The organism is Sulfitobacter noctilucae, from assembly GCF_000622365.1.
Taxonomy (GTDB): Bacteria; Pseudomonadota; Alphaproteobacteria; order Rhodobacterales; family Rhodobacteraceae; genus Sulfitobacter; species Sulfitobacter noctilucae.
In genome coordinates, this window is record NZ_JASC01000014.1 from 1,655,019 (window position 1) to 1,710,239 (window position 55,221).

The following is a 55,221-nucleotide window of genomic DNA, read 5'->3' on the forward strand; positions in this document are numbered from 1 at the left end:
GGATGAAGCACGAAACCTCAGCCAAAAATATCAGACCCTGTAGGAGAATACCCCCATGCCAAAAGGATACTGGATCGCGCGGATGGACGTGCATGACGCCGAAATCTATGATACCTACCGCGCGGCCAACGCCAAACCCTTTGCAGAGTTCGGGGCGAAGTTTCTGGTGCGCGGTGGCAAGCAGGATGTCCGCGAAGGCAGTTGGCGGGCCCGCACCGTGGTGATCGAATTCGCATCGCTCGCCGATGCCATCGCCTGTTATGACAGCGATGCCTACCAGAAAGCCAAAGACATCCGCTTGCCGGTGTCTAAAGGGGACATGGTGATCATTGAAGGATACGACGGCTGAAAAATATGCTAGAAAGGCGTCATGAAACTTATGGCGGCACTTTTTCTGGCATATCTACCCGCTGCGGCGCTGGCCTGTGACGCGCCGGTTTGCCTGGTTGATCCAGAAAGCCTGAACCTGCCGCAGGTTATCACCTTTGACGGCATCCGCAGCAGCGGCGGGCCCGGCCACCAAGTGAACGATGTGCTGCCACTGCCCGGCGCCACCTTTGGCGAGCGGTTCGCGGGGCAGACCCTCGAAACGCAAGGCCCGCATGATACGATCACCGGCACGGCCTTTGGTCCGTTGACAATGATGGCAGGTGCCGAGGGTCAGAACCTGTCGGTGGTGCATTTCTCCGGTCAGACGGTGCTGAACGGCTACGGGGCGGCGGGTTTTCCGAAGCGCGAGGCACAGGGCGAAGGGGCCATTGCCGTGCTCTTTGACGCGGATCAATCTGCTCTGGCCTTTGATCTACGCGGCGGAGAGGCCGGCGCGGCATTGGTTGCCTTTTACCGCCGGGATGGCGTGTTGATCGGACAGGTGCCGGTGCAGCCAACGGGCGAATTCGCGGTGGGTTTCTTGCGACAGCGTGGCATTTCGGACATCGCCGGCTTTGTTTTGACAAATACCGACCCTGAAGGCATCGCCATCGACACTTTACGCTTTGGAAAGGCACCGGATCTGAGTTAACAGGTTCTCATGTTTGAACGCCTCTTTCCCCGCCGTGCCCCGGAACCGAAACCGCTGCCACAGCCCGATGCGCAACTTGCCCTTGGGGCTTTGCTGGTCCGCGTGGCTTTTGCCGACCGCAACTACCGCGCCTCGGAAATCGGTCAGATCGACCGTATTCTGGCACGCACTTTTGACCTTGGCCCGATTGAGGCGGCGAAACTGCGGGCAACCTGCGAACTGCTGGAGCGAGACGCCCGCCATACCGAAGAATTCACTGCGATCCTGCGCGAAGAGGTCGACTATGCCCACCGCCGTGCCTTGGGCGAAGCCATGTGGTCGGTGGCACTGGCCGATGGCTACCGCCATGAAAAGGAAGAAATTCAATTGCTTGCGATTGAAACCGCGCTTGGCCTGACCGACACCGACATCGAAGAACTGCGTAAAAAGGCCACCAGCACAGACTGACTTGGCCTTTTGCACACACGCACCTATATCAACTCTCATGTTCGCTGATTTTCTCAAACGCCTCACCGCACCCGAGCCCGCTCCGCTGGCCGACACTGATGCCCGCCTTGCGCTGACAGCGCTTTTGGTGCGGGTCGCCCGGTCTGACAATGATTATGCTGTGGAAGAGGTGCGCCGAATCGAAGCCATTGCCGCCGCCCGCTACGGCCTTGACGCCGAAGGTGCCAACGCCTTGCGCGTAGAGGCCGAAGCGTTGGAGCGCGAAGCCCCCGACACTGTCCGTTTTACCCGCGCCATCAAAGACGCTGTGCCCTACCCCGAACGTCTTGGCGTGATCGAAGCACTTTGGCAGGTTGTATTGGCCGATGGCACCAGATCGGATGAGGAAAATGCCGTGCTCCGTCTGGTCGCCAGCCTGATCGGTGTCTCTGATCCGGACAGCGCGATGGCGCGCCAACGGGTCGAAGACGCAGGCTGACCGCCTGATCTTTGTACTGACGCGTGGTCAGCCAGGGCCGTAGTGTGGTGAATGGATTGCAATCCACGCGGCTTTGGCGCCTTATGCTGCATTGAAACAGCAAAAACGGTTTTTCCGACGTGAACGCCCCCTCTCCGGTCATTCAGATCAACGAGCTCCACAAAGCCTATGGTGCCCTTGAAGTGATCAAGGGTGTGAGCCTGAGTGCGCCCCGCGGCTCTGTGATATCGCTGATTGGCTCTTCCGGCTCCGGCAAATCGACGCTGCTGCGATGTTGCAATCTGCTGGAAGACAGCCAGCAAGGCGAGATTCTGTTCAAGGGCGAGCCTGTCACGTGGAAAGGCAGCGGCGATGCCCGCCGGCCGGCAGATCCCAAGCAGGTGCTGCGCATCCGCACGAACCTCAGCATGGTGTTCCAGCAATTCAACCTTTGGGCGCATATGACGATCCTGCAAAACGTCATGGAAGCCCCCCTGACTGTGTTACGCCGCGACCGGGCCGAGGTCGAGAGTGCCGCCCGCGCCTATCTGGACAAGGTTGGCATCGGCGACAAATGCGACGTCTACCCGGCCCAACTGTCGGGGGGCCAACAACAACGGGCCGCCATCGCGCGCGCCCTTTGCATGGAACCCGAAGCACTGCTGTTTGACGAGCCGACATCCGCGCTCGACCCCGAGCTTGAGCAGGAAGTGATCAAGGTGATCAAGGATCTGGCGGCTGAAGGCCGCACCATGATTATTGTCACCCATGATATGAAACTGGCCGCTGATGTCTCTGACCACGTTATCTTCCTGCATCAGGGTCTGATCGAAGAAGAAGGGCCACCCGATAGCTTGTTCGGTGCGCCTAAATCCGAACGCCTGCAAGGGTTCCTTTCGGCCACCTTTGCATCGTAAAATATGCTACCAAAACCAATAAACGGGAGTTTTCCACTATGAAAAAGATCATCCTTTCCAGTGTCGCACTGGCGCTTAGCGCAGGTGTTGCACTGGCCGACGGCCACGCCAAGACCATCCGCATGGGGACCGAGGGCGCATACCCTCCCTACAACTTCCTCAACGATGCGGGTGAAGTCGACGGTTATGAGCGCGAGATGGGCGATGAGATGTGCAAACGCGCCGAGCTGACTTGCGAGTGGGTCACAAACGAATGGGACAGCATCATCCCCAACCTGACCTCGGGCAACTATGACACCATCATCGCGGGCATGTCGATCACCGACGAGCGCGACGAAGTCATTGATTTCACGCAAAACTACATCCCACCGGCCTCTTCCGCCTATATGGCGAAATCTGCTGATGCAGACCTGACTGGCGGCGTGATTGCCGCGCAGACCAGCACCATCCAGGCAGGCTATGTCGCGGAATCCGGCGCGACTTTGCTTGAATTTGCGACCTATGACGACACGGTTGCGGCTGTGATGTCCGGTGAAGCGGATGCAGTTTTCGCCGATAAGGACGCGCTGGTGCCAACGGTCGAAGCTTCCGGCGGCGAGTTGGTCTTCGCAGGGGACGACGTGCCACTGGGTGGCGGCGTTGGCATGGGTCTTCGCGAAAGCGATACCGAGCTCAAAGAGAAGTTCAACGCGGCCATCACCTCGATGAAAGAGGACGGCACCATCAACGCAGCCATTGTTAAATGGTTCGGCGAAGACGCCAAAGTCTTCGAATAAGATCAATTGGGGCGGGCCGGATCGGCCTGCCCCCTTTTGCCATGCACCTGATCCATCCCCACACCCTGCGGCTCCGCGATGTTTGAATATTGCGTTGATCCACCCTCGCTAGAGGGGCTGGTGTGGCTAAGCTGTTATCTGACAACCGGCAAACACATGGCCTTTTACGGGGCCTTCGGCACTGTGCTGTTGTTGCTGGCCATAACCGCGCCCACGGCGCTTGCCTTTGGCTTCGGCGGCGCGATGGCTGCCCGTGCAAGGCTGGCCCCCCTGCGCTGGTTTGGCAAAGGCTATATCGCCATCGTGCGCGGCGTACCGGATATCGCGTTTTTCCTGTTCTTTGTTATCGCGCTGGATCAGGGCATCGAATACCTGCGCCACCGCTGGAAATGCCCCGAGTGGGATGAACCCATTCGGCAAGGCAGTGACTTCCTTGTCTGTCAGGCGGCCAAGATGCCTTTAGGTAATTCCGCACAATGGGTGCATGAAGCCTATGGCTTTTCCCTCGCCGTACTGACATTTGCCATTGTTTTCGGGGCCTTCGCCGCCAACGTGCTTTTTGGCGCGATGCAGGCCGTGCCGCGTGCGCAGATAGAGACTGCGGAAGCCTATGGCATGTCCCCGCGCCAGACCTTCTGGCGCATCACCGTACCTCAGATGTGGGTCTATGCCCTGCCCGGCCTGTCGAACTTGTGGATGGTGCTGATCAAGGCCACGCCGCTGTTGTTCCTTCTGGGCGTGGAAGACATCGTTTATTGGGCGCGTGACCTTGGTTCGGCCAAGACTCCGCGTTTCACCGACTACCCGCATGGCGACTGGCGGGTCTATTACTTCCTGGTGCTTTTGATATTCTATCTGGCCTTCACGCGGGTCTCTGAGGTGGTGCTGGATCGCGTGATGGCGCGGCTCACCCTTGGCCAGGCCACAACGGCAGGCGAAGCCCAAAGGAAAGGCGCATGACCAGTCCTATTCAGTTAACGCTGGCCGAACGCGCATGCGGTGCATACGCTGCCTCGGCCTCGTTGCTCCAGATGGAGCAACGGGCATGAGCTGTTTGCAGACCATCCAGGACTACGGCCTGCGGTCCCTGGGCATCGGCGAACGCCTGCTGCCGCGCGACAATTTCACCTTATGTGAACAAGTCATATTGATCGGTTCCGGCATGATCTGGAACGTTTACTTTGGTGTTTTTGCTCTGGCTTCCGGCTTTCTGCTGGCCACCCTTCTGGGCGTTGGCAAGGCCAGCACCAATCCGCTGTTCCGCAAACCAGCTTCATGGTTCATCTTTCTGTTTCGCGGCTCACCGCTCTTTATCCAGTTCTTCTTTGGCTACTTCCTGTTTCTGTCGCTCAAACAACACGCGCCCATTTTCGACGCTTTCTCTGCCGCATGGTTGGGTGCATTGGTTGTGCTGTTTTTCAACACCGCTGCCTACACCGGTGAGATTTTCTATGGTGCCTTGCAATCGGTGCCCAAGGGCGATGTGGAGGCTGCCGACGCCTACGGTCTGACCGGCTGGACCCGCTTTCGCCGAGTGATCTGGCCCACGATGCTGCGGCTGGCCTGGCCTGCCTATACCAACGAGGCAATTTTCCTGTTCCACGCCACCACGCTGGTGTTTTTCAGCGGCTTTCCCGCGCAGCAGCAAATGGGGGATGCGCTTTATTATGCCAGCTATTTTGCGGACAAGACTTTCAACCCGTTCATCCCCTACCCCATCCTAGCAGGTTATTTCATCGCTCTTACGCTTGTCATCATTGGCATCTTCGGCACCATCAACCGGCGTCTGAACCGTCACCTGCCCAGAAGCCAGAGGCGAAAAATACGCTTGCGTCCCAATCTGATACGGTAGTATCCAAGATTTGATCAAATTATCCGGCGCGTGGGCGGCGGGTGCCTTTGGTGGGCGCATCCGCGTCACACCGAACCGCATGGCCCACCGCCCAACTGGTGTGTTATGAACAACTGGCTTCGCAAAAATCCCGCCTTCCGCTCTGTGCGCGTGGCCGCCGCTGATCTGAATGGTCAGCCCCGTGGCAAACGCATCCCAACCCGGTTTGCCGATAAGGCACTAGAAGACGGCACCCGCTTTCCTTTCTCCGTTCTGAACCTTGATATCTGGGGCGAAGATATCGAAGACAGTCCGCTGGTGATGGAAAGCGGCGACAAGGACGGCGTGCTACGCCCGACCGAACGTGGCTTTATGCCCATGCCGTGGCTGGAAACGCCCACCGCTCTGCTACCCATCTGGATGTATCACGACGATGGCCGCCCCTTTGCGGGCGATCCGCGGCACGCGCTCAACACCGTTTTGAAACGGTTCAAGGCGCGGGGCCTGACCCCCGTTTGCGCGGTCGAGCTTGAGTTTTTCCTGATCGACGATTCAGGGCGCAAGCTGCAAGTGCCCCCCTCCCCGCGTTCGGGCAAACGCCGTCAGGCAGGTGACATCCTGTCGATGCGCGCGCTGGATCAGTTCGACAACTTTTTCACCGAGCTTTATGACGCCTGCGAGGAAATGGACATTCCCGCCGATACCGCCATATCGGAAGCCGGTCTGGGCCAGTTCGAGATCAACCTGATGCACTGTGATGATGCCCTGCGCGCTGCCGATGATGCATGGCTGTTCAAGATGCTGGTCAAAGGCTTGGCCCGCAAACACGGATTTGCCGCCAGCTTTATGGCCAAACCCTATCCCGACTATGCAGGATCGGGTTTGCACATGCATTTTTCTGTGCTGGATGCAGAGGGCAATAACGTCTTTGACAATGATGGCCCCGAAGGTACCGACATGCTGCGCCATGCGGTGGCGGGCTGTCTCGACGCGATGGCAGGCTCGGGCCTGATCTTTGCGCCTCATGCCAACAGCTATGACCGGATTGTACCCGAGGCCCATGCGCCGACTTCCGTTTGCTGGGCCTACGAGAACCGCACGTCCTCTATCCGCATCCCGTCGGGCAACCCCAAGGCACGGCGGATCGAACATCGCGTGGCGGGCGGCGATGTGAACCCCTATCTGATGCTGACAGCGGTGCTGGGCGCGGCCATCAACGGGATTGAGGACGCGGTAGAGCCGCCTGCCCCGATCAGTGGCAATGCCTATGCCGCCAAGCTGCCACAGATCCCAGGCGACTGGAAAACCGCCATTGATCTGTTTGAAACCGATGCAGCGGTCGCCCGTATCTTTGCCCCCGACCTTATCCGCAATCTTGTCCTGACCAAGCGGCAGGAATTGCGAGATATGGAAGAGCTTTCGACCGAGGAACAGGTCGAGATTTATCTCGAAACCGTGTAAGGACAGCGCATGAAGATCGGTATTCTGATCACGGGGCATCCCCCCGAAGAACTGGCCGCGAACGGCCGCTATGACGCCTATTTCCGCCGCCTGTTGGGAGAAACGACATTCACCTATGAAGCGTGGTCCGTCGTCGACGGTGAGATGCCGGCAAGCGTGGACGCAGCAGACGGATGGCTGATTACCGGCTCGAAACACGGTGCCTATGAGGATCATCCCTGGATCCCGCCGCTTGAGGATTTCATCCGTGTATGCTGGAGCGCAAAACGCCCGATGATCGGCGTGTGTTTCGGCCACCAGATCATTGCTCAGGCGATGGGGGGCACGGTAGAAAAGTTTTCCAAAGGTTGGTCCGTGGGGGCTGTGGATTACACCATTGACGGTGAGACCTACGCCATTAACGCTTGGCATCAGGATCAAGTTGTCCAGAAGCCGGAAACGGCACAGGTCATCGGCTCTAGCGATTTCTGCGCGAATGCAGTTTTAGCCTATGACGACACATTCTGGACCATCCAGCCCCATCCCGAATACGATCATGATTTCATTGATGGCCTGCTGACCTACCGTGGCAAGGGGGTAGTTCCCGACCCGCTGTTGGATGCAGCAAAGATCAAACTCAATACAGCACTCGACAGCGCAAAGGTCGCAGCGCAGATGACCCAATTTTTCAAGAAAGAGAGGGCCTGATGGCCGATATGATCAAGCGCCTGCCGGGCGCGGCGCAAGTTTACCTTGAAGGCAAACGCCTTGATGAGGTGGAGTGCATCATCTCGGACCTGCCCGGCATTGCACGCGGCAAGGCGGTGCCTGCGTCCAAGTTTGAAAAGCAGGAGTATTTCCACCTGCCCGACAGCATATTTTACCAGACCATCACCGGCGATTGGGGCGAAGCGGCGGGGGAAGACGGCTTTACCGAGAAGGACATGATCCTCAAGCCCGATATGGAGACCGCAACCGCCGCCCCCTGGACCGGCGACTGGACCCTGCAAGTGATCCATGATGCCTACGACCGCAACAACAAGCCGGTGGAATTCTCGCCGCGCAATGTGCTGAAACGGGTGGTCCAGCTTTACCGGGACAAAGGATGGGAGCCGGTGGTGGCCCCCGAGATGGAATTTTTTCTCGTCGCCCGCAACCTCGACCCGGCCCATGCGATCGAGCCCATGATCGGCCGCTCTGGCCGACCTGCCGCCGCACGGCAGGCCTATTCCATGACGGCTGTCGATGAATTTGGCCCCGTGATCGACGACATTTATGACTTTGCCGAAGCGCAGGGATTCGAGATTGATGGCATCACCCAGGAAGGCGGTGCGGGGCAGTTGGAGATCAACCTGCTGCACGGTGATCCGGTGAAACTGGCCGACGAGGTGTTCTATTTTAAACGCCTGATCCGCGAGGCCGCTTTGCGGCACAATTGTTATGCCACCTTCATGGCCAAGCCGATTGAAGACGAGCCGGGATCGGCCATGCATATCCACCATTCGGTGCTGGATGCAAAAACCGGCGAAAACATCTTTGCCAAGGCGGATGGGTCGGAAACCGATGCCTTCATGTATTACATTGCCGGGATGCAGAACCACATGCCATCGGCCCTTGCTGTGATCGCGCCCTATGTGAACAGCTACCGCCGCTATGTCAAAGACCATGCCGCGCCCATCAACCTCGAATGGGGCCGCGACAACCGCACCACGGGCATTCGGATACCGCTCTCCAGCACTCAAGCGCGGCGGGTCGAAAACCGGCTGGCCGGGATGGATTGCAACCCCTATCTTGCCATCGCTGCCTCTTTGGCCTGCGGGTATTTGGGTCTTATAGACGCTCAGATGCCGAAGGACGAATTCAAGGGCGATGCCTATGATGGCGAAGGCGATATCCCGCGGGTTCTGGGCCAGGCGCTGGACCTTTTCGAAGGCGCAAGCGCGCTGCATGAAGTGATGGGGGCGGAGTTCGCCCGTGTCTATGCCATCGTGAAACGCGCCGAATATGATGAGTTCTTGCAGGTGATTTCCCCTTGGGAGCGCGAGCACCTTCTGCTGAACGTTTAATACGTTGAGCGGTCGGTCTTTGGTATTTGCAAAAGGGTGAAACCATGAACCTGCTCTATGCCAATGACCTGCGCGGCCAGTATCCAGCCAGCTATTATGCGGCCACAGCCACACCCTTGGAGCGGTTTGCCCCGCTGAAAGGCGCTGTAAAGGCGGATGTGTGCATTGTCGGCGGCGGCTATACCGGTCTGTCTGCGGCGCTGCATCTGGCGCAGGCGGGACGCGATGTGGTGCTTTTGGAGGCGCAGCGGGTCGGCTTTGGCGCGTCCGGGCGCAATGGCGGACAGTTGGGCACCGGCCAGCGGGTCGAGCAGGACGCGCTGGAACGTATGGCCGGCGATGCACAGGCCCGGCTGTTGTGGGACATGGGGCTCGATGCTGTGGCGCTGGTAAAGGATCTGATTGCCACGCATGACATCGACTGTGACCTTAAACCCGGCGTGGCATGGACGGCCTCCAGCGACAAGGACGTAGGGCATTTGCATCGTTATGCAGATCATCTGCGACAGGCCTATGGATATGAGGAGATCGAGACACTGGATCATGCGGGGTTGCAGCAGGTATGCCCCTCGCCTGACTACCGCGGGGGTATTCTGGATGTAGGGTCGGCGCATTTGCATCCGCTGAACCTTGCTCTGGGTCTGGCGCGGGCCGCGAAGGACGCGGGCGTGCGCATATACGAGCGCAGCGCCGTGCATCGTATCGACGAGCGCATATCAGCCAAAGTCGCCACTGACGCAGGGCATGTGATTGCGGAACACGTCATTCTGGGCTGCAATGGTTATCTGGGCAGCCTGAACCGCAAAGTGGCCGCACGGGTGATGCCGATCAACAACTTCATCGCCGCAACGGAGCCTTTGGGCGAGCGGATGAATGACGTGCTGCCGCGTGATGTGGCGGTGGCCGACAGCCGCTTTGTCGTGAACTACTTTCGCCGGTCCCCGGATGGGCGGCTACTGTTTGGCGGTGGGGAAAGCTATGGCTACAGGTTTCCTGCGGACATCGCCGCCAAAGTGCGCAAACCGATGTCCGTGGTGTTTCCGCAATTGAAAGACGTGAAGATCGACTACGCCTGGGGTGGTACGCTGGCGATCACCATGAAGCGCCTGCCCTATCTGGCACGGGTTGCGCCGAACATTCTGTCAGCATCCGGCTATTCCGGGCATGGTGTTGGCACGGCCACACATGCGGGCAAACTGATGGCCTTGGCGGTGCAAGGCGACAGCGACGGGTTTGATGCCATGTCAGTGATCCCGACGCAGCCTTTTCCGGGCGGTGCCGCGCTGCGCAATCCGGTCCTGGCGCTTGCGATGTCCTGGTATGCTTTGCGTGACCGTCTGGGGGTCTAGGCCGCCCTATTTCAGCTTGGACAGTTTGTTCTGCAAATCGGCCAGCTGCTTTTTGATCGCGTCAAGATCTTCGCTCTCATCAGGCTTCGTATTTGTTTCGGGCTGCGGCGAGGTGGATGCGCCGTTGGGCATCCCGCTCCAGCCACCGGTTATGGCCTTCATAAAAGCCTCTTGCTGGGCTTGCACCGCTTCCATACCGGGCATCTTGGCGATGGGATTAATCGAAGTCATATTCTCGACCATCTTGGACTGGCCGTCGCGCAGCATATCAAAAGACGCCTGTAAGAACTGCGGCACCACTGACACATTGCCCGACATATAGCTGCGTACCAGATCGGTCAGCACATCAACGGGCAGTACGGATTCACCGCGGCTTTCATGCTCGGCAATGATTTGCAAGAGATACTGGCGGGTCAGATCGTCCCCTGATTTCAGATCGACAATCTGGACCTCGCGGCCATCGCGGATAAATCCGGCGATATCTTCAAGCGTGACATAGTCACTTGTTTCGGTGTTGTAGAGCCGTCGCGACGCATAGCGTTTGATCAACAGAGCATTGGGTTTATCCGCCACTTCGTGCCTCCCCGAGCATATATTCAAATCAGTCTAGTGGGTGGTTTAGCAAAAAGAAAGGCTTGCCGCACGCAGGCGCATCATTCGCAAGCGCGGCTGACGGCGCGATCAACGACCCTGCCCCCAAATGCCAAAAAACGGGCCCCGAAGGACCCGTTTTCCGTTTCTCGCACCATTCAGGGAGAAGGCGCGGGACGATATAACCGAGGGACGGTTATTACTTAGTTGTCGCTTTTTTCGCAGCGGCTGTTGCGTCGTTTGTCGCTTTCTTTACAGCAGCAGTTGCATCTTCCTGCATGTCTTTGCCTGCGGCCATCATCAGCTCAACTGTGTCCATCTGGACTTTTTTCGCAATCTCGGCGAAAGCGGCCATGTGCTCGGCTGCTGTCTCGGAGTATGCGGAAGCGAAGTCGGTCATCGCTTTTGCATAGTCAGCTGGCTCGGACTTGGCTTTTGCCATTTCGGCCATCTTTGCGACGGTGTCTTTTGTCCACTTGGAAGAAATCTCTGTGGATTTTTCAACGGCTGTCAGGGCAACGCCGGACAGTTTTTCGTTCAGCGTGGCGGATGTTTTGAACGCATCTTCCATCGCTGCTGTGTCGACTGGGAAAGAACCCATAACGTCTTTGAACATTGCGGTCATGTCAGGTGTCTTTGTCATTTGTCTATCCTTCGTTGGCTTTTTTCGGTGCTTGCAGAGGTTCATCCCCTGCTCGCTTGCCTAAAAGATATACATGCTGCAGTGCGGCATTTCAAGGATTATTCTGCACTGCAGCATAATTTTTTGACCTAAGGTAAACCACCAACAAAATCAGTGATTTGCCTTCTTTTTAACGTAGTTTCCGGGGGCATCGCCCAAGATCGGGTGGCCGTCATCGCCTGGATTGCGTGCGGGAATCATCTTCCCTGACCGCTTTTTCAGCCACTTTTCCCAGCGTGGCCACCAAGAGCCTTCAGTAAACTTAGCCCCTTCAAGCCAGTCCTCGTGAGTAAGACCCAGATCGTCGTTGGTATAGTGACCATATTTACCCTTCGACGGTGGATTAACGATGCCCGCGATATGGCCCGATTGGGTCATGATAAAGGTCTTGTCCTTCGATCCCATCTGCTGCACGCCCCGGTAGCTATCCTTCCACGGTGCAATGTGGTCCGTCTCGCAAGCGATGGCGCAAAGCGGTGCATCCAGATCGCCCAGTTCAAGGTGGTGTCCCATCAGATCGAACTTACCCTCGGCCAGCTCGTTGCGCTGGCACAGGCCGCGTAGATATTGCATCGCCATCTTGGCGGGCAGGTTCGCCCCGTCTCCGTTCCAATACAGCAGATCGAACGCGGGCGGCGTTTCGCCCATCATATAGCTTTTGACAGCCGGGCCATAGACCAGATCATTGGAGCGCAGGAAAGAGAAAGTCCGCGCCATGACGATCGAGGGCAAGATGCCCTTATCTGCGGTTTCGGCCTCGATCCCGTCAATGAAGTCATCTGTCAGGAAGGGGCGGAACTCCCCCTGGTCAGAGAAGTCGGTGAGTGCGGTAAAGAAGGTCGCGGATTTAACAGTGGTGTCATCGCGCTGCTTCAAAAGCGACATGGTCAGCGACAAAGCTGTCCCCGCGATACAATAGCCCACCGCATTGACCTGTTTCTCGCCGGTGATGGCTTTCACCTCGTTCATCGCGGCCAGATAGCCGTCTTCGATATAGTCTTCCAAACCGACATCGCGGTAGGTCGGATCGGGGTTGACCCAGGACACCATGAACAGGGTGTAACCCTGATCGGTGATCCATTTTACAAGGCTGTTCTGTTCTTTCAGGTCCAGAATGTAGAACTTGTTGATCCAGGGCGGAAAGATCAGCACCGGGGTTTTGTGCACCTCTTTGGTGGTGGGCGCATATTGGATCAGCTCGAACATGCGGTTGCGAAACACCACCTTGCCCGGTGCTGTGGCGATGTTCTCGCCCAGCCGGAACGCCTTGTCGTCGGCCAGTTTTACGACCAACTCACCGTCGTTTGCCTCGAGATCGGCAATTAGGTTCTCCAGGCCCTTGATCAGGCTCTCGCCCTCGGTGTCCACCGCGCGTTGCAGGGCGTCGGGGTTGGTTGCGAGAAAATTCGTGGGGCTCATCATATCGGTGATCTGGCGGCTGAAATATGCCAGACGCTGCTTTTCGCGCGGCTCCATATCAGTGACGTCTTCGACGGCCTGATGCACCGCGTCCACGTTGATCAGATACTGTTGTTTCACAAAGTTGAAGTACGGGTGCGACTCCCACAGGGGATTGGCAAACCGCCGGTCTTGACCGGTACGGTCCTCGGGCGCTTCCAGCTTGCCCTTGGCAAAGGCCTGCTGCGCTTCCATGAAGTGGGTCACCGTTTTCGTCCAGTACCCCATCTGGTGTTCCATCAGCTTGGCGGGATTGGTCAAAGCCTCGGCCATATAGGCCTGTCCGGCCTTTGTGAATAATTCTTGATTCGGGCCATCAAGGGCCTGCTGGTGCGTTTCGCGGCTCGACATGACCTGCCCTAAGCGAACTGTCAGCGCTTCGACTTTCTTAAGATTTTCAGCCATCCGCGTCATGGCAGCCTCTGTTTCGGCAACCTGATCCGTGGTTTTAGTTGTCATCTTAATCTTTTACTCCTATCTTCGCACTTGCAGCATAACGTCGTCCATTTCAGGGGCTGGAGCGACGTCATTGCCCGAACAGGGCCTATAAGGAGACCCCACATGCGTCATATGGCAACTTACGACTTGATGGAGACCGTTAGGAATACCAATCAGTGGCTCGGTGCGTCAGCGCTTGCTATGGCATCCTATCCGGCTTTTGCTTTATTTCCAAACCCTGCGTTGAACTGGATGGCCGCTTGGGGCGAAGTGACCGAGCGCAGCTTCTCGCGGATGGTAATGAAGCCTGACTGGAATATTCCACCTTTCTCCGGTGCCGATGGCCAAGACCGGATTGTGGTCGAAGAAGTTGTTTTGGAAAAAGATTTCGGTGATCTGCTCCATTTCCGCGTTCAGGGTCGGATGACGCCAAAACGCAAGGTACTGCTGGTGGCTCCGATGTCCGGCCATTATGCAACGCTGCTGCGGTCCACTGTGATCAGCCTACTGCCGGATTGTGACGTCTATATTACCGATTGGCACAATGCCCGCGACATTCCGGTCAGTGCTGGCAAATTCGATATCGAAGATTACACGATGTATGTTGTCGATTTCATGCGCGAGCTTGGATCCGATCTACACGTTATCGCAGTGTGCCAGCCGGCCCCGCTGACACTTGCGGCCACGGCCTATCTGGCCGAAGAAGACCCCGATGCGCAGCCCAAAACGCTCACCCTGATCGGCGGTCCGATTGATCCGTCCGCCGCTCCGACCGAAGTGACCGACTTTGGCCATTCCGTGACGATGGGCCAGCTTGAGGAAATGATGATCCAGCGCGTTGGCTTCAAATACGCCGGCGTCGGACGTATGGTCTATCCGGGCCTGTTGCAGCTCAGCTCTTTCATCTCGATGAATGCTGAAACCCATATGACAGCGTTTCAGAACCAGATCTCTGCTGTTGCAAATGGCGAAGCCCATGAGCATGACAAGCACAACAAATTCTATGACGAATACCTGTCGGTCATGGATATGCCTGCCGAGTTCTATCTGTCTACGGTCGACCGAATCTTTAAAACCGGCGAGATTGCCAGCAACAGCTTCACCATCAATGGCAAGAAGGTCGATATCGGCAAGATCACGACCGTGGCGGTGAAGACGGTGGAAGGTACCAAGGACGACATCTCGGCCCCCGGTCAGTGTATCGCCGCCCTCGCCCTGTGTACTGGATTGCCTGACAGCAAAAAGGCTAGCCATCTTGAGGAAGGTGCCGGTCACTATGGCATTTTCGCCGGCAAAAGCTGGCGCAACAACATTCGCCCTCTCGTGCTTAATTTCATCGACGAGAACGAGAGCGAGACACCGTCGGGCGACCGCAGCAAGAAGCCCGCGGCAAACAAGAACACCAAGGTTGCGTAGGTAGCGATGCCGCAAGATATCCCTCTGACCTGCTCATGTGGCAAGCTTAGGGGTGTCTTGTTGGTCGCCGATCCAGATACCGGCACCCATGCGGAATGTTACTGCTCCTCTTGCCGCGCTGCCGAAGTCTTTGTAGGCCAGCCCGATCCGGCCCCCGACCCTGTCGGGATATTCCAAACCAGCGCCGATGCCCTGCGGATCGACGGCGGTCACGACCATCTGTCGGTATTCTCGTTCGGTGAAACCAACCTGCTGCGGTGGTATGCAAGCTGTTGTGGCACGCCAATGTTCAATACGATGCGCAATCCCAAGATGGGGTTTGTTGGCATTCGCACCACCTGCCTGGCTGATACAGAGGCGCTTGGCCCCGTGCTGGGCACAGGCTTTATTACTGCAGACGACGGCAAACAAACACACCGTGGTCTGCGTTTGATCGTCTGGCGCATGTTCAAACGCATCGCGCGCAGTCGTTTAACCGGAAGCTGGGCCAAATCGCCCCTATTCGACAAAGCAACGCGAAAGCCGGTCAAGCCGGTGAAAGTTGTTACTGCTGCGGAACGCCGTGCCCTGATCAAAGCCTTCTGACAGCCTACCCTACTGCAACACCAACGGCTGCTTCATCCAGTTTCGCAACGCCGCCGTCGTCTCGGCCGGTTGTTCCAGTGTCGGCAAATGACCTGCGTGTTCCAGCACCACGAGTTCGGCATAAGGGATAAGCTCTGCCATGAACGTATGGCGCTTGACCGGGCATAGCTGATCATGCTCACCGCACAGGACCAGCGCGGGCGTGCGGCATTTGCGCAAAATCGCCTGTTGGTCGCGGCGGCGCTGTAAAGCACGGGACTGGCGGATGAAGACCTCGGGGCCAAGTGTCTCGGCCATGTCCATGACCAATTCCATCACCGCGCCCCGATGCGGTCCGGGGGCAAGGTAGTCGGGCTTCATCTCATCGCGGACCACCTCAAGCAGCCTGCCTGAGCGGACCTTGACGATCTGCGGCTCACGGTTGGCGGCAATCACCGGCGTTTCGGCCAGTGGGTTGGTGTCCATCAGGGCGATACGGGTGATCCTGTCAGGCGCACGGCGCAGCAACTCCATCGCGACAATGCCGCCCATGCTCAGCCCCGCCAGCGCAAAGCGTTTAGGCAGCAGATCAAGCAACCCCGATGCGATTTCCTCGATCCGCTCGCCTTGGGTGACCGGCGCGACCATCACAGCCATATCTGCGGAAAGCTCCGCGATTTGCGGGCCAAACACCCGCGCGTCGCACATCATGCCCGGCAACAGAACCAAAGGTTCGGCCATCAAAGCACACCCTTATGAAATCGCATCAAGATTTTCCCGCATCTAGGGTTTCAGGACCCGTCGCCGCCCGAGGTTGCGGCAGCATACGCCACGGAAACCGGCGGTCTCAACCCCCTAAGCGGCGGGAAGTCAGCATATCTGGCCTGTCGCGCGGCGCGGGGTTCATCCGGGCTTTCACCACGCCGCAAAAGCATCCCGCGCGGGGCCACATAACTCGAGATTGTCCGCCAGGGTTCGGGCCGCCAGACCAGATTGAAGGCCGCGAGTTTTGGAAAGAACCACATTTCGGAATAGGGCAGATGATCATGCACCCACCAGGCCAGATCACGCCAGTCGCGGCCCTGCCCGTATTGGTCGGCAAACCATGGCACGACAACCGAGGCCCCGGCGATGGCCTGATCCCCTCCACCCCTGTCCCAGATGTGACATTCCAGCGGATGATCGTTGTGTGCGCAGTTCAGTTTATTCTCATTCCCGTACCGGTTCAGCGCCGGCGAGCGGTAGCCGGAGCGTACAGCAATCCGGCCAAAGGTTTCCTCCAGCGGGTCCATCAGCGCTGCGCAAAAGGCGCGCCCATTCTCTAACGCCAAATCGGGGTTCTCCGGCAGATTGGGCACTCCGTGAAAACCGGTAATCTCTGAATACATAAAGTCGCGCATAAAGAAATGCTGCGAGAGCCGCTGCCTGCCGAATGTCTCAAGGCTCCACGTACTGGCAGGTTTGCGCATCAGCCAAAGCCGTTCCAGCGAAACGCGCCATCTTCGGCCAAGGCCGCAAAGGGGTTATGTGCCACCTCCCAAATGTGACCTTCGGGATCGGCGAAATATCCATGATGCCCGCCCCAAAACACATCCGTCGCGGGCTTTAGGATTTTGCCCCCCGCCGCCTGCGCGAGCTCCAAGACTGCACCAACATCGACCTTGTCGCGCACGTTATATCCAAGCGTCGCGGCACCCCGGCCCAGTGTTTCGATCGCGACACCGATGTCCTCTGCCAGTTTGTCGAGCGGATACAAACCCAACGTCTGTCCGATCAAATCGTAGGCAACGACCCCATCCTGCGTGTCGACCCGTTGCCAGCCAAGGGCATCGTAAAAAGCTGCCTGTGCCGTTGCATCGCGGACGCCAAGGGTAATCAGAGAAATACGTTGATCCATTAGGTTCCTAATACCTCTCAATCACTTATCGCCAAAACTTCATCCAGCGCATCAACAATCAGCCCCAAACATGGACCGTCCGAGAACCGGTGATCGGCATCTTTCACCAGCTTCAACTGCATGTCCGGCCCGGTGGCATGGTCCAGCAACTGTACGGCCGTGGCGACACTTACGGCGGTATCTGCTGTGCCTTGCAAGAACCGCACTGGAAAAGGCAGATCCAGTGGCGTGCGCAGAACGAGCTGGTTACGCCCGTCTTCGATCATGCGCTGGGTCACGATATAGGGTTCCATATAATCGGAGGGCAAAGCGACCTGCCCTTCGTCCTTCAGCTCGCGCTTCTGGTCGCCTGTAAACCCGGCCCACCAGCCGTCTTCGGTGAAATCCGGTGCGGCAGCGATTGTGACCAGCCCTGCGATAATGTCGGGCTGTGCGCGGGCCAACAAAAGCGCCTGCCAGCCGCCCATGGAAGAGCCGACAGGCACAATCGGTCCGCTGGTCAGGGATGCGACCGCAGCCGCGGTATCCTCGGCCCAGTCACCGATGCAGCCTTGCTCGAACGTACCAGATGATTGCCCATGGCCAGAGTAGTCAAACCGCAGAAAGGCACGGCCTTCCTTGCGCGCCCAATCTTCTAGAAAAAGCGCTTTGGTGCCTTCCATGTCGGATTTTAGCCCGCCCAGGAAAACCACGCAGGGCCCGCGTCCTTCGGTCAGATGATAGGCCAGCGTGCGGCCCTGTGGTGTTTCGATGGTTTGTGAGTCAGACATGATCGCTCCGGCATTTCGGGCAATCATGCGCGTCTGTGCCTTGCGACACAACTCGGGATTTTGCGAAAGTATCCGCTTAGGGCAGTTCTGATGTCTGTACTAGAACCGTGAATGCTCAGCCACCGACGTAAACGCTTGTTTTTGGACGGTAGAAAATTTTCTGGTCATGCAGCCGGCCCAGCAGTTCCTCACCGCTGCGCTGGTCTTCCTCGATCACGCGGATCGATTCCATGTCGGCGGGGTTGCCATCGCTCAACGCGCGGCGCATCCGGCATAGCTCACGACCCCGCGCCCGCAGCGCTTCTTCGATCAGATCAACATCATTAACGGAGAGATTGAACGTGCGGTTATAGCTCGACATGGTGGTCCCCTTGATGGAATCGCCCTTGGCAGGCGTTGCATGTGTCGTATTTAGCGGCTTACCCGTCGCAGTCAACGTATACATGAGCATACCCGATGCGGAGCGGTTAGAAACCGCTTTCCACCTCTGGCAGGCCATAGGCCACCACAGCCGCTGCAATGGCCATCACCGCAAAGACCACAAGCGTCGCCTGAGCCCCGACCAACGCGGCACCACCGCCGATGATGCCGGCCACCAGCAAGAGCGTGCCGATGACGGTGTTGCTGACAGCCGCATAGGCGGCGCGTTGGTCTTCGGGGGCAAGATCCACCAAATACGTCGAGCGTGCTTGCCGCACCCCGTGATAGGCGATCATGAGAACAAAGAGCACTGAGGGCATGGCCCAAACCTCTGCCGCCAGTCCCGCAGCCCAGAGCGCCACAGCGGTCACCATTGCAATCGCGCCCAGGATGCCTGTCAGCATCAGGACCGTCTTGCTCGATTGATCCGAGAACCGCCCCCAGATGTAAGAGCTGAGGAATGACGCCACCGCTGAGGCCAGCACCAGAGCGCCCAATTGGTCCAATGTGCCACTGTCGCCCTGTCCCAAAACGACCAGATAGGGCGGTGCCAGCGCGGTCGAGACGAGCAAGCCGCGCACGATGATGAAACGGCGCAGCGCGGGTGCATCCTTGAGCAAGGCAAAGCCCACGCCAGGGGCGTCGCTCTCTTTGCTCGGCTTTTCTTCGATGCGCGAGAACAAGAGCGCCGCGAGGCCCCATAGGGCTGCCGCCAGTGCGATGGCCGCAATGATCACACCACGGCTTTGCGCCAAGCCCGAGATCAACAAAAGCGCAAAAACCACCACGCCGATGGCTGAAGCCGACCCGGCCAACCCAGTGACAGCGCCCCTTTGGGACTTTGGCACCGTCTTGCCCAAAATATCCTTGTAGGACACCGAACAGGCCGCGCGGCAAAGCGCCAGCAGTCCGAGCGCACCACAGATCGCCAGCCCCGCTGCCGCCCCCTGTAGCGTCAGCGCCGCCAGTACAATCAGCGCGGCTGCTGCTCCCTGCCCGGCGCTGCCCAGCACCCAGACCCATTTGCGAACGGACCGCGCACGAACCACCGATGCCAGTGGCATCTGTGGCAACAACGCGCCGGCCTCGCGGATGGGAACCAAGGCACCGGCATAGACCGCGGGCGCACCAAGCACCGTCAACAGCCAAGCCAGCACCAGTTTCGGGTCAATCAAACCATCGGCGACTTTCGTCATCGACAAGGACACAATGTGACGCAATCCGTTGCGCGATTGCGCGGCACCAGGCAGCTCATCCGCGCCGGAAATCGTCTCAAAGGCCTGTTGGGCGGCGGTGGGATCAGGGGTGCTCATAGCGGATGGCCTTTCGTTACGTAAGGAAACCGGAGATAGTTCAGCTTGCGCCGCCCGCCAGTCTGTTGCCCAGGTCTTTCCCTCTGCTAAACCTGTTTAATGAAGCCCACCCAGCCATATTCCTTTCTGATCCCCGTCCTCTCCGCCTGCAATTTTGTCATTGGCATGGGCGCGTTCGTGATCATCGGGCTGTTGGAGCCTCTGGGCGCGGATCTGGGACGGTCGCCTGCGCAGGCGGGCCAGTTGATGACGATCTACGCAGTCGCCTATGCGATCCTGTCGCCGCTATTGGTGGCGATGACCGGTCGTACCGGACGCAGGCGTGTGATGGCTGCGGCCTTCGTGCTCTTTACCCTTGCCGCTGCCCTCGCCGCCGTCGCCCCCGGTTTTGGACTACTGGCACTCAGCCGGATCATCGCCGCCGCTGGTGCGGGGCTATTTACTCCGATTGCTGCCGCCGTTGCCGCAGCACTTTACCCGCCGGAACAACGCGCCCGTGTGCTGGCCGCGGTATTTTTTGGCCTGACAATCGCGCAGGTGGCAGGCGTGCCAGCGGGTAGCTACATTGCGTATTCGCTGGGCTGGCGCTGGGCCTTTGCCGTGGTTGTCGCATTTGGGTTTCCCTGCATTTGGCTGATCTGGACGCGGGTACCTGCGGGCCTGACCTTTCAACCTGTTCAGCTGAGCGATCTGGGCCGCACCCTGCGCGATGGCCGTAGCATGTTGGCCGTGACCTTTACTGGTACCTTTCTAGGATCCATGTATGTGCTCTATACCTATATGGCGCCGCTGCTGAGCCAAAGCATGGGATTTGGCCGCGACGGGATCACATTCACCCTGATCATGTTCGGGTTGGGCGCGGTCGGCGGCAATATCATGGGCGGATACCTCGCCGACCGCTTTGGCTGGCGGCGCACGCTGACAGGATTGTGCCTGAGCCAGATCATCCTGATGCCGATGTATTCGCTCTTGCCCGTTAGCGAACCGCTCTTGGCGGTCCTATCGGTGGTCTGGGCAGTCTGCGGCTGGTCGTTTATGGCAGGCCAGCAAATGCGGCTGATCACCTTTGCTGGTCCGAATGCGCCGGTGGTGCTGGCCCTGAATGCCGCAGCGATCTATGTGGGTGCGGCGGTTGGCTCTGCTTTTGGCGGGCTGGTGCTGGCGCAGTTCGGGCTGAACGCGCTCGGCCTTTTCGCGGGTCTGACTGCGGTGCTGGCGCTGGCTCACCTCACACTCTCGGCCTGGTTCACACCCGTGCCATTCGAGGACAAAATGCCAACAGCCCGCTGAATGCCTGGGCCCCACCCTTGACGCGCCGCAAAAGCCCCGCCAAAAGCGACACACATAACCCGCAACCGGGCGTCTCGTGGGCGCCAAACTGACGAGGAGGCCCTTTGATGGCTCAAATCTCTCTCACCCTTCCCGATGGCAATGCACGATCCTACGACGCAGGTATCACTGCGGGCGAAGTGGCTGCCGATATCTCCAAATCACTTGGCAAAAAGGCGATCAGCGCCACCGTGAACGGTGCGCACTACGATCTGGCCTGGCCGATTGAAGCGGATTCAGACATCGCGATCCACACCATGGCCGACGAAGAGCAAGCAAATGAGCTGGTGCGCCACGATCTAGCCCACATCATGGCCCGCGCCGTGCAGGAAATCTGGCCCGACACCAAGGTCACCATCGGCCCGGTGATCAAGGACGGCTGGTACTACGACTTTGACCGGGCAGAGCCGTTCACCCCCGAAGACCTCGGTCTTATCGAAAAGAAGATGAAAGAGATCATCAACAAGCGCGATCCCGTCCGCACCGAAGTCTGGGACCGTGCACGCGCGATCAAGCATTACGAGGACAATGGCGAGCCTTACAAGGTTGAGCTGATCGACGCCATTCCAGGCGACGAGCCGCTGCGGATGTACTGGCATGGCGACTGGCAGGACCTGTGCCGGGGTCCGCACCTGCAGCATACCGGGCAAGTGCCCGGCGATGCCTTCAAGCTGATGTCCATCGCTGGCGCCTATTGGCGTGGCGATTCCGACCGCGCCATGCTGCAACGCATCTACGGCGTGGCATTCACCGGCAAGGAAAAGCTCAAAGCGCATCTGAATATGCTGGAGGAAGCCGCCAAACGCGACCACCGCAAGCTGGGCCGCGAAATGGACCTGTTCCACATGCAGGAAGAAGCACCCGGCCAGATTTTCTGGCACGCCAACGGCTGGATGATCTACACCCAACTGCAAGACTATATGCGCCGCAAACAGCGCGCAGGCGGCTATGTCGAAGTGAACACACCGCAGGTCGTGGACCGCAAGCTGTGGGAGGCCTCCGGCCATTGGGAAAAATACCAGGAACATATGTTCATCGTCGAAGTCGACGAAGATCACGCCCGCGAGAAGGCCGTGAACGCGCTCAAGCCGATGAACTGTCCTTGTCACGTTCAGATCTTCAACCAGGGTCTAAAGTCCTATCGCGACCTACCCCTGCGCATGGCCGAGTTCGGCTCGTGCAACCGCTATGAACCCTCCGGTGCCTTGCATGGCATCATGCGCGTGCGCGGGTTCACCCAGGACGATGGTCACATTTTCTGTCGCGAAGACCAGATCGAGGAAGAGACCCTCATCTACATCGAATTCCTCTCAAGCATCTACAAAGACCTCGGGTTCGAAAATTTCAAAGTGAAGTTCTCCGATCGCCCCGACACCCGCGCCGGGTCCGATGAGGTTTGGGACAAAGCCGAAGAGGCTCTCCTGTCCGCCACCCGTAAAGCCGGGATCGAGCCTGAATTGAATCCCGGTGAAGGCGCATTCTATGGCCCGAAGCTGGAATTCGTGCTGACCGACGCCATCGGTCGCGATTGGCAGTGCGGCACCCATCAGGTGGACTTTGTCCTGCCAGAACGGCTCGACGCCAGCTACATCGGTGCGGACGGCGCGAAACATCGCCCTGTCATGCTGCACCGCGCGACCCTCGGATCGTTCGAGCGGTTTATCGGGATCCTGATCGAAGAACACGCGGGCAAACTACCTTTCTGGCTCGCTCCACGTCAGGTTGTTGTCGCCTCCATCACCTCAGAGGCCGACGACTATGTGATGGAAGTGGTAAATACTTTGAAAGCCGCAGGCGTGCGTGCCGAAGCGGACATGCGCAACGAAAAGATCAACTATAAGGTGCGCGAGCATTCGGTCGGCAAAGTGCCCGTCATTCTGGCTGTCGGTGCGCGCGAGGTTGAGGAAAAGACAGTTTCAGTGCGCCGTTTAGGCCAGAAACAAACCAGCGTGGAAGCCTTGGCAGAGGTTACCGCCTCGCTCGGTACAGAAGCCACACCGCCAGATCTACGCTGACCGAATGACAATCGCGAATTGAGTGTAACAATTGGCGAGGAACGACAGGCGCGGCGGGGACATCCCTGCTGCGCCTGAAATATTTCAGGCCCATTGCTTCAGAAATTGGCGGCAGATATGCTGTTCCAACCCGATTTTCTGACAGGATCGTGACACACCGGCTCGTGAATGGCGCTCAATTGCCGGAAATGGTCTAAATGTCGCACCAACATACAAAACATACTTAGGAGGACCCCAATGTCTCATGCTATGAAATCAGTTGCCATCGCCGGTGCCGTCGCAGCGGCCCTGTCCGCACAGACCACAACCGCAGAAGCTGCAGCCAAAGAGAAATGCTATGGCGTGTCTCTGGCTGGCGAAAATGATTGCGCAGCGGGTCCGGGCACCACATGTGCAGGCACATCTGTGACCGACTATCAAGGCAACGCCTGGACATTGGTTGATGCCGGCACCTGCGAAGAGATCGATCTGCCGCAGATGGCGGATGGCACCGACCGCAGAGGCTCCCTTGAACCACAGGACCGCGACTTGCCTGCCTAAACCAGAAATGTCGGGTGCGTGCCTTCGCATGCGCCCGGCCCACGTCCCGAATGGAACAGGAAGCGCTTCATGCTCGATACGCCGCCGCGCCTTGACCGCCTGCCAAATACCCCCGGTGTTGGCTACAAGCCTCAGCATTTCAACGATCTAATGGCCGACCCCGGTTCCGTTGAGTGGATTGAGGTCCATGCAGAGAACTATATGGGTGACGGGGGGCGGCCCTTGGCACAGCTAGCGGCGCTTTCTGAACGCTTCGCCATATCCGTTCACGGCGTCGGCCTTTCCATCGGCGGTGAAACCCCGCTGGACCTGGACCACCTTGCCCGCCTGAAACGCCTTTGTGATTGGATCAAACCCGCCAGCTTTTCTGAACACCTCGCATGGTCCACACATGGGGCCGAGTTCATGAACGATCTGCTGCCCCTTCCCTATACCGAGGCAACGCTGGACCGCGTCTGCGATCATATCAATCAGGTGCAGGATGTGCTGGGCCGTCAAATGATCCTGGAAAACCCATCGAGTTATCTTGTATTTGCAGAAAGCACCTTGTCAGAAACCGACTTTTTAGACGAGGTTACCCACCGAACCAACTGCGGCCTCTTGCTGGATGTAAACAATGTATTCGTTTCATCCACAAATCTGAGTGTCAGCCCTCAGACCTATCTCGACTCTTATCCTATGCACCGCGTCGGCGAATTTCACGTGGGCGGCCACGATGAGGATACTGACGACCACGGCGCGCCCCTGCTCATCGACAGCCACGCAGCGCCGGTGACGGATCCGGTATGGACCCTGCTTGATATGGCCCTAGCCAAGACCGGTCCGATGCCAGTTTTGGTGGAATGGGATACCGATGTGCCGGATTGGTCTGTGTTAAAGGCCGAAGCTGCCCACGCTGCGTTGGCGCTGACAAAGTGACCGACCAAGCGAGTTTTCGGCAAGGATTGCTGGATCCGGCCCAACCCGCACCCGAAAACCTGCTGGATGGTGCCGCAGCGCCTGCGGGCAAGCGCTATGACGTCTATCGCAACAACGTGACACATTCGCTGATAGAGGCGATGAAAGCGGCGTTCCCGCTCATTCACAAACTAATCGGTGCGCAGAATTTCAGCACGGTCGCCACCGAATATGTCCGCACACACCCGCCGCGCTCTCCAGTGATGATGTTCTACGGCACTGAGTTTCCTGGATTTCTGCCCAACTTCCCACCACTCGCCCATATTGGCTATCTCGCCGATGCCGCCCGGCTTGATCTGGCCTTGCGACAATCCTATCACGCCGCCGACACAGCCGCGTTCGATCCGGCACCGTTGCAAACACTCAGCCCTGACGCCCTCATGGACGCAAGGGTTTCCCTTGCACCTGCGACCCGGCTCATCGCGTCAAACTGGCCGCTTTATGATATCTGGGCCTTCAACAATCTGACCAATGCGCAAAAACCGCAAAGTTTGGCCCAGGACGTTATGATCACACGGCCCGGCTTTGACCCTGCGCCGCATGCCCTGCCCCCAGGGGCCTTCCAGTGGCTCACGGCATTGGCCGATGGCAGCTCTTTTGGACAAGCCCATGACTTCGCATTGAATAAAAACCCTAACTTTGATCTCGCGGTCGGCCTGTCCCTCGCCCTGAGCACACATGCATTTGCCAAAATCGACCACAAGGAATTGAAATGAAAACACTTTCAGCCCGCTACCGCACCATAGGCGCAGCCCTTAATCGCACCGACTGGGTATTGCCCACACTCGCACGTTTTCTGTTTGCTGCGGTCCTGCTCATCTATTTCCTGAATTCGGGTCTGACAAAATTAGGGGAAGGGTTTGCCGGCCTCTGGACGCCCTCGGTTGGGGCCTACGCCCAGATTTTCCCGCGCGCGCTGGAAGCCGCCGGATATGACACCGATGCATTGTCGATCTTCCATCGGCTGGTTGTGGTAGCCGGCACATGGGCGGAATTTCTGCTGCCTGCAATGATTGTGTTGGGGATAATGACGCGGCTGGCCGCCCTGGGCATGATCGGTTTCGTGGTCGTGCAGTCTGTAACAGATCTCGTGGGGCATGGAGCGACCGACGCACTGGGAGAATGGTTCGACCGGTTCCCGGATGCGGCCATTCTTGATCAGCGCGCACTTTGGATCTTTCTCTTGATCACCCTGATCATCAAAGGCGCAGGCCCCATATCGTTTGATCGGGCCTTGGCACCGTCGAAACCCACGCCGTAAGTTGCCCTAAAGCAACGCGCGAATATCGCGCTCTATATCAATGTTCCAGCTTAGGAAAAGAGAGTTGTCCACATCAATTAAAGGGCGCTTCATCAGACTCGGATGACGCTTGAGCAAGGTCAACTGCGGCGTGTCGCGCTCGGCTTCGTCCAGGCCACGCCATGTGGTTGAACGTGTGTTCACCAAGGCCGACCCAAACGCATCCGAGGCCGCTTGTAACACCTCATCCGGCACACCGTCACTGCGCACATCACGGAAAGTGGCGTCCGGAAATGCCTTGATAGCCTTACGGCATGTGTCGCAGTTTTTCAGCCCGTAAATGATCAATTTCGCCTCCGTTTGTGGGGATACAGAAGTTTTTAGAACCCCATTCCTTGATTTTTACGCGTTTTGCCCGATGTTTTGAATATGAGCCGCAGGATCGCACCTACCCACCCCGGGTGTGCGCAAATCGGCATCTTACAAGGCAAGGGAGGCAAGATTTTCATGCCAACAGGTACGGTAAAATGGTTCAACACAACCAAGGGATACGGGTTTATCGCGCCAGAAGGCGGCGGCAATGACGTCTTCGTCCATATCTCTGCTGTCGAACGCTCGGGCCTCACAGGGCTGGCCGACGACCAGAAGGTTGAGTTCGAGCTTTCCGAAGGACGGGACGGACGTCAAATGGCCACGGACCTGACGCTCATTTAAGGTGCAGCCCAGCAGATCATCTGCTGGGTAATTCAGTGCACCATCTGCGTTCAGTAGTTTGAACAGCCTTTTGTGCCAGGCAGACACGTTGGGCGCGCCGAACGCACGACGCGGCGCACCTTGTGGACCTTCTTCTTGGCGACGGGGTGCGCCATCATCTGGTTATAGCTCATGTGCTGGTTCGGCTGACCACAGCAAATGACGCCCGAGATGGTGATCGGCTGAAGGCCGGCCGGGCAATAGTTAGCTGCGTGATATGGATAAATCTTGGCTTCTGCCGCGACCTGTGTCGGCAACATGCTGGCCATCATCAGGCCAAGACCTGTCAGTGCTCCGGTTATCAGACGCATAAAATCCCTCGTTTCTTTTCGTTTTTACCGCATTTTTGTTGCCATGACATTGCCGTGAGCGCCCTGTCAAGTCCAGCCCTTTTTAAGCCCCAAGGGCCGCTGGCAACTGCTGGTAGCCATGAAAGCGGATGCGACCACCAGATATGCGATCCGTGGACAGCTCATAGCTCGGGTAGCGATGCAGGAACCGCGCGATGGCGATACGCCCTTCCATGCGCGCAAGGGTCAACCCAACGCAGACATGCGGACCACCGGCAAAGGCCAGATGGCGGTTAGGCTGCCGCCGCACATCGAAAACCGAAGGATCGTCAAACACGTCCGGGTCGCGGTTGGCCGCACCAATGCAAAGGTGCAAATTGGTATGGGGCGGAATAGAATACCCGCAGATGGTGACGGTGGCCGTCGTCTCGCGGTTCCCGAACTGGTTGGGGGAACGCAGGCGCAAGACTTCTTCAACAGCGGTATCAATCAGGCTCACGTCATCAAGCAATCGCTGCTTTTGCGCCGGATGGTCGTACAACAGGGCAAGACCGTTCCCGATCAGGTTGGTCGTGGTCTCATGCCCCGCATTCAGGATAAAAATGCAATTCTGGATCAGCTCGATTTCGGTCAGCTGGCCGCTTTTATCTCCGGCGATAAGGCGGGTCAGGACGTCGGTATCCGGGTCCCCCGGCGCAGCGCGGCGGCGGGCGATAAGGTCTTGTAAATAAGCCTTGAACTCCGATACGGCGCTCTGCCCCTTGGCCAGTTGCGCCTCTGTTAGCGTAGGCTCCAGCGCACCGAGAATGGCAAGGGACCAGTCGCGCAGGGGATGACGCTCTGACATCGGGATATCCAGCAGATTGCCAATGATCTGGATCGGAATGATGGAGGCGAAATCCTCGATCAGATCGGGGCTTTGCGGCATTTCATCAAGCAGCGTATCAACGGTGTCGATCAACCCCGGCTCCATCCGCGCCAGCGCTTTCGGCGTCAGCGCCCCCGTCATGATCCGCCGCACGCGGGTGTGCAGCGGCGGGTCGTTGAAGACGAGGCTCGTCGTGTGATGCTCAAACAGCGGCGTGCCGGGGCCGAACTTCGGCGCGAAGGCTTGTTTTTTATCGGAGATATAGAGGGTCGTGTCGCGGTAGATGGCGTTCAGATCGGCGTGTTTCGTGATGAGAAACGATCCGTCAGGCTGGGGCGTGACGGGGCTGTTTTGCAGCAGGTCGTCATAATGCGGGAAAGGGTTTTCGGTGAAACCTTCGGGGGGATTGGCGAGGTTGAACATGGGGGGAGTTTGGGTGTTTTACGGGGGGCGTCAACGGGAGATATGAATGGTTCGTTAATTGTCACACCTTGTGCACAGGGCGTATACCGCGCGTGCATACGCGGGTTTTTCGCGGCGGTGCGGCGTAGGGTGGGTTTTTAACCCACGCGTTTGATGTGATCGAGATCAGGGACGCGTGGGGACACGCCCCACCCTACGCTTGATGGTGGAGCAATGGTATTCTATTCCACGGACTCCGGTTTTCGGTCATTATCGAAGAAATGTGATATCTAAGGAAATTGTCGGTATCTATCGTAAATTGATCAATCATGTCGACATAACCGGACAGACAATCGCGACGGACATATTCTGCGTCCGCCCCACGGTGAGCAATCTCACCTCGAAGCGTCACAAAGGAGTTCAGACTCTCACGAGGATTCGACCAAGCGGCTTCGAGGTCCGCTTCTGCAACACCCAACCAGTCATGAAGTAGCGATGAAATTTGGCCAAATTTTGGGGTGTTAAGCCGGTTACAGTGCGCTGTCACAGTTTCTAAGTACACATCCTTCCAGCCAGAACCACAAAGCTTTAAAACACCAAAGTTATGCGTGTCGGCCTTCGAAGCCTTCACCAATTGACCTTTGACACGGTCAGGAAGAGCGTCAGGAACATCGGCAGTGTCTACTAAGAAATTTGCGCACTCAATTGTGACGTCTTCAATATATAGCTCCCAGGCACTGCAAAGGCTCAAGACACCACTTCTGGTAATATGTCCTAGGTGTCTGCGACCTCTCCCCGGAGGACTAAGCTCCTCGTGGGTTTGCAATAGCTTCGTCACGTCTGGAAGGAGCTTTCTCTTAAAGTTCTGTCTAGAATTTGAGGGCACTACCCAATTACCCCCATAAACTCCCGCCATTCCCCCTTGCTCATTCCAGAGGTCTCCTGCGTCACCTCTTCCCCCGCGATCATGCGGCGCACGCAGTCCAGCGCCTTGCCGGACATCGTGGCACCGCCCAGACGGTAGTCCTCGAAAGCGCTGTAGGCCGCGGGCACCCAGTCGGCGACAACTTTGCAGATCGCGTCGGCGTAAACCCTTATTTCATACTGTGCGTGTTTATCTGCCCGCAGGCGCAGGAAATGAAACAGGTTATGGAGGTCCACTTTCCAGTACCATTGGGTATAGATGTTCGCGGGCAGGTTCATGCGGGCGAGTTCGCGGGCGAGGCCGTCTTGTCCCTCGTCTGAGATCATCTGTTCGTAGTGATCATAGGCGCGGTTTGAATCGGTCTTGAGGATTTCGAGCACGCGGGCGGCTTCCTCGCCCTCCAGCAGGCCGCCCCTGCCCTGATTGTTCACCACGCTCTGCGCGTTCAGGTGATCGGGCGCGGGGATGTAGAATTCACGGTCCAGGATCGAATAGCGGGCGGAGTATTCGTTGACGTTGGCGGTGCGGTGCCGGATCCACTGGCGGGCGACAAAGACGGGCAGTTTGACGTGCAGTTTGATCTCGCACATCTCGAACGGCGTCGAATGCCAGTGGCGCATGAGATAGCGGATCAGCCCTTCGTCGTTCTGCACCGATTTGGTGCCCTTGCCGTAAGACACGCGGGCGGCCTGACAGATGGCAGAATCGTCGCCCATATAGTCGATGACGCGGATGAACCCGTGGTCGAGCACGTCATAGGCTTTGTACAGATGCGCCTCCATCCCCGGCACGGTGGCGCGCAGGGTCTGGTGTGACTGGCTGCGCTGTTCGTCGATTTCGGCTTGCTGTTCAGGGCTAAGAGGCATTGGCGCGGTCCTTCGGGCGACGTGGATTCGCCTGCCACTATATCTGGCGGGATGCCGCGCAGGAACAGCGATATGGGGTATTGTTTTTTGACCACCCGTGCCCGTGTATTTGTGCGAAACATCAGGCGGGCCGTTGACAAAGGGGCATTGATGTTGGGATTGTCGCACAAACTCAGGCGATAGGCAGGCGAAGATGAAATTCAATGTGGCAGGGCTGATGCTGTGCACCTTTTTGGTCGGGTGCGGCGGAACCGCGCCTTTTGGCGAGGATGCAACAGGCGATGACGTCGCCGATCCCGAGATCATCGAAAGCAACCGCGAGGTGCCGCCCGGCACGACGCAACCGGAAGCCGGTGCCACCATTTTCCGCAAAGAGCCGCTGTCGGAAGAGGGCAACGGATTTGCCGAAAGCGTGTCCTACAACGCCGACGATGATACCTTTTTCGTCGACAACCTGCCGTTCGATGGCAGCGATGACACTCCCTACATCCGTGGTCGGGCTGTTGGCAGCCTTGGTCCCTATGCAGTTTATGAGGCCGTCGATCAGTATCCCGATACGGACACCGGTGCCAGAATTAACCAGTTCACCCACCGCGCTATCTACGGCGTGAGCCGCTCCGGCCAGACCGAATTCGCGATTGTCCGTTCCGGTGCCTATGTGAACTACGGTTTCGGCGGCTTTGTCTATGAGCGCAACGGTTCTGTGAACCTGCCCACGACCGGTCAGGCGCTGTATAACGGGAAAGGCGCGGGCCTGCGTGATTATACCGGCCGCGGCGGGCTGGAGTATTCGACATCCGACGTACAGATCGCCGTGGATTTCGGGGATTTCAACGAGCAAACCGGCCAGTACGAGGGCGCGGTAGACGGATTTGTCTTTAACCGCCGGATCTTCGACACTACCGGGACCGAGATCACCCAAGACATTCTTTCGCGGATCAACGCGGGCAACAATTCGTCGCTTCAGGCGGTGCCGAACATCGTGTTCCGCATCGGTCCGAATGCGCTGGACCCCAATGGCGAGATCGTCGGCACGCTTGGATCGCGTTTTGCCAACAATTCCGATCAAGCGGTGACGTTCGAGGAAGGCAATTATTACGGCATCATCTCGGGCGACAATGCCGAAGAGATCGTTGGCATAATTGTTGCGGAATCGACCGTTGACCCCTCCGCTGACGGGGTGCGAGACACCATCGGGTTTACGATCTACCGCGAAGCCAATCAGTAATGCCCGTCAGGCTGGTGCGATGTATCGCTGCAGCCGCGCTGGGTGCTCTGATCGGCACTGCGGCCGTGCCGCAGACGGTCGAACTAACCCCGGATGAGCTGCGACAGGCCGCTGTCGCGTCCTTGCGCGGCGGCGATGCGGCAACCGCGCGGCGTTATGCTGCCGGATTGATCGCGAGGGACCCTTCAGATCTGAATGCACAGTTGATCTTTGCACGCGCGGCGCGTGACATGGGGGATACTGTCCCTGCCCGCGGGGCGGCGCGATCGGCTTGGCGATTGTCCGAAACCGATGAAGAACGCTATGCAGCCGCGTTGATCACCGCACAGATCCTGTCGACCGAAGGCAAACGCACCCGTGCGCAGCTCTGGATCAGGCGGGCCGTGCAGAACGCTCCCAACGACATGCTACGCGCGCGGGCCGGACAGGATTTTTCCTATGTGAAGCAGCGCAATCCGTGGAAAACCGACCTCAGCCTGACACTTGCACCGAATTCCAACATCAACAACGGCTCTGCGCGGGACAGCTCGCGGCTGAACTACGCGATTTCGGAGTTGTTATTCGGGGAACCGATCGAGTTTGATCTGGGCACCGAGGCACAGGCCATCGCAGGCGTAGAATTTGGCGGGTCGGTGCGCACGCGGTACCGTTTTTACCAAACACCGACTACGGCCCATGACGCGAAACTCGGGCTAAGCTATCGCAGTTTTGTCATCACCGACGATCTAGGCGATGTGGACGTCAGCGGGTCGGATTTCGCCTATGGCACGGTGTCACTGGGCTATGGGTTCCGGACCTTCAACATGGACAAAAAGGGCGAATTGGCTCTGGATGCCGAGGCCGGTCAAAGCTGGTACGGCGGGGCGCGTTACGCAAGCTACGCGAGGCTACAGGCCCAACAGACGCTGGCCACGGATGTGCGCCAACAACTGCGCTTCGGGGCTGAACTGGAACGGCAATGGGGCCAGGCCACACCGGACCGCGACACGGTTGGTCTGTCGGCCAGCATCACGCATGGTTTTGCCTCGGGCAACAGCGGGTTTGCGGGGCTTTACCTGAGCGCAGCACAATCGGATGATGCGACCGTAGAATATGGCGAGGTGCTGGTACGCACCGGCCTCGCGCTGGCAAAGCCGGTGATGGGGGCAGCCTTGCAGGTCGGTCTTGGGATCAGTTTTCGGGACTATGAGTTCAGCCGCGATGACCCAACGGGGCGTCAGGACAAGCGCATCTTTGCGGATGTCACGGCGACCTTCAAGGACATCGACTATTACGGGTTCAACCCCACGCTCACCCTTTCTGCCTCCGCCACCGACAGCAACGTCGGTCTTTATGATGTGAACCGGCTTGGCCTGAGCATCGGGATCAAATCTGCGTTCTGAACCGGTCAAGCTGCCGCGAACGGCTGGCATCCCGGTCCAGCCATGCTAGGTTCGATGCCAAGCGAACATCAAAGGAGAGCCCCAATGCCAATCAAATACCTGCACACGATGGTGCGTGTTAAAGACCTCGACGCGTCAATCGCCTTTTACAAATTGCTCGGGCTGGTGGAGCGCCGCCGGATGGAACACGAGGAAGGGCGTTTCACACTGGTTTTCCTCTGCCCCCCCGGCATGGACGATGGGCATGCGGATGTGGAGCTCACCTACAACTGGGATGGCGATGATGAACTGCCCAGCGACAGCCGGCATTTCGGACACCTAGCCTATACCGTTGAAAACATTTACGAAACCTGCCAATTCCTGATGGACAACGGTGTGACAATCAACCGTCCCCCACGAGAGGGGCGCATGGCATTCGTGCGCAGCCCTGACAATATCTCGGTCGAGTTGTTGCAGGAAGGCGATGCGCTTGAGCCCGCCGAGCCATGGAAGAGCATGGAAAACGTAGGCCACTGGTAAGTCGGGGCATTGGTAAACCCGCCCGCGCGGGTTCGGAGTGTGATGTGATCAAAACCGCCGCAGCGCTGGCCCTGTTCTGCGCCCCGCCCGCAGAGGCAGCGGACTGCCGGCTGGCGTTGTTGCTTGGTTTGGATATTTCAAGCTCGGTTGATCCCTCCGAAGATGCGCTGCAACGCGGCGGTTTGCGGGCGGCCTTGCTGTCACCCACGGTCCAAGAGGCATTCTTTGCGATTGATATGCCTGTCGCCCTGGCCGCCTTTGAATGGTCGGGGCGCTACAACCAGGAAGTAATTCTGGATTGGACGATGGTGCGCAACCCTGACCAATTGCTTGGGGCCGCGGACCAAATAGGGCTGAGCAAGCGCAGCCATGCGCATTTTCCCACGGCAATTGGAAATGCACTGGAGTTCGGGGCGCAGATGATGGCGCGGGGGCCGGATTGTCTGGCCCGCACCATCGATATGGCAGGTGATGGTGAAAACAACGAGGGGCCGGGGCCGCGCGAGATCTATGCCTACGGAACATTCAACGGCATCACCGTCAATGCGCTGGTGATTACAAATGCAGCCGATTTTCAGACACCACACAGTTTGACCCAATTTTTCGCAGACGAGGTGGTTCATGGGCCGGGGGCCTTTATGGTCACGGCAAATGGGTTTCAGGATTTTGAACGCGCCATGCGGCTTAAGCTGGAACGGGAGTTGCAGGTCGCTGTGATGAGCGCTTTGGTGCCGGCGCAATGATCCGCGCGGTCCTCTTCGCGTTGCTTATCGCCGCCCCCGGTATCGCAAGCGCAAACTGCCGTTTAGCGCTATTGCTGGCGGTGGATGTATCCAGCTCTGTCGACGCGACCGAAGACCAGTTGCAGCGGAGTGGTATCGTGGCGGCGCTGACCGCACCCAATGTGATAGCTGCTTTTCTCGCCGCGGACCAACCTGTGGCGCTGGCAGCCTACGAATGGTCAGGCCGCTATCAACAGGATGTGCTGCTGGACTGGATGTTGATCAACAGCAAAGCCGCCCTGATTACCGCCGCAGAGACCATTGCGGCGACCAAGCGGCAGCATGCAGACTACCCCACCGCCATCGGTTATGCCTTGGGGTATGGCAAGCGGATGCTGGAACGTGGGCCGCGCTGTGACCGTCAAACCATCGACATGGCAGGCGACGGTCAGAACAATGACGGTTTTGGACCGCGTGACGCCTATGCCGCCTACCCGTTTCACGGCATCACGGTGAACGGGTTGGCCATCAACGCCGCCGACTTTGAAGGTGAGTTGGGGTTGATCGCCTTTTATCGCGCTGAAGTCTTGCATGGCCCGGGGGCCTTTTTGGAAGTCGCCAACGGTTTTGAAGATTTCGAGCGGGCGATGCGACGCAAGCTGGAGCGGGAGGTCGCGCCGCCCGTGATGGGCAGTACCCCTGCGATGGAACCGAAAGGATGATCCGCGCGTGGATCATGGCTGCCGTGTTGATGGCATGCGCGGGGACCGCAACCGCCAACTGCCGACAGGCGCTGGTGCTGGCGCTGGATGTGTCGGGGTCAGTGGATGCGCGGGAATACCACTTGCAGATGGGGGGCGTAGCGGCGGCACTTGATAGCGCAGAGGTACGCAACAGGCTGATGGCGATGCCCGCCGCGCCGGTGCGTCTGGCGATATTCGAGTGGTCCGGGGCCGCGGATCAGGCCATCATCGTACCCTGGACAGAAATTGATAGTGAGGTCACGCTGGACGGTGTCATCGCGAAGCTGCGCAGCACAGAGCGGCGCGAAGCGACACCGGCTACGGCATTGGGCGTCGCCGTTAAGGAGGGGCACCGGCTTCTGAACCAGCAGCCCGACTGCTTGAAAAAGACCCTCGATATTTCGGGGGATGGCAAGTCCAACCTTGGACCACGTCCCCGCGATATCCGTATGCAGATCGACGATGGCAACATCACGGTCAACGCATTGGTCATTGGCGTGGATGATCCACAGATGGGCGATATCAGGCAGGCCGAGATTGCCGAGCTTTCCTCATACTTTCGCGCTGACGTGATTATGGGGCCGGATGCCTTTGTTCAAACGGCCATCGGGTTTCCGGACTACGCCCGCGCCATGAAAGAAAAGCTGATCCGTGAGTTGGAGGGTCTGGTTTTTTCGGAACTGAAGGCTGAAGCACTCATCGCGTCACCGCTTCGCTAAAAGCTTCTCCGACAGAATAGGCTATCAATAGATATAGCGGATCTGATCGGTCCAGTACCGCTCCATCCGCTTGAGCGACGCCGTGATTTCGGCGATACCGTCCTGACCCAAAACACCCTTGTCGCGCAGACCTTCAGCATGACGGCCAAACAGGTCAGAGACAACATCGCGGATGTTGCGCCCTTTTTCAGTCAGCCGCACCCGCACCGACCGGCGGTCAATCTCGCAGCGTTGGTGGTGCATGAACCCCATCTCGACCAGCTTTTTCAGGTTATAGCTCACATTGCTGCCCTGATAGTAACCGCGGCTTTTCAGTTCGCCCGCCGTCACTTCATTATCCCCGATATTGAACAACAACAGCGCCTGCACGGCGTTGATCTCAAGCACGCCGACACGCTCGAATTCATCCTTGATCACGTCGAGCAGCAACCGGTGCAACCGCTCTACCAAAGACAGCGCCTCCAGGTAGCCGACCATGAAATCCTTGTTGCGCACACTTTGTAGAATAGGGTCTTGAATGCTCATAATCTGTCTCCGACTCAATCTGTTGAGGGGGAAACTGAAGAATAAAACAGAATATTTCGTTAAACCGTTCGGACAGACCCTAACGCCTAGCCCAGAGGCGAAAAATTGTCCCGGATGTCACCAATCATCGCGCCGTATTGAGCAGGTGCCGCGACCTGACCCGTAACCCATTGGTAGAGATCATGATCGTTTTCGTTCAACAACGCGTCATAGAGTTCAAGACCCGCATCATCCAGATTGGGCAACGGTCCCTCAGCATAAGCGGTCAGGATCAGGTCCATCTCCTTGATCCCCCGTCTGATAGAGCGCATGTGCAGGCGCTTTACGCGATGGGGACGTGTTTCTTCAGACATCATGAGTGGTTTCCATCAGTGTGCGCAGACGCTTTTCCAACCGGCCCATTGCTTCTGCATTGGCCGTCATCTGGCTGCGCAATTGCCGCATCTCGGTCAGCACGGCCTGCATGTCACCTGATGCAGGCTCAACCTGGTCAGGGTCGGAAAGCCCCTCCCCCTCGCCGTTGATCATCCACATCATCGAGACATTCAAAAGCCCGGCCAACATGGACAGGCGGTTCGCACGCGGCTCTGATCTGTCGTCTTCCCAAGACCGCAGTGTGGCAAGCCGCACTCCCAACCTTTTCGCCAGAACACCTTGTGTCATGCCTGCGGACTCGCGGGCCGCAGCAACGCGGTCTCCGAAGGTTGCGGCCTCCGGGCTGTACCAATCCGTTTGTGTCTCCATCGTGATCTCCAATTTTTCTCGGGATCAAGCCGCTTGATCGCCGTCAATGCGGCCCCTATGAGTGTGCGCGTACACATAACCGCCAGAGGCCCAGAATGGAACTGCTCTCGAAAACTCTTGCTCGCGTCAAACCGTCCCCGACCATCGCTGTGACGACAAAAGCGGCGGAACTGAAGGCCGCAGGCCGTGATATCATAGGTCTGGGCGCCGGAGAACCGGATTTCGACACACCTCAGAACATCAAGGACGCGGCAATCGCTGCAATCAACGCTGGAAAGACCAAATATACCGCTGTCGACGGAATTCCAGAGCTGAAACAGGCGATTTGTGAGAAATTGAAGCGTGACAACGGGCTGGATTATACCCCCGGACAGGTCAGCGTCGGCACGGGCGGCAAGCAGATCTTGTATAACGCGCTGATGGCCACGCTGAACGAAGGCGACGAAGTGGTGATCCCCGCGCCCTATTGGGTCAGCTATCCCGATATGGTGCTGCTGGCGGGCGGCACACCTGTCATCGCCGAAGCCTCGCTTCAAACCGGGTTCAAACTGACAGCGGATCAGCTGGAAGCCGCGATTACAGACAAGACCAAATGGCTGATTTTCAACTCTCCGTCCAACCCCACCGGTGCGGGATACACTTGGGACGAGCTGAAAGAGCTGACAGATGTGCTGATGCGGCACCCGCATGTTTGGGTGATGTCGGATGATATGTATGAACATCTGGTCTATGACGATTTCGAATTCTGCACCCCCGCCCAAGTTGAGCCGCGTCTTTATGACCGGACCCTGACGGTAAATGGTGTGTCCAAGGCTTATGCGATGACCGGCTGGCGTATCGGCTATGCGGCAGGTCCGACAGAAGTCATAGGTGCGATGCGCAAGGTGCAATCTCAATCTACCTCGAACCCTTGTTCCGTCAGCCAATGGGCGGCAGTCGAAGCGTTGAACGGCACCCAGGATTACATCGCGCCCAACAATGCAATGTTCGCCCGCCGCCGCGATATGGTCGTCGACATGCTGAATGCCGCGGAGGGCATCAAATGCCCCACGCCAGACGGCGCATTTTATGTCTACCCATCCATCGCGGGCTGCATCGGCAAGACATCGGCTGCGGGAACGAAGATCGACAACGACGAAATCTTCGCCACTGCTTTGCTGGAAGAGACCGGCGTCGCTGTGGTCTTCGGGGCAGCTTTCGGGCTATCGCCCAACTTTAGGGTCAGCTACGCTACTTCGGATGAAGCGTTGAAGGAAGCTTGCACAAGAATACAGACCTTTTGTGCGGGCCTGTCCTAGAAGAGATATAACCGATGTCGGCCGAACTGCCTGAATACTATTTCCGCGTGCGCGAAAACGGTGCCGCCGTGTTTCGTGTCGACACCGAAAACCGCCAAAGGCGGATCGAGATGGATCAGATCGCCGTTGTGAACATCCGCAACGGCGAAATCAAACCACAGGGCGATCGTACCCTGTCGGATGAAGATCGTGCGACCATTCAAACCTGGATGGAGGAGCGGTTGCAGGTGCTGGCACACCGTGACATCGACGACATCTATCGCGCCGTGGATTACATGAACCTGACGACACAATGGGTCCAATCCAAGGCGACGCCAGAGCAGCTGGAGGCCGTGACCGACCAATTGCTGCTGGCGATGCATGATTTGCGCAGCACACTGGTGCGCAAGAAGGCAGACCGGATGCTGAAAGGCTGATTAGAGGCGCGGCCAAGGCGCGATACGGTCATGAGCGCCCTGTGCCAGTATCGCAAGCTTACAAAGGCAAAGTCGTCCTTGCCGGTCGAACGGCCCCAACGGCGGGCAGAACGAACGCCCAGAACCGGGTATTGAGTAGCACTGCCGCGATACCCAGGCCGATTACCAGACCGGCCCAAACGCCAATCCCTTCCCATCCCCAGACAAATCCCAGTAGATAAGAACAAGGCACGCCGACCACCCAATAGCTGAAGGCGGCCATCCACATCGGGATGGCGGTATCCTGCACACCGCGCAGCAACCCCAGGGCGACAGCCTGGGTGCCATCCACAAGTTGGAACAAGGCTGCCATAACCAGCAATCCCACGCCGATCTCCATGATCTCCGCACGGGCGGGTTCATTCTCTTGCATGAATGCCGATATCAACGGCTGCGGAAAGCTCACAAATATCAGGATTGTCACAAGGGCAAAGCCAATCGACATGAGGGTCACTGTACCCGCGCCCCGCGCCATATGGGCACTGTCATGCCGCCCAAAGGCATTGCCCGCACGGATCGTCGCCACATTGCTGAGACCAAGGTGCACCATAAACGTGATGGAGGCCAGTTGTACCGCGATGCCATGCGCGGCGAGCGGGATTGTGCCAAGCCAGCCCATCATCATGGCCGAGGCAGCAAACAGCCCGACCTCACTGAGGGACGTCAGACTGATCGGCCAGCCCAGTCGGAAGACCCGCGCCAGCATCTGGCCATCCGCGCGCCAGAACCGCACAAAAAGCTGGTGCTGCGGTACGACAACGAGGATGTATACTGTCACGCCGATCAGCGAGACAGTATGCGTAAAAACCGAGGCCAGTGCCGCCCCCGCAACCCCCATCTCGGCCGCGCCCCAATTTCCAAAGATAAAGGCGTAGTTGGCCATGGCATTGGCAACAGCGGCCACCAGTGTGATCCAAAGCACGACCTGAGTACGTTCAAGTGCCGCCAAGTAGGATTTCAGCACCATGACCAGCAAGGCCGGAAAAATGCCCCATCCCGCGATGGTAAGATAACGGGCCGCTTCAGCCGCCAGCGCATCACCCTGCCCCAAGGTCCGCAAGATCGGTTCGGCAAAGATCAGGAACGGCAACGCCACGAGCGCAAAACCAATCGACAGCCACAGCCCCATACGCGTGGCCCGGCGAATGGCCACTTCGTCCTCTTCGGCCACGAATGTGGCCACCATCGGCATAATCGCCCAGGCAAAGCCCGACCCGAATATGAACAACACGAAGAAATAGGTGCTGGCCAGTGTCACAGCCGCCAGCGCTTCGACCGAATACCAGCCCGCCATAACAGTGTCGGTGACGCCAATCGCCATCTGCCCCAGATGCCCGCCGATCAACGGCAGTCCGAGGGTGAGGATGGCGCGGGAATGGCCGGTAGGGCTCATATTGGTAGTCATGGAATTGCCTTACGCTTCCGGCGCGCAAAGGGGAAGATGGAACTGTAAAAATGAGTTTGAACGCGATCTCCACTGGACGCGCACGCAGTTTTGCGGATGGTGGTAGCGGGTATTTGTAAAAGGGTGAAACCATGGCCGCGCATAGAACCGAAACGATCGAGCTGGGTGGCAAACCTTTTTTCGTTCGGCATTGGGGTGACGAAAGCCTGCCCAAATTGTTGATGCTGCACGGCTTTCCCGAATACGGCGGCGTATGGGAGGACGTGGCGGTCCGCTTGTCGGACCGGTTTCACTGTATCGCGCCGGACCAGCGCGGCTATGGTCAAAGCTGGGCACCGTCGGAAGTGTCTGAATACACCGGGGCCAAACTGGTGGGCGATATGGCGGCCTTGATCGGTGAAGAACCGGTCTTTGTTCTGGGCCATGACTGGGGTGCGGCGGTGGCTTACGGTCTGGCAATGTTCCGACCCGAGCTGGTGTCGCGGCTGATCATCATGAACGGCGTGCACCCGGTACCATTCCAACGGGCGCTGGCGGCGGGCGGACCGCAAAGTGACGCCTCGCAATACATACATTACCTACGCGCTGAAGGCTCCGAAGACCGGTTGGCGGCGGAGGACTTCAGCCGCCTCATGGCGCTGTTCTCGGCCAAGATGAACCTTGATTGGCTGACGGGAGAGGTGCTGGAGGACTATAAACGCGCATGGGGTGCGCCGGGGCGTTTGCGCGGGATGGTCAACTGGTATCGCGCGTCACCCTTGGTGGTTGGCAAACCGGGAGAGCAGGTAACAGATTTGCCTGAATTGCCGGTGGACAAGCTTCAGGTGCGCTGCCCGCATCTGCTGATCTGGGGCACGGACGATACTGCGCTTCTGCCCGAGGCCACCGAAGGGCTTGACGAATTTGCCCCAGATCTGACGCGGGTTCATATCGCCGGGGCCGATCACTGGCTGCACCATCAAAAGCCGCAGGAGGTCGCGCAAGCCATTCTGGATTGGTTGCCTTAGAGGGCCGCGGCCCGATTATTTCCGACTGCGGGTAAAGACCATCTTTTGCCCGTGCAAATCCGCCTTGTCCCCGATCCATGCATAGGCCAGCAGCGCGGGTTCGCGTGCACCCACCGTTATGCGGTGAAGATGATCGGGCGGATTAAAGATCATCGAACCGGGCACATAGACGCCTTGGTGGTTCTCTGACACGGCACCCGACAGGCAAACATAGCTTTCGGTAATGCCCTGATGCGCATGTGCCGGATAGGTGCAACCGGGCGCAAACAGCACCACGCCAAGGATAATTTCCTCGCTGATGACCGGCCCGTAATTCCCTGCAATCTCGGCATAGGCATAGCTGTTTTGCAGCCCCTTCGGCACCTTTTCATAGCCGTATTGCCAGCTGAGCAGCGGCGCAATCGCATCCAATGCCCGCACCGCCGGGGCCAGCACACCGTGCCGTCCTTCATCCAGGGCGCGGCGCAAATGAGCCGTCACAGGTTTATGCGCGGCAGGTTGCAGGCGGACTTCGGCGTTCTGGCGCAACAGGCGGCTGATGGCTTCGCGCACCTTGCGCTGGTGGCCCGCAATCCGCGTACTGCCACCGGCCGGCAGATAGCGATAGAGTTCATCACATTCCTGCAGCATATAGCGCCAATTGGGCAGGTCGCGCAGGGTTTGTGCAGCTGCATCAGCAGAGGCGTGCAAGGGGCTGGGCGAATCGCTCATTTCAGAGGCTCTCATCGGGACTGTCCTACCGCCGATATGACCACGCAGACCGTGAAACGCAAGCGCCGCCCCCCTCATGTGCCCTTCCCCCCGCCTGCCCGCTCTGGCATAGTCCCTCCTCAACAAAAGCAGCAAAAGCAGGCTCCCGATATGTCCGATCTTCTGTCCGGCCAGACGCCGTCCGAGTATGACGCCTCCTCCATCCAGGTGCTGGAGGATATGGAGCATGTCCGCCTGCGCCCCGGCATGTATATCGGCGGCAAGGATGATCGCGCCCTGCACCACATGGTTGCCGAAATCATCGACAACTCGATGGACGAAGCGGTCGCGGGCCATGCCACCTGGATCGAGCTGGAGCTGCATGCCAATGGCCATGTCACCGTGCGCGACAACGGGCGCGGCATCCCCACCGATCCACACCCCAAAGACCCCAGCAAATCGGCACTCGAGATCATCTTTTGCACGCTGAACGCGGGCGGCAAGTTCTCGGGCGATTCCTACGAGACATCGGGCGGTCTGCACGGCGTGGGATCGTCCGTCGTAAACGCCCTGTCCGACCACCTGCGGGTCGAGGTGGCGCGCAACCGCGAGCTTTATGCGATGGAGTTCTCGCGCGGCATCGCCCAAGGCCCGCTGGAGAAAATCGGCGCCGCTCCCAACCGGCGCGGCACGTCCGTCACGTTCCACCCCGACGCCGAGATCTTCGGGAACCTGAAGCTGAAAGCGGCGCGGCTTTTTGCGATGGCCCGTTCCAAGGCCTATCTGTTCTCGGGCGTGGAAATCCGCTGGAAATGCGAGGCACCGGGCGATGACACACCGACGGAGGCCAAGTTTCACTTCCCGGGCGGCCTGTCGGATTATCTGAACGAAACACTCTCCGGATCAACCACTTATGCGGACGCCCCCTTTGGGGGCATGGTCGACTTCAAGGAAAAGTTCGGCCAGCCCGGCAAGGTGGAATGGGCCATCAACTGGACCCCTGCCCGCGACGGGTTCATCCAGTCCTACTGTAACACCATTCCCACGCCCGAGGGCGGCACCCACGAGGCGGGCTTTTGGGCCGCGATCCTCAAGGGCATCAAGGCCTATGGCGAGCTGACGCAGAACCGCAAGGCCAGCACAATCACCCGCGAGGACCTGATCACCGGGGGCTGTGCGCTGGTGTCCTGCTTCATCCGCGAGCCGGAATTCGTGGGCCAGACCAAGGACCGGCTGGCCACCGTGGACGCGCAGCGGATGGTAGAAAACGCCGTGCGCGACCACTTTGACAACTGGCTGGCGGCGGATACGAAATCCGCAGGGGCCATCCTGGATTTTCTGGTGCTGCGGGCCGAGGAACGCCTCCGCCGCCGTCAGGAAAAGGAAACGGCGCGTAAATCCGCGACGAAAAAGCTGCGCCTGCCGGGTAAATTGACCGATTGTACGTCCAAGGACCGCGTGGGGACGGAGTTGTTCATCGTGGAGGGCGACTCGGCGGGCGGCTCTGGCAAGGGCGCGCGGGACCGCAAGACGCAGGCGCTGCTGCCGCTGAAGGGTAAAATCCTGAACGTGCTGGGGGCGGCGTCGAACAAGCTGACGACCAATGCGGAGATCTCTGACCTTTGCGAGGCCTTGGGTTGTGGCATGGGCACGAAATTCAACATCGACGATCTGCGCTATGAAAAGATCATCATCATGACGGATGCGGACGTCGACGGTGCCCATATCGCGGCGCTGCTGATGACGTTCTTCTTTACCCAGATGCGCCCGCTGATCGACGGCGGGCATCTGTATCTCGCCTGCCCGCCGCTTTACCGGCTGACGCAGGGGGCCAAGCGGCTTTATGTGGCGGATGATCTGGAAAAGGACCACTGGCTGGAAAAGGGTCTGGGCGGCAAGGGCAAGATCGACCTGCAACGCTTCAAGGGTCTGGGCGAGATGGACGCGAAGGATCTCAAGGAAACCACGATGGACCCGGCGACACGCAAGCTGATCCGCGTGTCGGTGCAGGAGGACATCCCCGGTGAGACCGGCGATCTGGTGGAACGGTTGATGGGGAAGAAACCGGAGTTGCGGTTCCAGTATATTCAGGAGAATGCGCAGTTTGCGGATATGGAGGAGTTGGATGTTTGAGGGGTAAGCATCGTTTCTTTCAGGTGGGCGATTGGATCGTAGAGAAAATTCTCTCTTTAAGAGGCAAACTCTATAATCGACTTGCGTTAATGGTAGTTGCAACTGGATGTATATTAGTTTCAACACCATTTTGGGTGCCATATTTGGAAGCTTTAGCAAACAAACACTTAGGAATTACGATCCAAACGGATACGGCGCCACTGTGGGGCTGCATTCTGATTTTCTTGGGCCTCACCTATCACTACCTCCAAGAAAAGATACATCGAGGTGAATTGTCTTTTTCAGATACGGATCGAAGGCATCATGATGCCCGAATGTTTAAGAACCTGCAAGAAACAGCTCGATTTACCGAGGTTCGAGAGGGTGTCGAATACATTGGAGCTAACCACGCTCTATTCAACTACATAAGAGAACCGCTCCGTTCTCACGGCAGTTTTCTGCATAATCCCGAAAACCACTTTTTGGATTTCGGTCTCCAGAAAAGCGCTTTAGCATACCAGCAGGCGATCCGCTCACTAGTTACATTTATCTCCACTCATTTTTTCGTTTATCCAGAAGAGAAATTTGAAGCTGGATTTCAATTCTGCCTATACCCCAATTTCAATCCGGATCGACAAGGTGGCGGAACGGACGACGAACTGACAAAATACATTGAATTTGGTCGGCTTTTGGAACTCGAACTCGCGCATACTGAACAAACTCAAATGGAGTTTATTGCGGCCGCAAAAGTATCTCTTGGTTCGGAATTCGCTGTTCTACAAGCCACATAGGGATCAAACGCGCATGTCACACCCACTATCAGTAGAAGCGGCAACATGGCGGGCCAAACCCCGCCCTACCCACTGCTGCAACGACGCTGTAGGGTGCGCAAAACACATGTAATCCGAAAGCCTCCCATGACCCCCGAAACCGCCCAGAGCATCCTTGATCAGGCCTTTGCCCCGTGGGTCAATGCCCTCCACCCTAAAATCACGGCAATCTCGGAGAGCGGGACCACCATGATCATCCCGATTACCGATGACATCATGCGCATCGGCGGGATCGTGTCGGGGCAGGCCTTGGCCGCGTTGGCCGACACCTCCATGGTCTTCGCCTGTTTCGGATACCTCGATGCGCCCGAACCCTTGGGCACCGTCACGCTGGACACGCAATTCCTGCGCCCTGCTACGGGTGACAGCATCCGCGCGGAGGCGGAGGTGACAAGGGCGGGGAAATCCATGATCTTCACCCGCGTGACCCTGATCGCGGAGCCGTCGGGCAAACCGGTGGCGATGGCCACGGCGACTTTTGCACGATGATCCGTGCGCTCTTGGTTCTGCTGTTGCTGGCGTCCTGCGGACGGCCGCTGACCGAGAATGAGCGAAGTTTTCTGAGCACGATCCACGGCGATACGCTGAACATGGACCGGGCGCGCCTGCACGATGGCGCACCGACCCGGGCGGTCACCTTCCGCCGCAAGCCGCGCCCGCGCACCACCTGCCGCGAGTTGATCCTGCCGCCGCCCACGGACGCCATCGTCACCTCGAAACCCGCCGCCGTGGCGCTGTTCAACACTGTGCTATTCGACAAGGACTGGTTCATCGACGACTATCTTCCCGACTACCCCGACACCATCGGGATCATCGCGGCGATGCTGTTTGCGCATGAGATCACCCATGTCTGGCAGTGGCAGAACCGCGCCACAACGGGGTATTCACCGCTGCTCGCCGCTTCGGAGCATGGCAACACCGCAGACCCGTATCTCTTTGAAATCAATACAGATCGCAGCTTTGGCGACTTCGGGTTCGAGCAGCAAGGCTCCATCGTCGAGGAATATGTTTGCTGTCGCGCATTGGCCCCGCAAGGGCCGCGCACCGCCCGACTGCATGCCCTGATCGCAGAAGCCATGCCCGTCAAACCCCTGCCGCAAAGCCGCGAATGGAACGTGCGCCTGCCCTGGGACGGGGTCGAGGTGCGGGGCATCTGCGGTTAGCGCTGGATGCTTTCGAGATAGACCAGCAAGGCGGCCAATGCGCGCGGTGTGGGCGTCAGAACGCCGTCAACCTCGACCGGCACCAGATCATCGGCCATCGCGCCACCAAACTGCGGCATGACGCGGGCCAGATGACCGCCTTCGGGATCACCATAGATATAGCTGAGCGCGCGGGCGGTCGGAAACGCACCGCCATTGGCACGCGCCAGCAGCGTCAGATCCGTGGGCATAGGCGAGAGGCCAGCAGCGCCGGGTCCCTCCCCCCGCCCGTCCGCCCCGTGACACGAGGTGCAATTGGCCGCGAAAAAGGCAGCACCCTCTTGCGGTTCGGGCATGGACACGGGCGTGCATCCAATCAGAATGGCCAGGCCAGTCGCAGCCCCCAATGATAGGCTCAAGGTCTGCATGACGGTTCCTCCAATAGCATAGTGTCAAAGCGATGTTGCGCCCCTGCCTTTACCTTACCATGATGCAAATCAAAACACTGCATACAAAGAGGAAATTCAGCAGATGTGGTGCGGATTGAGCGGCGGATTACCGTTGACCCTTGCGTTCAGGGTAACGGGTCAGGATGTGCTTGCCAGCTTTTCCATCAGGTCCCAGACATTCTGTTCGATCTCGACCGGGTCCATCACTTCCTTGTTCTGGCCCGGCATCCGCGCATCGTCGTCAGCACTGGCCGCTTCGGTCAGCGCCGCAAGCTTGGTGCCGAACCCGGAAGCGGACGCAGGATCGATGACGATATAATACTGACCGAGGTCGTGCGGTGCCCCTTCGGGTGCCTTGAGCGGTTTGACATCCTGCGACAGCACGCCACCGGCCAGCCCTGCGGCCAAAATCTCGGCCATCAGGCCGAAGCCCCAGCCTTTGTATCCGCCCATCGACACCAGCGAGCCTTTCAGCGCGGAGTCGGGGTCTGTGGTCGGATTGCCCTCAGCGTCGACAGCCCAGCCTTCGGGGATCGTCTGCCCCGCGGCCTTGGCCATTGTGATCTTGCCCAAGGCCACTGTCGTGGTGGATTGATCGAATTGCATCGCGATACCGCCCGCGCCATCTGGCACGGAAAAGGCGATCGGATTGGTGCCGATCACGCGTGTCTTGCCGCCCGGTGCGGCCACGATGGGCGACGCATTGGTGAAGCCAATCCCGATGAACCCCGAGCGCGCGATCTGTTCGGTGAAATAGCCCAGCGAGGTGCAGGTATGTGCATGCCCCACCGCGAGAGATGCAATCCCTGCCTGACGTGCCGCATCCAGCGCCACGGGCAAGCCGTAGGCAAAGGCGGGTTGCGCAAAGCCGAATTGCGCATCCACATGCACGGTTGCGCTGCGCGGGGTGGTGACGTTGGGGGTCACATCCCCTTTGACCCGGCCCGAGGTCAATTGCTGGCAGTAGCTTTCGACATAGTAGAGACCGCAGATCTTGTTGCCGATGGCCTCGGCGGCGGCAACGGCGCGGGCGACTTCGGCGGCGGGAAAGGCTTCGGCACCATGAGTCAACAAGGCCGCTTTCACTGTTTCCTCAATTATTGCCAGTGAAACCTGAACCATGATCGCGCCTTTCCCCCATGTTCGGCCAGCTTGCCGCCCGTCACTGTGATCCAAACCGGACAGAGCGGTCAAGCGTTTCGAGGAAAGTGTCCTTGCGTCAGACTGGCACCAGACATCCTTGTTCCAGCCGGATCTGCCGGTCCATCCTGGCGGCCAATTCCAGATTATGCGTGGCAATCAGCGCCGATAACCCGGTGTCCCGCACCAGCCCCATCAGCGTGTCAAAGACCTGATCCGAAGTCGCGGGATCAAGGTTGCCTGTCGGCTCGTCCGCAAGCAGCAACCCCGGCGCGTTGGCCAGCGCGCGGCAAAAGGCTACGCGCTGCTGTTCGCCCCCGGACAGGGCCGCAGGGCGGTGGCTGGCGCGTGGCGCGATACCGACCTTGTCCAAGAGTGCCATCGCACGGCTCTCGGCTTGCCCCTGCGGCGTGCCGTTGGCGAGTTGAGGTAGCACGATGTTCTCAAGCGCCGAAAACTCGGGCAGCAAATGATGGAACTGGTAGATAAACCCCACATCGGACCGGCGCACCTGCGTGCGGCGGCGATCGCTGCGGCCAGTCATATCCTCGCCCGCAATATGCACCAACCCGGCATCAGGCGTGTCCAGCAAACCCGCGATATGCAGCAAGGTCGATTTACCCGCACCTGACGGAGCGACCAGTGCCACAACCTCGCCCGGCGCAATCGACAGATCAACATCGCGCAGCACCTGAATTTCGTTAGGCTTGCCCGCGTTGTAGCTTTTGGAAATGCCCGACAGGCTCAACACCGGATCATTCATAGCGCAGCGCCTCAACAGGGTTCATCCGTGCGGCCCGACGGGCTGGAAAGATTGTGACGATGAAAGACAGACCCAAAGACAGCCCAATCGCTGACAGCACGTCCGCCAATTGCAGCTTCGCTGGCAGGAAATAGATGCCCCGGATCGAAGCATCCCAAGCGGTGCCGCCCGACAGATAGTTCACGAAGCCGAAGATCTGATCGACATAAAGCGCGAACAGACAACCAAGGATCACTCCGAGCGCCGTACCAATCAGTCCGGTGAAAGCGCCGCAGATGAAAAACACCCGCATGATCGACCCTTCGGTGAGCCCCATTGTCCGCAGAATGCCGATGTCGCGGCCCTTGTTCTTGACCAGCATGATCAGGCCCGAGACGATGTTCATCGCGGCGATTAACACCAGCACCGACATGATCACAAACATCACCCGATCCTCAATATCGAGCGCATTGAGGAATGAGCCTGACGCATCCCGCCACGTCCAGACCTGGCCGCGCTCTCCAGCGGCCTCCAAAATCGGAAGCGAGATTGCATCCACAGCTTCGGGCTCTTCGACCATAACTTCAAGTTCGTCCGCCAAGCCCTCGCGGTTAAAGAAGGATTGCGCATCAGCAATCGGCATGTAGACCCGTGTGCGATCAATGTCATAGCGCCCGGCGGCAAAGATATAGACCACCTCATAGGCGTTCACACGCGGACTGGTACCGAAAGCGGTCTTTACCCCGTTGGGCGAGATCAGTTTGATCCGGTCGCCCACCGTAACACCCAGAGTTTGGGCCACACCGATCCCAATGGCCAGCCCCTCGTCAAAGCGATCAATGTCGCCCGTTGCCTGATCCGAAGAGGCGATGCGTGGGATGGTTTTCAAATCCGCCGCCGCAATACCGTAGACTTCGACGCCCGCATTGGACTGGCCGTTGTTGGCCATCACCTGCTGGCGCACAATCGGGGCCACGCGGGTCACACCCGGCACGGAGCGCACCTGTTCAGCCAGCGCATCGTAGTTCGGAATGGAGCGGTCAATCTGCCCGTTCGCGGCGACCTCACCAAATTGATAAACCGTCACATGGGCGTTGGCCCCAAGGATCGTATCCACAAATTCCGCCCGAAACCCGCTGCGCACCGAGAGAGTGGCGATCAAGGCGAACACTGCCAAGGTAATGCCGATCAAGCTGATCCACGTCATCACGCTCACGCCACCTTCGGCGCGGCGCGCGCGCAGGTAACGCCATGCGATCATCCATTCAAACGGGGCGAAAGGCGGGGTCTTGGCCAAGGTCAGGCTCCTGTCAGGTGTCGCGCAAACTGAGGCTTTGACGCGAAAGGGTCAAGCGGGGTTTGCGCGGCCTCGAAACGGCCAGCGCAGCACCTTGAACAAAACGCCAAATGCTGCCGCGCCCAAAAGAAACCCGAACACTGCAAAGATCATGCCGGCAAAATTCAAAGGCACCGCAGGCTGGTAGACTTCCCACGCCGCCTGCGCAATCTGACCGTCGCTGAGGCGCGGCAGATGATAGGCCCGCATAAACGGCCCCTGCCCTTCAAGTGCCGCTAAATCCGCGCTTAACCGCTCAAACCGGGCAAAGGTTCCAGCCATATCCGCCCGGCGCCGATCCAGAAAATCGGTTCCCTGCATCTGGGCCAAAGCCTCTTGCCGGTTCAGCCCGACGGCAGCCGCAGAGGCATCGAAATCCGCTACGACTTCAGCCAGTGCATCAACGGCCCCACCCAAACGCTGGGTATACTGCTGCGAAAACTGCGGGAATTGGGATGTGGTCGCAGCACCCGCGAGGCCAGCCCCAAGCGTAAGAGCACGCAGGATCATGCCCGCGCGCCCCATAACGCGTCCCAGGGTGAGCGAAGATCAAAGACCATCCATGCTGCCCTTCTGTCTCCGCTCAAATTAGCGCCGATCCAGCCACCGATCAAAGCCTTAAGCGATGCCAGCGTAAATCTGCGCAAGCTTCTTCACGGCCTCTTCGGGCGGCATTTCCTCACTTTCGCCGGTGCGGCGGGATGTCAGTTCAACCACACCGTTCTTGAGGCCCCGCGGCCCCACGGTGATGCGCCACGGCAGACCGATCAGATCCATGCCCGCAAACTTGCCACCCGCACGCTCGTTCCGGTCATCGTAAAGCGGCTCAAGACCCAGCGCCGTCAAAGATGTGTAAAGCGCCTCGCAGGCCGCGTCAGCTTCCGCATCACCCTGCTTGAGGTTCACGATCCCAGCGTGGAACGGCGTGACACCTTCTGGCCAGATGATGCCGTTGTCATCATGGCTTGCCTCGATGATCGCACCCAGCAGGCGACTGACGCCGATCCCGTGGCTGCCCATATGCACGGGGGTGTTCTTGCCATCCGGCCCCTGCACGGTGGCGCCCATCGCTTCGGAATACTTGGTCCCGAAATAGAAAATCTGCCCCACCTCAATCCCGCGTGCGGTGCGGCGGCGCTCTTCGGGTACTTCGTTGAACAGCGCCTCGTCGTGGGTTTCATCCGTGCGGGCGTATTTCGTGGTGAATTCCTCCATCACAGCCGCGCAATCCTCGACCGATGCATAATCGATATCGCGGTCGCCAAAGGTCAGGTCCGTGACGGCGCTATCATAAAACACTTCCGACTCACCGGTTTCCGCCAGAACCAGAAATTCATGGGTATTGTCGCCCCCAATCGGGCCGGAATCCGCCCGCATCGGAATCGCCTGCAAGCCCATGCGCTCGTAGGTGCGCAGATAGCTCACCAGATGGCGGTTATAGGCATGCAGCGCGTCTTCCTTCGTCAGGTCAAAGTTATAGCCGTCCTTCATCAGGAACTCGCGCCCCCGCATCACGCCGAAACGAGGGCGGATCTCGTCGCGGAACTTCCACTGGATCTGGTACATGGTCAGCGGCAGGTCCTTGTAGCTGCTGACATGAGCGCGGAAGATATCTGTGATCAGTTCTTCGGCGGTAGGTGTGAAAAGCATATCACGCCCGCCCCGGTCCTTGATCCGCAACATCTCCTCGCCGTAAGCATCATAGCGCCCGCTTTCGCGCCACAGGTCCGCGGACTGGATCGTTGGCATCAACATCGCCAGATGCCCGGCCCGCGCCTGTTCCTCATGCACAATATTCTCAAGCTTGCGCAGCACCTTGAAGCCCATGGGCAGCCACGAATAAATCCCGGCAGCCGACTGCTTGATCAACCCCGCCCGCAACATCAGCCGATGGCTGACAATCTGTGCTTCCGACGGGGTCTCTTTCAGCACAGGCAAAAAATAACGGCTCAGACGCATGGGGAGGCTCCAGATTGAATTTCGCTGGCGTCTGACTAAGCCATCGCTGCGACGCCCGCAATCGACTAGCGCACCTGCCATCTTGGTTTGATTAATCCCCAGATGCCCTAAGTTTATTATCAGCGACTTGTTTCGCGATCCGCACGCCCTTTGACCGTACCAATGCACGAGACATTCTATGACCCGATCCGATACGATTCACCCCGCCGCCCGCGACTATGCCGACGAAGTCACCGCTGGCACGCTGTCGCGCCGCGAATTCATGACCCGAGCCACATCGCTGGGGCTGACAGCCGGTGCCGCCTATGGCCTTTTGGGTGTCGCCCAACCAGCACGTGCTGCGGGCCACGCCCAATCGGGTGGTACCTTGCGTATCCAGAGCAGCGTCAAAGCGCTCAAGGATCCACGCACCTATGACTGGCCGCAGATGTCGAACTACACCAGAGGCTGGCTTGAATACCTTGTAGAATACCAGACGGACGGTTCTATCGCGCCCTCTTTGCTGGAAGCGTGGGAAATCAACGAGGACGCAACAGAGTACACCCTGACAGTGCGCCAGGGCGTCACTTGGAACAATGGCGATCCCTTCACGGCCGCAGATGTGGCGATGAACATCGAACGCTGGTGTGACAAGGGTGTTGAGGGCAACTCGATGGCGTCCCGTATGGCATCGCTGGTGGATGACGAAACCGGCAAAGCCCGTGAGGGAGCGATTACCACCGAAGGGGATTACACCGTCAAACTCACCTTGAACAACGCAGACATCACCTTGATCGCGGGCTTCTCGGACTACCCTGCCGCCATCGTACACAGCAGTTCGACGGGCGACCCCCTCGAGAACCCGATCGGCACCGGACCTTATTTGCCCGGCGAATTTGAGGTCGGTATCAAGGCGGTTCTTGTCCGCAATGAAGACCACAACTGGTGGGGCGAAGGTGCCTATCTCGACCGCATTGAATACATCGACTACGGCACCGAGCAATCTTCCGCATTCTCCGCCGTCGAAGCAGACGAAGTTGACATGGTGTACGAGTCGCTCGGCGATTACATCACACTTTTTGACGACTTTGGCTGGCAAAAGTCCGAAGCGATCACGGCCAATACGGTCTGCATCCGTCCCAACCAGAAGGCCGAGGTCAACGGCACACAGCCCTATGCAGATGTGCGCGTGCGCCGTGCTCTGGCCATGGCGGTGGACAATGCCATCTGCCTCGAGCTGGGGTTCGACAACAACGGCACCGTCGCCGAAAATCACCACGTTGCCCCCCTGCACCCCGAATACGCAGAGCTGCCGGCACCCAAATATGATCCGGCAGCAGCCAAAGCGCTGATGGAAGAGGCCGGCATGGCAGATTTTGAACATGAGCTGATCTCGATCGACGACACTTGGCGTAAGAACACCACCGACAGTGTTGCAGCACAGCTGCGCGATGCCGGTATCAAGGTCAAACGTACGATCCTGCCGGGTGCCACCTTCTGGAACGACTGGGTGGGTTACCCCTTCTCCACAACCGATTGGGCCCAGCGTCCGCTGGGCGTGCAGGTTCTGGCACTGGCCTACCGCTCCGGCGAAGCCTGGAATGAATCCGCCTTTTCGAACGAAGAGTTCGATGCTCTGCTGACAGAAGCGCTCGCCATAGCAGATGCCGACCAACGTCGCGAGGTCATGGCAAAGCTGGAGAAGATCATGCAGGACGAAGGCGTGGTCATTCAACCCTACTGGCGCTCGATCTACCGTCACTACAAGCCGGAGATTGTCGGTGCCGAAATGCATCCGACATTCGAGATCCACGTCTCCAAACTGGGTTTCGCTGCCTAGATCAGAGTCCGAAGGGCGCGCTTCACACCGGGCGCGCCCTTTACTCGAACCACTACAATTTCAACGTTCTTTCTCTTTTTGGCCCTATATCCCGCGGGGGTTTGGGGGCAGAGCCCCCATCGAATAAGACAGAATGCGGGCTTGCCCGCACAATCATCCGACGGCTCTGCGTGCCAGTGCGATAGCGACTTGCGTAGCACGGGCCATGTCCTGCACTGATATCCATTCCAGCGGCCCGTGAATTTCCTGCATACCTGTAAAGATATTCGGGCAAGGCACACCCATCTCGGTCAGGCGTGAGCCATCCGTGCCGCCACGAATGGGGACGGACAGCGGGTCCAGCCCCACATCAGAGACAGCCGCACGGGCCAGTTCAACCGGCGTCATATCCTTTTCCAGCCAATATCGCATATTGCGGTACTGCGGTGTGATCTCACAGCTGATCTGTGCGCGCGGCTCCCCTGCTGCAACTGCATCGCAAACCTGCTGCAACAGCGCACCTTTGGCCGCCAAGCCATCCAGTTCAAAGTCGCGGATGAGCAATGTGATCTCGGCCTCCGTCGAACCGCCAGATATTTCTGACACATGGATGAACCCCTCGCGCCCTTCCGTGGTGTCCGGCGTCATCGACACCTGCGGCAACGTCTGCACGATCTTGGCGGTCAGATGCAGCGCGTTGACCATCTTGTCCTTGGCGAAGCCCGGGTGCGCGGACACACCGGTAACCCGCACCACTGCGCCATCGGCTGAAAAGGTCTCGAATTCAATCTCGCCGGGTTTGCCACCATCGAAAGTATAGGCGAAATCAACCCCGAAATCCGCTGGCAGACGCGGATCCACGCCCCGGCCGATCTCTTCGTCGGGGGTAAAGGCCAGACGAATTTTGCCGTGCGGTATATCGCTGTTCTCCAACAGATGCCGCGCAGCGGTCATGGCAATGGCCACACCCGCCTTATCGTCGCCGCCCAAAAGCGTCAGCCCGCTGGCGGTGATAATATCGTCTCCCTGCTTCTCGCCCAAATAGGGCGAATTTTCCGGCGACAGTTTCAATTCGGGCGCATCGGCAAAGGTGATATCCCCGCCATTATACCCACGGTGTACCACAGGTTTGACACCCGTGGCGTTGAACTGTGGTGCGGTGTCCACATGCGCGCACCAGCCCATCGTCGGGCCATCGGCGGTGGCAGGCACCGTTGCCAGTACAACACCGTAGTCGGTCAATTGCACATCCTGCGCCCCCATCGCCTCAAGCTCGGACACCAACAGTCGCGACATATCGAGCTGGATCGCCGTGCTGGGCTGGCTGGACGAGGACGCATCGCTTTGGCTGTCAATCGCGGCGTAGCGGACGAGCCGTTCTTCCAGCTCCGTATCAAAAGGACCGCGCATTATGAAATCTGCCTGTCTTTTCCGGCCCAATAGGGCTTGCGCAACTCGGTCTTCAGCACCTTGTTGGCACCTGACAAGGGAAACGGCTCTGTGCGAAACTCGATACTGCGCGGGCATTTGTACCGCGCAATCAAGCTGTGACAGTGTTTCCTGACGTCTTCCTCTGTGACCTCGGCACCGGGGTGCAGGATCACGAGGGCATGGACGGCCTCGCCCCAGTCCTCGCTGGGGATCCCTATTACCGCGCTGGTCGCCACGCCCGGGTGCTGGCCAATCGCATTCTCGACCTCTGCGGAATAGACGTTCTCGCCCCCCGAAACGATCATATCCTTCACCCGGTCCATCAAAAAGATGAAGCCGTCTTCGTCCATATAGCCTGCGTCACCTGTCAGGACCCAGCCGTCCCGAATGGTCTCTGCCGTGACATCGGGCTTGTTCCAGTACCCCAACATCGCGTTTGGACCCTTAACTGCAATCTGGCCAACATCACCGCGCGACACTTCCGCCATGTCTTCATCCACCACCTTGATTTCGCAGATCCGTGTGGGCCGCCCGGCGGAGCGTAGTTTGCCCGCCTTCGGACCTTCCAGCACATGATAATCTGCCGGAAGGATCGTGGCCACGGGGCTCAACTCGGTTTGGCCGAAGGCCTGGACAAAGGATGCCTTTGGAAAGGCCTCGAACGCCTTGACCAGCACCGCTTCGGTGATCGGAGACGCCCCATAGGCAATCTGGCGGATGGACGAGATATCGGTCTTGGCCAGCTTCTCGCTTTGCAGAACCATCTGCAACATCACGGGCACCAGCAAAACCTGATCCGGCTTATGC

General features: G+C 58.6%; 63 protein-coding genes (2 of these 63 running past the window's edge). 36 read left to right on the top strand and 27 right to left on the bottom strand.

All coding sequences use genetic code 11. The features are described 5' to 3' along the window. From Z945_RS0118130 to Z945_RS0118195, 13 genes are all read left to right on the top strand, one after another. Positions 1-43 carry the 3' end of a 23S rRNA (adenine(2030)-N(6))-methyltransferase RlmJ gene (locus Z945_RS0118130; RefSeq protein WP_025053510.1) on the top strand. It extends 734 nt beyond the left edge of the window, so 43 of the gene's 777 nt are visible here — the last part of the coding sequence; the start codon falls outside the window, past its left edge; it ends in the stop codon at positions 41-43. A 12-nt stretch (positions 44-55) separates the two neighbouring features. After that, complete coding sequence (locus Z945_RS0118135) at positions 56-349, top strand: DUF1330 domain-containing protein (RefSeq protein ID WP_025053511.1); 294 nt, start codon at positions 56-58, stop codon at positions 347-349. A 21-nt stretch (positions 350-370) separates the two neighbouring features. After that, positions 371-1,021, top strand: a complete 651-nt coding sequence (locus Z945_RS0118140) for a hypothetical protein (protein ID WP_025053512.1) — start codon at positions 371-373, stop codon at positions 1,019-1,021. A gap of 9 nt (positions 1,022-1,030) precedes the next feature. Next, the gene (locus tag Z945_RS0118145) at positions 1,031-1,468 is read left to right on the top strand and encodes a tellurite resistance TerB family protein (RefSeq protein ID WP_025053513.1); all 438 of its coding nucleotides are present in this window, start codon (positions 1,031-1,033) and stop codon (positions 1,466-1,468) included. Positions 1,469-1,505: 37 nt separating this feature from the next. Next, on the top strand, positions 1,506-1,946 hold the full coding sequence (locus Z945_RS0118150; protein WP_025053514.1) for a tellurite resistance TerB family protein: 441 nt from the start codon (positions 1,506-1,508) through the stop codon (positions 1,944-1,946). 119 nt (positions 1,947-2,065) lie between these two features. Next, positions 2,066-2,842, top strand: coding sequence for an ABC transporter ATP-binding protein (locus Z945_RS0118155; RefSeq protein ID WP_025053515.1), 777 nt, complete (start codon positions 2,066-2,068; stop codon positions 2,840-2,842). Between the two features lie 38 nt (positions 2,843-2,880). Next, a complete protein-coding gene (locus Z945_RS0118160; protein WP_025053516.1) occupies positions 2,881-3,618 on the top strand; it encodes a transporter substrate-binding domain-containing protein in 738 nt (245 codons plus the stop codon). 78 nt (positions 3,619-3,696) lie between these two features. After that, the gene (locus Z945_RS0118165; RefSeq protein ID WP_025053517.1) at positions 3,697-4,578 is read left to right on the top strand and encodes an ABC transporter permease; all 882 of its coding nucleotides are present in this window, start codon (positions 3,697-3,699) and stop codon (positions 4,576-4,578) included. 85 nt (positions 4,579-4,663) lie between these two features. After that, a complete protein-coding gene (locus Z945_RS0118175; RefSeq protein ID WP_025053518.1) occupies positions 4,664-5,470 on the top strand; it encodes an ABC transporter permease in 807 nt (268 codons plus the stop codon). A 105-nt stretch (positions 5,471-5,575) separates the two neighbouring features. Next, a complete protein-coding gene (locus Z945_RS0118180; protein WP_025053519.1) occupies positions 5,576-6,910 on the top strand; it encodes a glutamine synthetase family protein in 1,335 nt (444 codons plus the stop codon). 9 nt (positions 6,911-6,919) lie between these two features. Next, on the top strand, positions 6,920-7,597 hold the full coding sequence (locus Z945_RS0118185) for a type 1 glutamine amidotransferase (RefSeq protein ID WP_025053520.1): 678 nt from the start codon (positions 6,920-6,922) through the stop codon (positions 7,595-7,597). After that, positions 7,597-8,955, top strand: a complete 1,359-nt coding sequence (locus tag Z945_RS0118190; RefSeq protein WP_025053521.1) for a glutamine synthetase family protein — start codon at positions 7,597-7,599, stop codon at positions 8,953-8,955. The genes Z945_RS0118185 and Z945_RS0118190 overlap by 1 nt, the downstream gene beginning before the upstream one ends. A gap of 44 nt (positions 8,956-8,999) precedes the next feature. After that, entirely contained in the window at positions 9,000-10,304 is a 1,305-nt protein-coding gene (locus tag Z945_RS0118195) for an NAD(P)/FAD-dependent oxidoreductase (RefSeq protein ID WP_025053522.1), read from the top strand. A 6-nt stretch (positions 10,305-10,310) separates the two neighbouring features. On the opposite strand, the gene phaR is transcribed toward Z945_RS0118195, so the two are convergent. The 3 genes from phaR to Z945_RS0118210 form a co-directional block, all read right to left on the bottom strand. Continuing rightward, a complete protein-coding gene (gene phaR / locus Z945_RS0118200) occupies positions 10,311-10,877 on the bottom strand; it encodes a polyhydroxyalkanoate synthesis repressor PhaR (RefSeq protein ID WP_025053523.1) in 567 nt (188 codons plus the stop codon). A gap of 217 nt (positions 10,878-11,094) precedes the next feature. After that, positions 11,095-11,538: a phasin family protein gene (locus tag Z945_RS0118205; protein ID WP_025053524.1), complete on the bottom strand. Its 444-nt coding sequence runs from the start codon at positions 11,536-11,538 to the stop codon at positions 11,095-11,097. Between the two features lie 150 nt (positions 11,539-11,688). Continuing rightward, positions 11,689-13,494 (bottom strand): PHA/PHB synthase family protein, encoded by a 1,806-nt coding sequence (locus Z945_RS0118210; protein ID WP_025053525.1) that lies wholly within the window; start codon positions 13,492-13,494, stop codon positions 11,689-11,691. A 102-nt stretch (positions 13,495-13,596) separates the two neighbouring features. Between Z945_RS0118210 and phaZ the strand changes: the two genes are divergently transcribed. Together phaZ and Z945_RS0118220 are read left to right on the top strand one after the other, a co-directional pair. Continuing rightward, positions 13,597-14,889, top strand: a complete 1,293-nt coding sequence (gene phaZ / locus Z945_RS0118215) for a polyhydroxyalkanoate depolymerase (protein WP_025053526.1) — start codon at positions 13,597-13,599, stop codon at positions 14,887-14,889. Positions 14,890-14,895: 6 nt separating this feature from the next. Next, on the top strand, positions 14,896-15,474 hold the full coding sequence (locus Z945_RS0118220) for a DUF6151 family protein (RefSeq protein ID WP_025053527.1): 579 nt from the start codon (positions 14,896-14,898) through the stop codon (positions 15,472-15,474). 9 nt (positions 15,475-15,483) lie between these two features. Here the strand turns inward: Z945_RS0118220 and Z945_RS0118225 are convergent, their stop codons facing one another. The 6 genes from Z945_RS0118225 to Z945_RS0118250 all read right to left on the bottom strand — a co-directional run bounded on the left by Z945_RS0118225 (position 15,484) and on the right by Z945_RS0118250 (position 19,853). Continuing rightward, complete coding sequence (locus tag Z945_RS0118225) at positions 15,484-16,194, bottom strand: alpha/beta fold hydrolase (RefSeq protein WP_025053528.1); 711 nt, start codon at positions 16,192-16,194, stop codon at positions 15,484-15,486. 50 nt (positions 16,195-16,244) lie between these two features. Beyond that, a complete protein-coding gene (locus Z945_RS0118230; RefSeq protein ID WP_025053529.1) occupies positions 16,245-16,922 on the bottom strand; it encodes a hypothetical protein in 678 nt (225 codons plus the stop codon). Continuing rightward, entirely contained in the window at positions 16,922-17,350 is a 429-nt protein-coding gene (locus Z945_RS0118235; protein WP_025053530.1) for a VOC family protein, read from the bottom strand. Before Z945_RS0118235 ends, Z945_RS0118230 begins: the two co-directional genes overlap by 1 nt. 17 nt (positions 17,351-17,367) lie before the next feature. Beyond that, positions 17,368-18,120 carry an alpha/beta hydrolase gene (locus Z945_RS0118240; RefSeq protein ID WP_025053531.1) on the bottom strand — a complete coding sequence of 251 codons (753 nt, stop codon included), beginning with the start codon at positions 18,118-18,120 and terminating at the stop codon, positions 17,368-17,370. 115 nt (positions 18,121-18,235) lie between these two features. Beyond that, on the bottom strand, positions 18,236-18,565 hold the full coding sequence (locus tag Z945_RS0118245; protein WP_241434529.1) for a hypothetical protein: 330 nt from the start codon (positions 18,563-18,565) through the stop codon (positions 18,236-18,238). 22 nt (positions 18,566-18,587) lie between these two features. Next, on the bottom strand, positions 18,588-19,853 hold the full coding sequence (locus Z945_RS0118250; RefSeq protein ID WP_025053533.1) for an MFS transporter: 1,266 nt from the start codon (positions 19,851-19,853) through the stop codon (positions 18,588-18,590). Positions 19,854-19,952: 99 nt separating this feature from the next. On the opposite strand from Z945_RS0118250, the gene Z945_RS0118255 reads away from it, so the two are divergent. The 6 genes from Z945_RS0118255 (at position 19,953) to Z945_RS0118280 (ending at position 25,955) form a co-directional block, all read left to right on the top strand. Beyond that, positions 19,953-21,143 (top strand): MFS transporter, encoded by a 1,191-nt coding sequence (locus Z945_RS0118255; RefSeq protein ID WP_025053534.1) that lies wholly within the window; start codon positions 19,953-19,955, stop codon positions 21,141-21,143. 107 nt (positions 21,144-21,250) lie between these two features. Further along, the gene (thrS, locus tag Z945_RS0118260; protein ID WP_025053535.1) at positions 21,251-23,197 is read left to right on the top strand and encodes a threonine--tRNA ligase; all 1,947 of its coding nucleotides are present in this window, start codon (positions 21,251-21,253) and stop codon (positions 23,195-23,197) included. Positions 23,198-23,434: 237 nt separating this feature from the next. Next, positions 23,435-23,737 (top strand): BufA1 family periplasmic bufferin-type metallophore, encoded by a 303-nt coding sequence (locus Z945_RS0118265; protein WP_025053536.1) that lies wholly within the window; start codon positions 23,435-23,437, stop codon positions 23,735-23,737. A 69-nt stretch (positions 23,738-23,806) separates the two neighbouring features. Continuing rightward, positions 23,807-24,655 (top strand): MNIO family bufferin maturase, encoded by an 849-nt coding sequence (gene bufB / locus Z945_RS0118270; RefSeq protein ID WP_025053537.1) that lies wholly within the window; start codon positions 23,807-23,809, stop codon positions 24,653-24,655. Continuing rightward, positions 24,652-25,410 (top strand): HvfC/BufC N-terminal domain-containing protein, encoded by a 759-nt coding sequence (locus Z945_RS0118275; RefSeq protein WP_025053538.1) that lies wholly within the window; start codon positions 24,652-24,654, stop codon positions 25,408-25,410. Before bufB ends, Z945_RS0118275 begins: the two co-directional genes overlap by 4 nt. Beyond that, complete coding sequence (locus Z945_RS0118280) at positions 25,407-25,955, top strand: DoxX family protein (protein WP_025053539.1); 549 nt, start codon at positions 25,407-25,409, stop codon at positions 25,953-25,955. The genes Z945_RS0118275 and Z945_RS0118280 overlap by 4 nt, the downstream gene beginning before the upstream one ends. Before the next feature lie 6 nt (positions 25,956-25,961). On the opposite strand, the gene Z945_RS0118285 is transcribed toward Z945_RS0118280, so the two are convergent. Next, entirely contained in the window at positions 25,962-26,282 is a 321-nt protein-coding gene (locus tag Z945_RS0118285; protein ID WP_025053540.1) for an ArsC/Spx/MgsR family protein, read from the bottom strand. A 159-nt stretch (positions 26,283-26,441) separates the two neighbouring features. Here Z945_RS0118285 and Z945_RS0118290 point away from each other — a divergent pair, with 159 nt between their 5' ends. Beyond that, on the top strand, positions 26,442-26,648 hold the full coding sequence (locus Z945_RS0118290; protein WP_025053541.1) for a cold-shock protein: 207 nt from the start codon (positions 26,442-26,444) through the stop codon (positions 26,646-26,648). A 50-nt stretch (positions 26,649-26,698) separates the two neighbouring features. Here Z945_RS0118290 and Z945_RS0118295 read toward each other — a convergent pair whose 3' ends face one another. The 4 genes from Z945_RS0118295 to thyX form a co-directional block, all read right to left on the bottom strand. After that, positions 26,699-26,998 carry a hypothetical protein gene (locus Z945_RS0118295; RefSeq protein WP_037971158.1) on the bottom strand — a complete coding sequence of 100 codons (300 nt, stop codon included), beginning with the start codon at positions 26,996-26,998 and terminating at the stop codon, positions 26,699-26,701. 82 nt (positions 26,999-27,080) lie between these two features. Continuing rightward, positions 27,081-28,268, bottom strand: coding sequence for a cytochrome P450 (locus Z945_RS0118300; protein WP_025053543.1), 1,188 nt, complete (start codon positions 28,266-28,268; stop codon positions 27,081-27,083). 193 nt (positions 28,269-28,461) lie between these two features. After that, entirely contained in the window at positions 28,462-29,163 is a 702-nt protein-coding gene (locus Z945_RS21045; RefSeq protein WP_161634102.1) for a HEPN domain-containing protein, read from the bottom strand. Next, complete coding sequence (gene thyX, locus Z945_RS0118305) at positions 29,133-30,038, bottom strand: FAD-dependent thymidylate synthase (protein WP_025053544.1); 906 nt, start codon at positions 30,036-30,038, stop codon at positions 29,133-29,135. Before thyX ends, Z945_RS21045 begins: the two co-directional genes overlap by 31 nt. A gap of 193 nt (positions 30,039-30,231) precedes the next feature. Here thyX and Z945_RS0118310 point away from each other — a divergent pair, with 193 nt between their 5' ends. From Z945_RS0118310 to Z945_RS0118335, 6 genes are all read left to right on the top strand, one after another. Next, positions 30,232-31,266: a hypothetical protein gene (locus Z945_RS0118310; RefSeq protein ID WP_025053545.1), complete on the top strand. Its 1,035-nt coding sequence runs from the start codon at positions 30,232-30,234 to the stop codon at positions 31,264-31,266. Further along, on the top strand, positions 31,266-32,648 hold the full coding sequence (locus Z945_RS0118315; RefSeq protein ID WP_025053546.1) for a surface lipoprotein assembly modifier: 1,383 nt from the start codon (positions 31,266-31,268) through the stop codon (positions 32,646-32,648). The genes Z945_RS0118310 and Z945_RS0118315 overlap by 1 nt, the downstream gene beginning before the upstream one ends. A gap of 84 nt (positions 32,649-32,732) precedes the next feature. After that, positions 32,733-33,167 (top strand): VOC family protein, encoded by a 435-nt coding sequence (locus Z945_RS0118320; RefSeq protein WP_025053547.1) that lies wholly within the window; start codon positions 32,733-32,735, stop codon positions 33,165-33,167. Positions 33,168-33,211: 44 nt separating this feature from the next. Further along, complete coding sequence (locus tag Z945_RS0118325) at positions 33,212-33,910, top strand: DUF1194 domain-containing protein (RefSeq protein WP_025053548.1); 699 nt, start codon at positions 33,212-33,214, stop codon at positions 33,908-33,910. Beyond that, complete coding sequence (locus Z945_RS0118330) at positions 33,907-34,611, top strand: DUF1194 domain-containing protein (protein WP_025053549.1); 705 nt, start codon at positions 33,907-33,909, stop codon at positions 34,609-34,611. Before Z945_RS0118325 ends, Z945_RS0118330 begins: the two co-directional genes overlap by 4 nt. Continuing rightward, positions 34,608-35,351 carry a DUF1194 domain-containing protein gene (locus Z945_RS0118335; RefSeq protein WP_025053550.1) on the top strand — a complete coding sequence of 248 codons (744 nt, stop codon included), beginning with the start codon at positions 34,608-34,610 and terminating at the stop codon, positions 35,349-35,351. Before Z945_RS0118330 ends, Z945_RS0118335 begins: the two co-directional genes overlap by 4 nt. A 24-nt stretch (positions 35,352-35,375) precedes the next feature. Here the strand turns inward: Z945_RS0118335 and Z945_RS0118340 are convergent, their stop codons facing one another. The 3 genes from Z945_RS0118340 to Z945_RS0118350 all read right to left on the bottom strand — a co-directional run bounded on the left by Z945_RS0118340 (position 35,376) and on the right by Z945_RS0118350 (position 36,620). Next, positions 35,376-35,876 carry a MarR family winged helix-turn-helix transcriptional regulator gene (locus tag Z945_RS0118340; RefSeq protein ID WP_025053551.1) on the bottom strand — a complete coding sequence of 167 codons (501 nt, stop codon included), beginning with the start codon at positions 35,874-35,876 and terminating at the stop codon, positions 35,376-35,378. An 86-nt stretch (positions 35,877-35,962) separates the two neighbouring features. Then, on the bottom strand, positions 35,963-36,187 hold the full coding sequence (locus tag Z945_RS0118345; RefSeq protein ID WP_338152108.1) for a succinate dehydrogenase assembly factor 2: 225 nt from the start codon (positions 36,185-36,187) through the stop codon (positions 35,963-35,965). 34 nt (positions 36,188-36,221) lie between these two features. Continuing rightward, positions 36,222-36,620, bottom strand: a complete 399-nt coding sequence (locus tag Z945_RS0118350; RefSeq protein WP_025053553.1) for a helix-turn-helix domain-containing protein — start codon at positions 36,618-36,620, stop codon at positions 36,222-36,224. A gap of 95 nt (positions 36,621-36,715) precedes the next feature. On the opposite strand from Z945_RS0118350, the gene Z945_RS0118355 reads away from it, so the two are divergent. Both Z945_RS0118355 and Z945_RS0118360 read left to right on the top strand, forming a co-directional pair. After that, entirely contained in the window at positions 36,716-37,918 is a 1,203-nt protein-coding gene (locus tag Z945_RS0118355; RefSeq protein ID WP_025053554.1) for a pyridoxal phosphate-dependent aminotransferase, read from the top strand. A gap of 14 nt (positions 37,919-37,932) precedes the next feature. Next, complete coding sequence (locus Z945_RS0118360; RefSeq protein ID WP_025053555.1) at positions 37,933-38,334, top strand: hypothetical protein; 402 nt, start codon at positions 37,933-37,935, stop codon at positions 38,332-38,334. A 58-nt stretch (positions 38,335-38,392) separates the two neighbouring features. On the opposite strand, the gene Z945_RS0118365 is transcribed toward Z945_RS0118360, so the two are convergent. Then, positions 38,393-39,778, bottom strand: a complete 1,386-nt coding sequence (locus tag Z945_RS0118365; protein ID WP_025053556.1) for an MATE family efflux transporter — start codon at positions 39,776-39,778, stop codon at positions 38,393-38,395. 131 nt (positions 39,779-39,909) lie between these two features. Here Z945_RS0118365 and Z945_RS0118370 point away from each other — a divergent pair, with 131 nt between their 5' ends. Then, positions 39,910-40,785 carry an alpha/beta fold hydrolase gene (locus Z945_RS0118370; RefSeq protein WP_025053557.1) on the top strand — a complete coding sequence of 292 codons (876 nt, stop codon included), beginning with the start codon at positions 39,910-39,912 and terminating at the stop codon, positions 40,783-40,785. Between the two features lie 15 nt (positions 40,786-40,800). Here the strand turns inward: Z945_RS0118370 and Z945_RS0118375 are convergent, their stop codons facing one another. Beyond that, positions 40,801-41,511 carry a dimethylsulfonioproprionate lyase family protein gene (locus Z945_RS0118375; protein ID WP_025053558.1) on the bottom strand — a complete coding sequence of 237 codons (711 nt, stop codon included), beginning with the start codon at positions 41,509-41,511 and terminating at the stop codon, positions 40,801-40,803. 135 nt (positions 41,512-41,646) lie between these two features. Here Z945_RS0118375 and Z945_RS0118380 point away from each other — a divergent pair, with 135 nt between their 5' ends. The 4 genes from Z945_RS0118380 to Z945_RS0118395 all read left to right on the top strand — a co-directional run bounded on the left by Z945_RS0118380 (position 41,647) and on the right by Z945_RS0118395 (position 45,580). After that, a complete protein-coding gene (locus Z945_RS0118380; RefSeq protein ID WP_025053559.1) occupies positions 41,647-43,608 on the top strand; it encodes a DNA gyrase/topoisomerase IV subunit B in 1,962 nt (653 codons plus the stop codon). Between the two features lie 23 nt (positions 43,609-43,631). Beyond that, positions 43,632-44,378: a hypothetical protein gene (locus Z945_RS20550; protein ID WP_161634103.1), complete on the top strand. Its 747-nt coding sequence runs from the start codon at positions 43,632-43,634 to the stop codon at positions 44,376-44,378. Between the two features lie 126 nt (positions 44,379-44,504). Further along, positions 44,505-44,906, top strand: a complete 402-nt coding sequence (locus Z945_RS0118390; RefSeq protein WP_025053561.1) for a PaaI family thioesterase — start codon at positions 44,505-44,507, stop codon at positions 44,904-44,906. Then, positions 44,903-45,580, top strand: a complete 678-nt coding sequence (locus Z945_RS0118395) for a hypothetical protein (RefSeq protein WP_025053562.1) — start codon at positions 44,903-44,905, stop codon at positions 45,578-45,580. Before Z945_RS0118390 ends, Z945_RS0118395 begins: the two co-directional genes overlap by 4 nt. Here the strand turns inward: Z945_RS0118395 and Z945_RS0118400 are convergent. From Z945_RS0118400 to proS, 6 genes are all read right to left on the bottom strand, one after another. After that, positions 45,577-45,987, bottom strand: coding sequence for a c-type cytochrome (locus Z945_RS0118400; protein WP_025053563.1), 411 nt, complete (start codon positions 45,985-45,987; stop codon positions 45,577-45,579). The two genes, Z945_RS0118395 and Z945_RS0118400, sit on opposite strands and share 4 nt — an antisense overlap. Positions 45,988-46,146: 159 nt before the next feature. Continuing rightward, on the bottom strand, positions 46,147-47,130 hold the full coding sequence (locus Z945_RS0118405; protein WP_025053564.1) for an Ldh family oxidoreductase: 984 nt from the start codon (positions 47,128-47,130) through the stop codon (positions 46,147-46,149). 97 nt (positions 47,131-47,227) lie between these two features. Continuing rightward, positions 47,228-47,911, bottom strand: coding sequence for an ABC transporter ATP-binding protein (locus Z945_RS0118410; RefSeq protein ID WP_025053565.1), 684 nt, complete (start codon positions 47,909-47,911; stop codon positions 47,228-47,230). Continuing rightward, positions 47,904-49,187, bottom strand: coding sequence for a lipoprotein-releasing ABC transporter permease subunit (locus Z945_RS0118415; protein WP_025053566.1), 1,284 nt, complete (start codon positions 49,185-49,187; stop codon positions 47,904-47,906). The genes Z945_RS0118410 and Z945_RS0118415 overlap by 8 nt, the downstream gene beginning before the upstream one ends. A 51-nt stretch (positions 49,188-49,238) precedes the next feature. Next, complete coding sequence (locus Z945_RS0118420) at positions 49,239-49,736, bottom strand: DUF2937 family protein (protein WP_025053567.1); 498 nt, start codon at positions 49,734-49,736, stop codon at positions 49,239-49,241. Between the two features lie 108 nt (positions 49,737-49,844). Continuing rightward, positions 49,845-51,185 carry a proline--tRNA ligase gene (proS, locus tag Z945_RS0118425; protein ID WP_025053568.1) on the bottom strand — a complete coding sequence of 447 codons (1,341 nt, stop codon included), beginning with the start codon at positions 51,183-51,185 and terminating at the stop codon, positions 49,845-49,847. A 178-nt stretch (positions 51,186-51,363) separates the two neighbouring features. On the opposite strand from proS, the gene Z945_RS0118430 reads away from it, so the two are divergent. Continuing rightward, positions 51,364-53,004 (top strand): ABC transporter substrate-binding protein, encoded by a 1,641-nt coding sequence (locus Z945_RS0118430; protein WP_025053569.1) that lies wholly within the window; start codon positions 51,364-51,366, stop codon positions 53,002-53,004. Between the two features lie 153 nt (positions 53,005-53,157). Here Z945_RS0118430 and pepT read toward each other — a convergent pair whose 3' ends face one another. After that, the gene (gene pepT / locus Z945_RS0118435) at positions 53,158-54,393 is read right to left on the bottom strand and encodes a peptidase T (RefSeq protein WP_025053570.1); all 1,236 of its coding nucleotides are present in this window, start codon (positions 54,391-54,393) and stop codon (positions 53,158-53,160) included. Beyond that, positions 54,393-55,221, bottom strand: partial view of a long-chain-fatty-acid--CoA ligase gene (locus tag Z945_RS0118440; protein WP_025053571.1) — the 3' portion only. It continues 731 nt past the right edge of the window; the window shows 829 of its 1,560 coding nt (coding positions 732-1,560); its start codon lies off the right edge, out of view; the stop codon is at positions 54,393-54,395. The genes pepT and Z945_RS0118440 overlap by 1 nt, the downstream gene beginning before the upstream one ends.

Excerpts from the sequence above, each read along its gene's own strand:
- pepT (WP_025053570.1), bottom strand. The coding sequence starts at position 54,393 with ATGCGCGGTCCTTTTGATACGGAGCTGGAAGAACGGCTCGTCCGCTAC.
- bufB (WP_025053537.1), top strand. The coding sequence starts at position 23,807 with ATGCTCGATACGCCGCCGCGCCTTGACCGCCTGCCAAATACCCCCGGT.
- Z945_RS0118140 (WP_025053512.1), top strand. The coding sequence starts at position 371 with ATGAAACTTATGGCGGCACTTTTTCTGGCATATCTACCCGCTGCGGCG.
- Z945_RS0118160 (WP_025053516.1), top strand. The coding sequence starts at position 2,881 with ATGAAAAAGATCATCCTTTCCAGTGTCGCACTGGCGCTTAGCGCAGGT.
- Z945_RS0118405 (WP_025053564.1), bottom strand. The coding sequence starts at position 47,130 with ATGGTTCAGGTTTCACTGGCAATAATTGAGGAAACAGTGAAAGCGGCC.
- Z945_RS0118420 (WP_025053567.1), bottom strand. The coding sequence starts at position 49,736 with ATGATCCTGCGTGCTCTTACGCTTGGGGCTGGCCTCGCGGGTGCTGCG.
- Z945_RS0118390 (WP_025053561.1), top strand. The coding sequence starts at position 44,505 with ATGACCCCCGAAACCGCCCAGAGCATCCTTGATCAGGCCTTTGCCCCG.
- Z945_RS0118240 (WP_025053531.1), bottom strand. The coding sequence starts at position 18,120 with ATGTCTGACTCACAAACCATCGAAACACCACAGGGCCGCACGCTGGCC.
- proS (WP_025053568.1), bottom strand. The coding sequence starts at position 51,185 with ATGCGTCTGAGCCGTTATTTTTTGCCTGTGCTGAAAGAGACCCCGTCG.
- Z945_RS0118400 (WP_025053563.1), bottom strand. The coding sequence starts at position 45,987 with ATGCAGACCTTGAGCCTATCATTGGGGGCTGCGACTGGCCTGGCCATT.
- thrS (WP_025053535.1), top strand. The coding sequence starts at position 21,251 with ATGGCTCAAATCTCTCTCACCCTTCCCGATGGCAATGCACGATCCTAC.
- Z945_RS0118250 (WP_025053533.1), bottom strand. The coding sequence starts at position 19,853 with ATGAGCACCCCTGATCCCACCGCCGCCCAACAGGCCTTTGAGACGATT.
- Z945_RS0118205 (WP_025053524.1), bottom strand. The coding sequence starts at position 11,538 with ATGACAAAGACACCTGACATGACCGCAATGTTCAAAGACGTTATGGGT.
- Z945_RS0118195 (WP_025053522.1), top strand. The coding sequence starts at position 9,000 with ATGAACCTGCTCTATGCCAATGACCTGCGCGGCCAGTATCCAGCCAGC.
- Z945_RS0118300 (WP_025053543.1), bottom strand. The coding sequence starts at position 28,268 with ATGTTCAACCTCGCCAATCCCCCCGAAGGTTTCACCGAAAACCCTTTC.
- Z945_RS0118355 (WP_025053554.1), top strand. The coding sequence starts at position 36,716 with ATGGAACTGCTCTCGAAAACTCTTGCTCGCGTCAAACCGTCCCCGACC.
- Z945_RS0118150 (WP_025053514.1), top strand. The coding sequence starts at position 1,506 with ATGTTCGCTGATTTTCTCAAACGCCTCACCGCACCCGAGCCCGCTCCG.
- Z945_RS0118225 (WP_025053528.1), bottom strand. The coding sequence starts at position 16,194 with ATGGCCGAACCTTTGGTTCTGTTGCCGGGCATGATGTGCGACGCGCGG.
- Z945_RS0118220 (WP_025053527.1), top strand. The coding sequence starts at position 14,896 with ATGCCGCAAGATATCCCTCTGACCTGCTCATGTGGCAAGCTTAGGGGT.
- Z945_RS0118330 (WP_025053549.1), top strand. The coding sequence starts at position 33,907 with ATGATCCGCGCGGTCCTCTTCGCGTTGCTTATCGCCGCCCCCGGTATC.
- Z945_RS0118430 (WP_025053569.1), top strand. The coding sequence starts at position 51,364 with ATGACCCGATCCGATACGATTCACCCCGCCGCCCGCGACTATGCCGAC.
- Z945_RS0118180 (WP_025053519.1), top strand. The coding sequence starts at position 5,576 with ATGAACAACTGGCTTCGCAAAAATCCCGCCTTCCGCTCTGTGCGCGTG.
- Z945_RS0118375 (WP_025053558.1), bottom strand. The coding sequence starts at position 41,511 with ATGAGAGCCTCTGAAATGAGCGATTCGCCCAGCCCCTTGCACGCCTCT.
- Z945_RS21045 (WP_161634102.1), bottom strand. The coding sequence starts at position 29,163 with ATGGCGGGAGTTTATGGGGGTAATTGGGTAGTGCCCTCAAATTCTAGA.
- Z945_RS0118315 (WP_025053546.1), top strand. The coding sequence starts at position 31,266 with ATGCCCGTCAGGCTGGTGCGATGTATCGCTGCAGCCGCGCTGGGTGCT.
- Z945_RS0118165 (WP_025053517.1), top strand. The coding sequence starts at position 3,697 with ATGTTTGAATATTGCGTTGATCCACCCTCGCTAGAGGGGCTGGTGTGG.
- Z945_RS0118145 (WP_025053513.1), top strand. The coding sequence starts at position 1,031 with ATGTTTGAACGCCTCTTTCCCCGCCGTGCCCCGGAACCGAAACCGCTG.
- Z945_RS0118235 (WP_025053530.1), bottom strand. The coding sequence starts at position 17,350 with ATGGATCAACGTATTTCTCTGATTACCCTTGGCGTCCGCGATGCAACG.
- Z945_RS0118255 (WP_025053534.1), top strand. The coding sequence starts at position 19,953 with ATGAAGCCCACCCAGCCATATTCCTTTCTGATCCCCGTCCTCTCCGCC.
- Z945_RS0118320 (WP_025053547.1), top strand. The coding sequence starts at position 32,733 with ATGCCAATCAAATACCTGCACACGATGGTGCGTGTTAAAGACCTCGAC.
- Z945_RS0118340 (WP_025053551.1), bottom strand. The coding sequence starts at position 35,876 with ATGAGCATTCAAGACCCTATTCTACAAAGTGTGCGCAACAAGGATTTC.
- phaZ (WP_025053526.1), top strand. The coding sequence starts at position 13,597 with ATGCGTCATATGGCAACTTACGACTTGATGGAGACCGTTAGGAATACC.
- Z945_RS0118230 (WP_025053529.1), bottom strand. The coding sequence starts at position 16,922 with ATGCGCAAACCTGCCAGTACGTGGAGCCTTGAGACATTCGGCAGGCAG.
- Z945_RS0118190 (WP_025053521.1), top strand. The coding sequence starts at position 7,597 with ATGGCCGATATGATCAAGCGCCTGCCGGGCGCGGCGCAAGTTTACCTT.
- Z945_RS0118350 (WP_025053553.1), bottom strand. The coding sequence starts at position 36,620 with ATGGAGACACAAACGGATTGGTACAGCCCGGAGGCCGCAACCTTCGGA.
- Z945_RS0118345 (WP_338152108.1), bottom strand. The coding sequence starts at position 36,187 with ATGCGCTCTATCAGACGGGGGATCAAGGAGATGGACCTGATCCTGACC.
- Z945_RS0118185 (WP_025053520.1), top strand. The coding sequence starts at position 6,920 with ATGAAGATCGGTATTCTGATCACGGGGCATCCCCCCGAAGAACTGGCC.
- Z945_RS0118410 (WP_025053565.1), bottom strand. The coding sequence starts at position 47,911 with ATGAATGATCCGGTGTTGAGCCTGTCGGGCATTTCCAAAAGCTACAAC.
- Z945_RS0118310 (WP_025053545.1), top strand. The coding sequence starts at position 30,232 with ATGAAATTCAATGTGGCAGGGCTGATGCTGTGCACCTTTTTGGTCGGG.
- Z945_RS0118365 (WP_025053556.1), bottom strand. The coding sequence starts at position 39,778 with ATGACTACCAATATGAGCCCTACCGGCCATTCCCGCGCCATCCTCACC.
- Z945_RS0118265 (WP_025053536.1), top strand. The coding sequence starts at position 23,435 with ATGTCTCATGCTATGAAATCAGTTGCCATCGCCGGTGCCGTCGCAGCG.
- Z945_RS0118175 (WP_025053518.1), top strand. The coding sequence starts at position 4,664 with ATGAGCTGTTTGCAGACCATCCAGGACTACGGCCTGCGGTCCCTGGGC.
- Z945_RS0118335 (WP_025053550.1), top strand. The coding sequence starts at position 34,608 with ATGATCCGCGCGTGGATCATGGCTGCCGTGTTGATGGCATGCGCGGGG.
- Z945_RS0118245 (WP_241434529.1), bottom strand. The coding sequence starts at position 18,565 with ATGTATACGTTGACTGCGACGGGTAAGCCGCTAAATACGACACATGCA.
- thyX (WP_025053544.1), bottom strand. The coding sequence starts at position 30,038 with ATGCCTCTTAGCCCTGAACAGCAAGCCGAAATCGACGAACAGCGCAGC.
- Z945_RS0118135 (WP_025053511.1), top strand. The coding sequence starts at position 56 with ATGCCAAAAGGATACTGGATCGCGCGGATGGACGTGCATGACGCCGAA.
- Z945_RS0118280 (WP_025053539.1), top strand. The coding sequence starts at position 25,407 with ATGAAAACACTTTCAGCCCGCTACCGCACCATAGGCGCAGCCCTTAAT.
- Z945_RS0118395 (WP_025053562.1), top strand. The coding sequence starts at position 44,903 with ATGATCCGTGCGCTCTTGGTTCTGCTGTTGCTGGCGTCCTGCGGACGG.
- Z945_RS0118360 (WP_025053555.1), top strand. The coding sequence starts at position 37,933 with ATGTCGGCCGAACTGCCTGAATACTATTTCCGCGTGCGCGAAAACGGT.
- Z945_RS0118295 (WP_037971158.1), bottom strand. The coding sequence starts at position 26,998 with ATGCGTCTGATAACCGGAGCACTGACAGGTCTTGGCCTGATGATGGCC.
- Z945_RS0118380 (WP_025053559.1), top strand. The coding sequence starts at position 41,647 with ATGTCCGATCTTCTGTCCGGCCAGACGCCGTCCGAGTATGACGCCTCC.
- Z945_RS0118210 (WP_025053525.1), bottom strand. The coding sequence starts at position 13,494 with ATGACAACTAAAACCACGGATCAGGTTGCCGAAACAGAGGCTGCCATG.
- Z945_RS0118290 (WP_025053541.1), top strand. The coding sequence starts at position 26,442 with ATGCCAACAGGTACGGTAAAATGGTTCAACACAACCAAGGGATACGGG.
- Z945_RS0118370 (WP_025053557.1), top strand. The coding sequence starts at position 39,910 with ATGGCCGCGCATAGAACCGAAACGATCGAGCTGGGTGGCAAACCTTTT.